Below are 57,671 nucleotides of genomic sequence, written 5' to 3'. Positions count from 1 at the left end.
GCGCGAGACCGACGCTCACCTGCTGGTCTTGAGCGAGCGCGGAATACTCGCCTCGACACCCGCCCCCACCCTGGCCGACCTCGCCGACGTCACCGTCGAGCCGGTCCGGTGGTCGCTCGCGCCGGTCTCCGAACACCGCACCGCGTCGAGCCTGTCGCTGCCGGACTGACCGCAACCCGAGTCCCCGCCGGTGGACGTCCCACCGGCCTTCCCCACCGATCAGAGGAGAATCCCCATGAGCGCCGTGCTCACCGAGTTCGCCGACGGAGTCGCCGTCATCACGATCAACCGGCCCGAGGCGAAGAACGCCGTCAACCTCGAGGTGTCCGAGGGAATCGCGGCCGCCATCGACGAGCTCGAGTCGCGCGACGACCTCACGATCGGCATCCTCACCGGCGCCGGCGGCACGTTCTGCGCGGGAATGGACCTCAAGGCGTTTTCGCGCGGCGAGCAGGTCGCGCTGAAAGACCGCGGTTTCGGCGGTCTCACCGAGGCCCCGCCCAGTAAGCCGCTGATCGCGGCGGTCGAGGGCTGGGCCCTGGCCGGTGGCTGCGAGCTCGCACTGTCCGCCGACCTCGTCGTCGCTGCCGAGAACTCCAAGTTCGGCATCCCCGAGGTCAAGCGTGGTCTCGCCGCGGCCGCAGGCGGTCTACTGCGTCTGCCGAAGATCCTCCCCTACCAGGTCGCGATGGAACTGGCCCTGACCGGAGACCCGCTGTCCGCCGCGCGCGCCCACCAGTTCGGCCTGGTCAACAAGGTCACCGCGCCCGGCGAGGCCCTCGCCGGTGCTCGTGAGCTCGCCGCGAAGATCGCCGCCAACGGACCGCTCGCCGTCAAGGCCACCAAGCAGGTCACCTCGATGGCGATCAACTACACCGACAAGGACCTGATCAAGAAGCAGTGGGAGTACCTGACCCCGGTCTTCTCCTCCGAGGACGCCCAGGAGGGTGCCAAGGCATTCGCCGAGAAGCGCGCACCGCAGTGGAAGGGCCGCTGATCCAGACAGTGGAAGGGCCGCCGATCCGCGGAAAGGTCGGTAACTAGAGTGGCTGAGGTGGACCTGCACCTCGTGACCTACTTCGTCGCAGTCGTCGACCACGGAGGGATCACGAAGGCCGCCCAGTCGCTCTACATCTCCCAGCCCTCCCTGTCGCAGGCCATCCGGACGCTCGAGAAGCGTCTCGGCGTCACGTTGTTCGACCGGACCGGACGCCGCCTCGAACTGACCGAGGCCGGCCGCAAGCTCGACGACGCGGCGCGGCGCATCCTCGCCGACGTCGAGCGCGCGAAGCGGAAGGTCGACGCGGTCCGGGAGCTGCAATCCGGACGCGTCGACGTGGTGACGTACGCGGCGTTCAGCATCGATCCGCTCGTGAACGTCGTCCGACTCTTCCGGGAGCGCTTTCCCCGGCTCGCGGTCCGCGTCCTCGCGGCCGACGGTCCGGCCGGTGTCCTCTCGGCGTTGCGGTCCGGTGACGCGGAGATCGGGGTCATCGACTCCTCCGCCGAACACGCGACGTTCTCGGCCATCCCGATGACGGAGCAGGAGCTCGTGGTGGCGTCCCCCGACGCCCTGGTCGCGGGACTCCCGGACACGGTGCCGCGCAGCGCCATCCGGTCGGTCCCACTGGTGATCGATCACAGCGATCAGCACACCGCGGCCTTGCTCGCCGATCTCCTCGACGACGCCGCCGGCAACGTGGTCGTCGACTGCCCGTTGCCCGCGGCGGTCTGGAATCTCGTCGAACGCGGTACGGCCGCAACGGTTGTCCCGCGCACCGTGGCCGACAAGCAGCTCGCCGGTACCCGGCAGCTCGTACTCGATCCGCCGTTGACGCGACCGTGGGGACTCGTGCTGCGTTCGGGTCTCCCCTCGCCGGCAGCGCTCGCCTTCATCTCCGCGGCCCGGGCCCACTCCGGCCTGAGCCAGGAGCCGACCGAACTCCCGGACTGGTAGGCCACCATGGAATTACGCCAGGTCGAATACTTCCTCGCCGTCGTCGAGAACAAGGGCATCGGCGGCGCCGCCTCCGCGCTGGGTGTCGCGCAACCGACTGTCTCACAGGCATTGCGGGCACTCGAACGCGAACTCGGCGTGCAGCTGTTCCACCGCATCGGTCGCGGCATGGTGTTGTCGGCGGCGGGCCGCACGATGGTCGGTCCGGCCCGCCAGATCATCCGCGACGTCGACGCCGTCGGCGATCTCCTCGCCGCCGAGGAGGACGAACTCACCGGGCACCTCGATCTGCTCGCGTCCCCGGCCACGGCAGTCGGCCCGGTCGTCGACCTCATCGCCCGCTTCCGTGCCACCTATCCGCGAGTGTCGGTGCGGCTCGGCGACCTGCGTGACGAGACGCGGGCCGCGTCCACCATCGAGGACGGGCACTGCGAGTTCGCCGTCGCCCACCTGCCGATCGCCGGCGACGCGCTCGAGGTCATCGAGCTCGGCGAGCAGGAGTACGTACTCGTCTATCCCGAGGGATCCGAGGTCCCGGACGGACCGATCCCGCTGGGAAATCTCCCGTCACTCCCGATGGTGTTCGTACCGCGCGGGCAATCGGTGGCCGACGAGCTCGAGGAGGCCATGCGGGTCGGAGGCGCCCGGCCACCGGTCGCCGTACTCTCCGAACATCGCGAGGAACGACTTCCCATGGTGCTGGCCGGGATCGGCGGCAGCCTGCTGGAACGTTCGATGGCCGAGTCTGCTGCGGACCGCGCCGTCATCCGCGAGACCGAACCCCGCTTCGTGCGGCCGTTCGCGATCGCCTTCGATCCCGCGTCCCTGTCGCCGGTGGGCCAGGCTTTCGTGGAACTCATTCGCGCGCAGGTGGATTAGAACATAACGGCGCCCCACCCCGCCGGCCGAGTAGCGTCGACCGAGCGACGCGTATCGAGGTCCGTCAAGCAACCCGCTCGAAGACCGCGGCGAGTCCCTGGCCGCCGCCGATGCACATCGTCTCGAGGCCGTAGCGACCCTTGCGGCGCTGCAGTTCGCGGGCCAGCGAGGCCAGCATGCGGCCGCCGGTCGCGCCGACCGGATGGCCGAGCGAGATGCCCGAGCCGTGGACGTTGGTGCGGTCGAAGTCGCCTCCGGAGCCGAAACGGCCGAAGCCCCATTCGCGGGTGACGGCGAGCGCCTGGGCGGCGAAGGCCTCGTTGAGTTCGATGAGGTCGATGTCGGCCAGGGTCAGACCGGCCTTGGCGAGTGCCTTCTCGGTGGCCGGCACGGGGCCGATGCCCATGGTGCGCGGCGGGACGCCGGCGAGACCCCACGAGACGAGCTTGACGAGCGGGCGCAGGCCCAGGTTCTCGGCGACCTCGGTGGTGGTGACGATGGCCATCGACGCGGCGTCGTTCTGGCCGCTGGCGTTGCCCGCGGTGACGGTGGCCTCGGGATCGGCCTTGCCCATGATCGGCTTGAGTTTGGCCAGCGACTCCAGCGAGACGTCCGGGCGGGGATGCTCGTCGGTGTCGATGATCGTCTCACCGTTACGTCCGGGAACGGTGACCGGGATGATCTCCTCGGCGAGCACGCCGTCCTTCTGGGCACGGACTGCCCGCGTGTGGGATTCGACGGCGAGCTCGTCCTGCTCTTCGCGCGAGATCTCGTACTCCCTGCGGAGGTTCTCGGCGGTCTCGATCATGCCGCCGGGCACCGGGTAGTGCCTGCCGCCGGCGGTCGAGCGGGCGCGGACGAGGCTGTCGTGCATGGCGATTCCGGTGCGCGCACCACCCCATCGCATGTCGACGGAGTAGAACGAGGCGTTGCTCATCGACTCTGCGCCACCAGCGACGACGAGATCGTTGTCGCCGGCGGACACCTGGTAGGCCGCCTGGATGACGGCCTGCAGACCCGAGCCGCAGCGACGGTCGATGTGCATGCCGCCCACCGTGATCGGCAGCCCGGCGTCGAGTGCGATGACGCGACCGAGGGCCGGCGCCTCACTGTTGCCGTTGCAGTGCCCGAGGATCACGTCCTCCACCTTCTCCGGGTCGATACCCGTACGCTCGATCAGACCCTTGAGCGCGGTGACGCCCAGGTCGACTGCCGTGAGGCTCTTGAACATCCCGCCGTAGCGGCCGATGGGGGTACGGACCGGTTCGCAGATGACGACGTCGCGCATGGGTGAGACCTTTCGCAGATCTGAGTGGAAGTGTGTGCGTGAGAACAGGTCTCACATGAAGCGACCGCCGGTCACCTCGAGCACGGTGCCGGTCATGTACGAGGACATGTCCGAGGCGAGGAACAGCGCGACGCTGGCAACCTCGCCGACCTCGCCGGCGCGGTGCATGGGGATCTCCGACATCTTCTGGTCCCAGGCCTTCTGCGGCATCGCCTCGGTCATCGCCGAACGGATCAGGCCGGGCTGGATCGCGTTGACCCGCACGCCGTGGTGCGCCATCTCCTTGGCGGCAGCCTTGGTCATGCCGACGATGCCGGCCTTGGCGGCGGAGTAGTTGGTCTGGCCGACCATGCCGACCTTGCCCGACAGCGAGGAGATGTTGACGATCGCGCCGGACTTCTGCTCGCGCATGATCGCGGCGGCCTTGCGGGTGCCGTTCCAGGTGCCCTTGAGGTGGACCGAGATGACGAGGTCGAAGTCCTCTTCGGTCATGGTGCGCATGGTGGCGTCGCGGGTGATGCCGGCGTTGTTCACCAGCACGTCCAGCGAACCGAAACCGTCGACGGCCTCGGCGAGCAGCGCGTCGACCTCGTCGCCGTCGACCACGTTGCACTTCACGGCGCGGGCGACGTCGCGGCCACCGAGCTTGTCGGCGGCGGCCTGCGCGGCGTCGAGGTTGAGATCACCCAGGACCACCTTGGCGCCCGCGTCCACAAAGGACCGGGCGATCTCGAAGCCGATGCCCTGGGCACCACCGGTCACGACGGCGGTTCGTCCCTCGAGGAGCGGCTGAGAGGTGGTGGATGACATCTTCGGTCCTTCCGATGGGGTTCTGGTGCAGACACCAGCGGCGGCGTGAGGCGCCGGGTGATGCCAGTAATCTAACCCGCGAATCCGGCGTCGAACGCGTTCGTTTCATACGCAACGGCTATCGGAGCGATCCCGGTTTCGTATTGGACCCCTCACCGTGGACGCGCAAGAGTGGCACCATGACCGGAGTGACGCAACAACCGACCGCCACCTCTCAGGTGAGCGCGGAAGACTTCGCCGACATCCTGGCGGCGACTCGAGAATTCGTGCGTGAGGTCGTCGTGCCACGCGAACAGGAGATCCTCGACACCGACGCGATTCCCGCGGACATCCGCCAAACTGCCAAGGACATGGGCCTTTTCGGTTACGCGATCCCGCAGGAATGGGGCGGACTCGGACTCGACCTGACCCAGGACGCCGAACTCGCCATGGAACTCGGCTACACCTCGCTCGCACTGCGCTCGATGTTCGGCACCAACAACGGCATCGCCGGCCAGGTGCTGGTGAACTTCGGCACCGACGAGCAGAAGGCCGCCTGGCTGGAGAGGATCGCCTCCGGTGAGGTCGTCGCCTCCTTCGCACTGACCGAACCGGGCGCCGGCTCGGACCCCGCGGGCCTGCGCACCAAGGCCGTTCGCGACGGCGACGACTGGGTCATCTCCGGCGAGAAGCGCTTCATCACCAACGCGCCGCTGGCCGACCTGTTCGTCGTGTTCGCCCGCACCCGCCCGGCCGACGAGAACGGCACCGGCATCGCGGTGTTCCTCGTCCCGGCCGACTCGGCCGGACTCACTGTCGGCGCCAAGGACCGCAAGATGGGTCAGGAGGGCGCCTGGACCGCCGACGTCCACTTCGACGGTGTGCGCGTGCCGAACGCCGCCCTCATCGGCGGTAGCGAGGACGTCGGCTACAAGGCCGCGATGATGTCCCTTGCCCGCGGTCGCGTGCACATCGCCGCACTGTCGGTCGGTACCGCCCAGCGCGCGCTCGACGAGTCGATCGCCTGGGCCGCGACCGCCACCCAGGGCGGCAACCCGATCGGCGAGTTCCAGCTGGTCCAGGCCATGCTGGCCGACCAGCAGACCGGTGTGATGGCCGGTCGCGCCCTGGTGCGCGAGGCCGCCCGGGCCTGGGTCGACAACACCGACCGGCGCGTCGCACCGTCGGCCGCCAAGCTGTACTGCACCGAGATGGTGGGCAAGGTCGCCGACCTCGCCGTCCAGATCCACGGCGGCAGCGGCTACATGCGCGACGTTCCGGTGGAGCGCATCTACCGCGAGGTCCGCCTGCTGCGCCTCTACGAGGGCACCAGCGAGATCCAGCGCCTCATCATCGGACGCAACCTCTACAAGCAGGGCACCAAGAACGCCCAGCGCTGAGCTCAGGACCGGCGGCCCGACTCTCACCGAGAGGCGGGCCGCTGTCGCATTCAGCGGGCTGTCCGTCCGTGCAGGATCAAGTTGGCTGCCCGGTTCGCGATCATCATCGTCGGCGCGTTGGTGTTGCCCGACGTCAGCGTCGGCATCACCGATGCATCGACCACGCGGACACCGCCGAGGCCGCGGACGCGGAGCTCCGGGTCGACGACGGACTCGGCATCCGAGCCCATCCGGCACGTTCCGACCGCGTGGTAGATGCTCATCTCCGTCGCCGAGAGCCACTCACGTCCACGTGGGCCGTCACCGTTCAGACAGGCCCCGGCGAGCCCGCTGAGCGGTTCAACCGACTCCACCAGCATGCGTGCGATCTCCGCGCCTTCGAGCAGTTTCGCGACGTCGTCGTCGTTCCCGAGTCGTTCGAGTTCGACCTCGGGGCGACCACCGCGGACCCGAACGCGACCGCTCGTCTCGGGGTGCATGAACACGGAGAACACCGTGAATGCATCCCGACGTTCGAGTGATGCCCGCCCTCTCACCGTGTCGAGAGTGTAATGGCTTGGCATGATGGCGATCTGGAAGTCCTCGGTGAACAGTTGCGCCTCGAATGGCGCCATCGTCAACGCGCCGCCGCCGGCGGTGAGATAGTCACTCAGCACCCGTGCCGCTCGTATCGGACCCATCGTGTTCGGCGTGGGGACACGCGATTCCCACTGCTGCGACACCACCAGGTGGTCCTGCAGGTTCTCACCCACCCCCGGCAGGTCGAGCTCGGCTCCCCCCGGACCTACACCGGACCGCTGGAGAAGTGCCGGTGATCCGATGGCGCCCGCACTCACGATCACCTCTTCGCGAGCCCGGAACACACGTCCGTCACTCTCGACGCCGATGACCCGGCGTCCCTCGAAAACGAGACGGGACACAGTCTTTCGCCGCAGCAAGCGGAGAGAGCTGTCGCGCGGCAGCGAACGGAGAAAACCGCGGGCGGACGACGACCGCCGACCGCGTTCCTGGTTCATCTGCGTGCGTGAGACCCCCAGTTGGCCGGCACCGTTCTGATCGGGATTCGCCGGGTGCCCCGCGGCGATCGCCGCCTCGATGAAGGCCTCGTCGAGATCGTGGCGATGGCGACACCAGTCCACGTGAACGGGCCCGCCGCTCCCGCGGTACTCGTCTGCGCCGCCGACCCACGACTCCAACGCCCTGAAGTGCGGCAGCACCTCGTCGTACGACCATCCCACAGCCCCGAGCTCGGACCATGTGTCGTAGTCGGATCGACGGCCTCGCGCATAGACCATCGCATTGAGCGATCCGCTCCCACCGACGAGCTTGCCGGCGACGAAGGCTCCGGGACGTCCGCCCTTGCTCTGGTCCGGGGCCAGCGGATACCGCCAATTGGCAGTGGCGAACAGACTGACGGCACCCATCGGCACCACCACATCGGGCCGGCGATCGGTCCCTCCCGCCTCGAGGAGAAGCACCTCCGCACCGGCGGCAGCCAGGCGTGCGGCGACCACACATCCTGCGGACCCCGCTCCGACGACGATGTAGTCGGCGATCTGTGTGTGCGCCACCGACCTCTCCCCTCGACGTCTCGGTCACGCCGACCTGTCCGCCCCCGCTCTCCCAGTGTGACCTGTGACACCAATGTAAGCCCGTCGGCAGGTGATCGAACAGTGTGATCTTTTGTCACCGGCAGCGGCGCATCGACGACAAAGAAGCAGCCCGAAACCGCGCTGAGCGCGGTTTCGGGCTATGAGGTTTCGACGGGGCTCAACCGGCGGAACCGCGAGGGCTCAACCGGCAGAACCGCGAGGGCTCAGGCGTGTGTCAGACGCTCGCGCAGGGCGACCTTCTGGATCTTGCCGGCTGCCGACGTCGGCAGTTCCTCCACGACGACGACGTCGCGGATCTTCTTGTACGGCAACACCTGTTCGGCGACGAACGCGGCGACCGCATCCTCGTCGACGACGTGGCCGTCCTTGGGGACCAGGAACGCGACCGGTTCCTGGCCGATGGGTCCGGCCTCGCGCCCGACCACCGCGGCGGCCGCGACATCGGGGTGGGTCACCAGGATCTCCTCGAGCTCACGCGGATACACGTTGTAGCCCTTGTAGATCAGCATGTCCTTGGCGCGGTCGCAGATGTAGATGTAACCGTCTTCGTCGCGGAAGGCGATGTCGCCGGTGTCGAGCCAGCCGTCGACGAACTGTTCCGCGGTCTTCTCGGGATGTCCGAGGTAACCGTCGGTGACCTGCGGTCCACGGACCCAGAGCTGTCCCCGCTCCCCCACCGGCAGGACGACGGTCGGGTCGTGTGCGGCGCGGATCTCGACCTCGGTGTCGAAGGTCGGGAGTCCGACGCTGCCGAGCCGGTACTGACCTTCGGCGGTCAGCGGCGCCGAGGACACCAGGCAGGTCGCCTCGGTGAGGCCGTAGCCCTCGATGATCGCCGCGGCGGGGAATGCCTTCTCGAGCTGTTCGAGCGTCACCAGGTCGATCGGCGCGGCGCCCGAGGACACAACCCGCACCGAGGTGAGGTCGCGTGACTCGACATCGGGGTGGACGGCCAGCGCATGCCACATCGCCGGGCTACCGGTCACATACGACGCCCGATACTGCTCGATCAGCGCGAGCATCCGGCCGGGTTCGAATCGTCCGGCGAGCACATGCGTTGCACCACACAGCAACAGGAACGTCATGTTGATCAGCGCGTGGGCGTGGAACAGCGGTGACACGACGACGGTCGCGGCGTCACCCGGAACCACTCCGCGATCGGAGCCCGGTCGCGGAGTCAACCGCAGCAGGCCGTCGTCGCCGACCTCGATCGCGTGCCCGGCCCGCCAGCCGATCATCTGGGTGGCGTTGCCGAGAACGTTGCGATGAAGGACCCGAACACCTTTCGAGACACCGGTGGTCCCACCGGTGAACGCCAGATGCGCGACGTCCTGGGAGGTCACGGTGACGACGGGCGCCACACTGTGCCCGAGGACGAACTCGTCGAGCGAGGTGACCCGCACGCCCTCGACCCGCATGCCCTCGACCGCCGCGGCCGAACCGTCGACGACCACCACGGTGGAGAGCGGTGAGCCGGCGGCGGCCGACAGGAGCCGATCGGACTGCTCGACCTGCGTGAAGCCGGCCACTGCGCCCGTCTCGACGATCTGGCGATGCAGGCCGGGTACCGGCTGCAACGGGTTGACGAGGGTGACCGTCGCGCCGGCCCGCAGCGAACCGTAGTAGGCGACAACGAACTCGATGCTGTTGGTGAGGTAGATCAGCACCACGTCACGTTCGGCGACACCCGCCGATCGGAGTGCCGACGCCACCGCCGCCGAACGCGCGTCGAGTTCGGCGTAGGTCAGCGTGGTGTCCCCGTCGACCACCGCGGCACGATCGCCGTACAGCGCGGCCATGCTGGCCGGCAGCACCGCCATGCTCGTGTCCGGGTAGTTGAGCGTCGTCGGCGCCGCGGCGCTCATCGCGGTGCCATGCGGATCGCGCCGTCGAGACGGATGGTCTCGCCGTTGAGATTCGCGTTCTCCAGGATGTTCGCCGCGAGCTGACCGAACTCCTCGGGGCGACCGAGACGCGCCGGGTTGGGGATGCTCGCCGCGAGGGATTCGCGCACGTCGTCGCGCAGGCGGGCGAGCAGCGGGGTGTCCATGGTGCCGGGTGCGATGGTGTTGACGCGGATCAGCTTGCTGGCCAGGTCGCGGGCGGCCACGAGGGTCATGCCGACGATGCCGGCCTTCGAGGCCGAGTAGTTGATCTGACCGATCTGCCCCTCGAACGCGGCGACCGAGGCGGTCATGACGATGGCGCCACGCTCGCCGTCGATCGGTTCGAGTCGCGCGATGCGCTCGGCACCCAGCGACAGGGCGTGGAACGAGCCGACGAGGTTCAGTTTGATGACGAACTCGAAGTCCTCCGCCGACCCGGCCTTGCCCTCCTTGTCGAGGATGCGCATACGACGCCCCGCGCCGGCGCAGTGCACGAGCCCACGCAGGCCGCCGCGCTCGTCGGCGACATCCAGTGCGGCCGCGAATTGTTCGGCGTCGGTGATGTCTGCGGCGGCGAAGGAGGCCGCCGAACCGAGACCGTCGGCGACCGCCTGGCCGTCGGAGGTCGGCAGGTCGATCAGGGTGACCAGGCCGCCGGCGTCGACGACCCGCTTGGCGGTGGCGAGGCCCAGACCGGAGGCGCCGCCGGTGATGGCGACCGAGAGTCCCTTGAGTTCCATTGTGCTGATGTGCCTTTCAGTGCTGTCCGACTTCTGGCCGGCCGGCGTGGAACCGGCCGGCTTCGGGCAGTGGGGTCAGAGGAGTTCGAGGATGGTGGTGTTGGCCATGCCGCCGGCCTCACACATCGACTGGAGGCCGTAGCGGATCCCGTTGTCGCGCATGTGGTGCGCGAGGCGGGTCATCAGGATGGCGCCCGAGCCGCCGAGCGGGTGGCCGACGGCGATCGCGCCGCCGAGCGGGTTGAGTCGTTCGATGTCGGCGCCGGTCTCGGCCTGCCAGGCCAGCGGCACCGGCGCGAAGGCCTCGTTGATCTCGAAGGCGCCGATGTCGTCGATCGACAGGCCGGCACGCTTGAGCGCCTTCGCCGTAGACGGGATCGGGCCGGTCAGCATGACGACCGGGTCGTCGGCGGCGACGACGGCGGTGTGGATGCGCGCGATCGGGGTCAGGCCATGCGATTTCGCCGTCTCCGACGACATGATCAGCAGCGCACCCGAGCCGTCGGAGATCTGCGAGGAGTTGCCGGCATGGATGACGCCATCCTCGGCGAACGCCGGCTTGAGCTTGCCGAGCGACTCCAGGGTGCCGCCGCGGCGGATGCCCTCGTCACCTTCGAGCACACCGGAGATCGGGGCGAGCTGGCCGTCGAACGCACCGCGGTCGACCGCGGCGGCCGCGAGTTCGTGTGAACGCAGCGAGTACTCGTCGAGACGGGTGCGGTCGAAGCCCCACTTGTTGGCGATGGTCTCCGCGCCGAGGCCCTGGCTGAACTTGTCGATGCCGTAGCGGTCGAGGACGGTGGCCGGCTGGTGCTCGCCGTTGGGGGCCGAGCTGCCCATCGCGACGCGGCTCATCGACTCGACGCCGCCGGCGATGACGACGTCCTGCTGGCCCGAGATGACCGCGGCGGCGGCCTGGCTGACGGCCTGTTGGCTCGAACCACACGCGCGGGTGACGGTGGTGCCGGGAACCGATTCCGGCCATCCGGCCGCGAGGATCGCGGTGCGGGCGATGTTGCCGGCCTGCTCCGACGACTGGCTGACACAGCCCCATACGACGTCGTCGACGGTCGCGGAATCGAGCCCGGTCCGCTCGACGAGAGCCTCGAGGACGTGGGCGGACAGGTCGGCCGGGTGGATTCCGGACAGGGCTCCGCGGCGGCGTCCGATCGGGGCGCGGACGGCGTCGACGATCACTGCATCGCGCATGAGGTCTCCTAAGAATGTCGGGCAGTGGATTGCGTTGTGGGTGGAACCGAGGACGTCCGTGAGCGGAAATCACCCGTCCTGTCGAGCCGACCACGAGCTGGCCTGGCGGACAAGTCGATTCCCGCTCACGGACGATGAGGTGCTGCCTATGGCCTAGGCGGTCAGGACCGCATTCGGGCGCAGACGCTTGCGGTCACGCACCGGGTTGGCGAAGACCAGCGTCAGCACGGCACACACCGAGGCGACCAGCCCGAGCATCTGGAACGCGGTGGCATAACCCTCGGCAGGCGTCGCCGCGGCATCGACGATGACACCGGTGGCGTACGGCGCGACGAGCCCGCCGATGGCCATGATCGCCAGGAACACACCGAGGGTGCCGGCGGTCTGACGCGGCGGGCAGATCTCCGCGACAGCTGCGTTGAACAGCGGGAACACCATGGCGGCGAACCCGTAGCCGACCGACAGGATCAGGACACACACGATCGGAGTGCTGATCGACGGCAGCAGGAACAGCAGGACACCGGAGATGAGGACGCCGACCGACGGGACGACGATGCGGAGCACCCGCGGGGACGCACCCTTGGTGATCATCCGGTCGCTGGTGACCGAGCTCAGCAGCATGAGGGCGAGACCGACGATCGACGGGAAGGCGAACATCGAACCGGACTGCAGCTGGCTGTATCCCAGGCCGTCCTCGAAGTACGACGGCAGCCAGGTCAGCACGACGGACACCAGTGCGTAGACACTCATCACCAGCAGGGCGCCGGTGATGAACGTCGGCGCGAGGAAGACCCTGATCCACGGGGTGGCCGGCTCGGCATCGGCCGGGGAGGCCTCGGCCTTCTCGGTGTCGTCGACTTTCTTGGTCCTGCCGCTCGCGATGTACGGGCCCGGTCGCCAGACCGAGAGCCACACGACGGCCCAGACCATACCGGCGGCGGCCAGCGCGAACAGCGCCCACCGCCAGCCGAAACCGACCGTGATCACGGTGAGGAGCGGGGCGATCGCGATCTTGGAGATCGACGCGGAACCGGCGAGGAGTGCACCGGGCAGCGCGCGGCGGGCCGGCGGGTGCCAGGCGTAGGCGGCCGTGTGCAGCAGTGCCGACGACGGCCCCTCGGCGAGGCCGAGGAACAGTCGGCTGATGAGGAGGACCGCAAAGCCCGCCACCGCGATCATCGGGAGCATCGCGGCCGCCCAGCACAGTCCGAGGAGGACCAGCGACCAGCGCAGCGTCATCCAGCGGTTGAGCAGGCCGGCGAAGAAGCCGCCGATGGTGAAGGTCAGGAAGAACAGGCTGCCCACGAGTCCGATCTGGGCGGCGGTGAGGCCGAGCTCGACGCGTAGGGGCTTGGCGATGATGCCGAGCACGGCCTTGTCTGCGTAGTTGATGACGTAGAGACTCACCAGCAGAGACGTCAGTCCCCATGCGGTGAGGCGGCGTTCGCCGAGGGGGCCGACGCCACCGCGCCGAGCGGCGAGCGTCTCGAAGTCGGAGGTGGTGGGAGCGTCGGCAGCGGCGGACGCCGAGGGCTTCCTGCCGGGGCCGGATCCAGAGGCGGTCGTGACCGTCATAGGGGTGTACCTCTTCCAGGGGGAATGGAATCGGGGGTCGGGGGACGATACGAATCCAGTGGGGTGGATCACATCTGCACCCGATTGAACGGGGCGCGTTCCCGTCGCCGCAACAGGCGCTCGATGAAGGCTCCGACTGTCGCTGCCTATGTGTCAGGGGTCACAACGCCGTGAACAGGCCGCATTGGTCAGCCCTATCGGAGGGTTAGGCGCGAACACTGTCCGATCCGCGTCCGGAGACGGTCGTGGATCATTGGCCCGCGCTATCGCACCCTTAGCGCATCGCGTCTACTTCCGGCGGACGCCGGACGGCATGCTTGGTTATGTTGCGTCCCACATCCGGCCGTCGGTGCGACCCGCACCGCCCATTCACGGGAGAGAACTCACCACCATGACCCGTCTCGCGCAGACCTTGGGCCTCACCGAGATCCAGACCGAGATCGTCGCCAACGTGCGATCTTTCGTCGACAAACAGATCATCCCGAATGCGCAGGAACTCGAGCATGCGGACGAATATCCGCAAGCCATCGTCGACGGCATGGGCGAGATGGGACTGTTCGGCCTAATGATCCCCGAGGAGTACGGCGGCCTCGGCGAATCGCTGCTCACCTACGCACTGTGCGTCGAGGAACTGGCCCGCGGCTGGATGAGCGTCTCGGGTGTCATCAACACCCACTTCATCGTCGCGTACATGCTGCGCCAGCACGGAACCGACGAGCAGAAGCAGCGTTTCCTGCCGCGGATGGCCACCGGCGAGGTCCGCGGCGCCTTCTCGATGTCCGAACCGGAACTCGGCTCCGACGTCGCCGCGATCAAGACGACCGCCAAGCGCGACGCCGACGGCGACTACGTCATCACCGGCCAGAAGATGTGGCTGACTAACGGCGGGTCGTCGACTCTGGTTGCGGCACTTGTCCGTACCGAGGAGGGTCAGGAACGCCCGCACAAGAACCTGACCACCTTCCTGGTGGAGAAGCCCGCCGGATTCGGCGAGGTCGTGCCGGGCGTGACCATTCCCCGCAAGCTGGACAAGATGGGCTACAAGGGAATCGACACCACCGAACTCATCTTCGACGGATACCGCGCGCCGGCCACCGACATCCTGGGCGGCGTGCCCGGCAAGGGTTTCGCGCACATGATGGACGGGGTCGAGGTCGGCCGCGTCAACGTGTCCGCGCGGGCGTGCGGAATCGCCCAGCGTGCCTTCGAACTCGGCGTGAAGTACGCCCAGCAGCGCTCGACCTTCGGCAAGCCCATCGCCGAACACCAGGCCATCGCGTTCTCGCTGGCCGAGATGGCGACCAAGGTCGAGGCCGCGCATCTGATGATGGTCAACGCCGCCCGGCTGAAGGATTCCGGCGAACGCAACGACGTCGCCGCCGGGATGGCGAAGTACCTGTGCAGCGAGTACTGCGCCGAGGTCACCCAGGCGTCGTTCCGCATCCACGGCGGCTACGGGTACTCCAAGGAATTCGAGATCGAACGTCTGATGCGCGACGCGCCGTTCCTGCTCATCGGCGAGGGCACCAGCGAGATCCAGAAGCAGATCATCTCCAAGGGACTCCTGCGCGAGTACCGCGAGCAGTAACCCAATCCTCTTCTTCACCAACACCTTAGGAACCACAATGCAGCGTCGCATCTTCACCGAGGACCACGAGGCCTTCCGCAAGACGATCCGGGATTTCATCGCCAAGGAGGTCACGCCCGTCTACCACGATTGGGAGAAGCAGGGGCATCCCCCGCGCGAGTTCTACAACCGGCTCGGCGATCTCGGCGTCCTGGGCATCGAGGCCCCCGAGGAGTTCGGCGGCGGTGGCGTCAGCGACTTCACCTACTCACTGGTGATCGCCGAGGAGACCTCCGCGGCCGGCGTCACCTTCGGCAGCTACTCGGTGCACTCGAACCTGATCCTCCCCTACCTGATGGAGTACGGGACCCAGGAGCAGAAGGAGCGCTGGATCCCCGGATTCTGTTCCGGCGACCTCATGTTCGCGATCGCGATGACTGAGCCCGGCACCGGCTCGGACCTCGCGAACATCGCCACCACCGCGAAGTTGTCCGAGGACGGCTCCCACTACGTGCTCGACGGCGCGAAGACCTTCATCACCGGCGGCGCCCTCGCCGACCGCATCCTCGTCGTCGCCCGTACCACCCCGTTCGATCCCGAGAACCGTCGCGCGGGCCTCTCGATCCTGGTGGTGGACACCAAGGCCGAGGGTTTCGCGGTGGGACGCAAGATCGAGAAGATCGGCCTCAAGGCGTCGGACACCGCGGAGCTGTCCTTCGACTCGGTCAAGGTGCCGGTCGAGGATCTCCTCGGCGAGGAGGGCGCCGGCTTCAAGTACCTGAGCCACAACCTCGCGCAGGAGCGTCTGACCATCGCGATCGGCGCGTCGGCCACCGCCGCCGCGGCCGTCCAGCACGCCATCGCCTACACCAAGGAACGTGACGTCTTCGGCAAGCCGGTCGCGGCGTTCCAGAACACCAAGTTCGTGCTCGCCGAGTGCTCGGCCGAGGTCGAGGCGATCCGCGCCATCGTCGACCGTGCTCTCGAGCTGCACAACGAGGGCGAACTGACCGTTCCCGACGCGGCGCGCGCCAAGCTGTTCGCGACCGAGACCGCGGGCAAGGTCATCGACAAGTGCCTGCAGCTGCACGGCGGCTACGGCTACGTCCTCGAGTACCCGATCGCCCGCCTCTACGCCGACACCCGCGTCACGCGCATCTACGGCGGCACCAGCGAGGTCATGAAGACGATCATCGCGAAGGATCTGGGGCTCTAGCGCACCCCGCTTTTCCAGAGTGCGTCCTGAGTGCTGTTTTCCAGCACTCAGGACGCACTCTGATTCTGACGTAGGGCGTACTTGACCTGCGCTGCAACGTAACCCGGCTGCTCCACCAGGTCTGCCCAGGTGAAGTTGAGGACGGTCCAGCCCGCGGCGATGAGTGTATTGCGGCGCTTTCGGTCACTCCGGAAGACTTCCGCATCGCGGTGGTACGCCATTCCGTCGATCTCGACAGCGACTTTCCCACTCTCGAAAGCGAAGTCGATGACATAGCCCGCCGCGGGATGGTTGGCGATCCAGCCGGTGATTCCGTGCTGCTCGAACGCGTCGACCGCCAGCCGCTCCGCCGCGGACCGGGCACCCGACCCGACGAGAACCAGCATTTTCGCCATCTCCGCGGCGCCCTTGCACTTACGACGACGCTGAAACGTCTCGACCAGCGCGTCGACAGTCACCTTCTCGCGCTGCAGCGCTCGGTCGAGGACGTCCATATTTCCCTCGACGGCGCCCTCTAGAACCGACAGTGGGAGCGCCGTCACGCGGAGCCCCTTTTGGTCGACGACGTCAGCGTCGTCGAGGGTTCGCCGGACGACCTTCCTGCCTTTGACCGTCGCCCGCTTCCAGCTCTTCGGACCGGTGACGGTGACAACGGCGGGCGGTTTGGTCACCACACCGTGCCACCACGCTGCTGCCATTCCGCTCAGTACCGCGTCGTGAGACACCGACAAAGTCGCGATCCGAATTCGTGTGCGGTTGGTGACCGGGTGATCCGCCAGGCGGTAGATACCGTGCGCCTCGCGCACCCATTCTCCAGACTTCACCCGACGCGCGATCGCGCCGTTGCTCAGACCGCGCTCGCGCGCGTCGCCGACGGTGACCACGCCGTCGTGCGCGAGGGCGAGGGTGCGGAGCGCGGTCGGAATCGTCATGCATTCTTGGACGCACCTGAGCCTTTGCTGGTTCCGGCCGTAACGATGCTCCCGCCGAGCGCGAAATGAGTGCCGAGAGGCAGCACCGATGACGCACTCTGCGTACGGACGTGATCTGCTTGCCTTAATATTCGCTGAGCGAATTCAGTGGGTCGGGACGTGGGAAAGTGCGGGAACAGTTGGTGCGGGAGTCTAAACGCGGGGTACGCGTCCTGGCGGCGGTCTTGATCACCGCATTCGTGACGGCCCTGGTGGCCGCGACCGCATCCCCCGCGCAGGCGGCGCCCGCCCGCTACACCGGCGGCCCGTACATCGCGATGGGCGACTCGCGCGCGTCGGGCGGGTTCTTCACGCCGACGCCGGGCTACTTCGACGGCTGCAAACGGTCGGCCCTCAACTATCCGAAGTACGTGGCGGCGATGACGCTGCCGAGACGCTTCGTCGACATCTCGTGTGCCGGGGCGCAGTCGGCGCACCTGTATCGCGCCGTGCAGCACACCCCGCGTGGCGCGAAGACGGTGCAGCTGAACCTGGTCCCCCGCGACGCCCAGCTCATCACCGTCAGCATCGGCGGCAACGACATGCAGTGGGCCGCGATCCTCTCGCAGTGCAAGATCAGCCAGCCGCTCACCGACCGACGCTGCCGGAGCAATCCGCGGCTCGAGAACGAGGTCCGGTGGCGCGTGCAGCGCATGGAGGAACGCGTCACCCCGGCACTGCGGGCAATCCGCAAGAAGGCACCCCGCGCGCAGATCATCGTCGTCGGCCTGGGCGGGTTCATCGGCAACAGCGGGTGCTGGCCGCTGATCCCGCTCAGCGATCCCGACGCCCGCTGGATGCGGCAGGTCTTCTACCGCGCCAACGACGCCCTGCTGCGGGCGACGACCAAGGTCGAGGGCCGTTTCGTCGACGCCAATCGCGGGTCCCTCGGCCACGATCCGTGCAATCTGATCACTCCCTGGTACGAGAGCGCGCTGTCGAACCGGATCGCGATGCCGTATCACGTCAACCAGGCGGGAGCATTCGCGATCGCCATGATGATCAACGGCGCGATCCGCCGGTAGCTCGCACATGACCGGTCACTAACCTGGTCGGCGTGGCTCATCTTCTCGGCGCGGAAACCCTAGGTCTGGAATACCCGACGACCAAGGTCTTCGACTCGGTCTCCCTCGGCGTCAACGAGGGCGACCGGATCGGCATCGTCGGGCGCAACGGCGACGGCAAGTCGAGCCTGCTGGCGATGCTCGCCGGGCGCAAGCAACCCGATTCGGGACGCGTCACCGTCCGCGGCGGGGTGCGGGTCGGCGTCCTGGACCAGGTCGACCGCTTCGACGACGACGAGACCGTCGGGCACGCCGTCGTCGGCGACCGTCCCGAACACGAATGGGCGGGCGACGCCAAGGTCCGCGACGTGATCGGCGGACTACTCGGCGACGTCGACTGGAATGCGACGACCGGGTCCCTGTCCGGCGGTCAGCGCCGGCGCGTCTCGCTCGCCCGGCTCCTGGCGGGCGACCACGATGTCCTCGCGCTCGACGAGCCCACCAACCACCTCGATGTCGAGGCCATCACCTGGCTGGCCGATCACCTCAAACGCCGCTGGCCCGCCAACGCCGGCGGCCTGCTGGTCGTCACCCACGACCGCTGGTTCCTCGACGAGGTGTGCACGGTCACCTGGGAGGTTCACGACCGGATCGTCGAACCCTTCGAGGGCGGTTACGCCGCCTACATCCTGCAGCGCGTCGAGCGTGACCGGCAGGCCGCGACCATCGAGGCACGCCGCCAGAACCTGGCGCGGAAGGAACTCGCCTGGCTGCGTCGCGGCGCACCGGCCCGTACCTCCAAGCCGAAGTTCCGTGTCGACGCGGCCAACGCCCTCATCGCCGACGTCCCGCCCGTCCGCGACAAGGTCGCTCTCCAGTCGCTGGCCACCGCCCGCCTCGGCAAAGACGTCGTCGACCTCATCGACGTGTCGGTCTCCTACGGCGACCGCAACGTCCTCGACGGAGTCGAATGGCGCCTCGCCCCGGGTGAACGGACCGGCATCCTCGGGGTGAACGGCGCAGGCAAGTCGACGCTGCTCGGGCTCATCGCGGGCACGGTCGAGGCGACCGGCGGAAAGGTCAAGCGCGGCAAGACCGTCAAGGTCGCCACTCTCACCCAGCGGCTCGACGACCTGAACCGCTTCCTCGACGACCCGGTCCGGAAGGTGATCGCCGACCTCCAGACCACCTACACCTTCGGCTCCGGCTCGAAGGCGCAGGAGCTCTCCCCCTCACAGCTGCTCGAACGCCTCGGCTTCGACAGTGCCCAGCTGTCCACCCCGGTCAAGGACCTGTCCGGCGGCCAGAAGCGTCGTCTGCAGCTGCTGCTCATCCTGCTCGACGCCCCGAACGTGCTGATCCTCGACGAGCCGACCAACGACCTCGACACCGACATGCTGGCTGCCCTCGAGGATCTCCTGGACTCCTGGCCGGGCACCCTCATCGTCGTCTCGCACGACCGGTACTTCCTCGAGCGTGTCACCGACCAGCAGTTCGCCGTGATGAACGGCAAGCTGCGTCATCTCCCCAACGGCGTCGACGAGTTCTTGAAACTCCGTGCGGCTCAACAGAAGGAATCGGCTTCCGCGCCGGCGTCGGGGTCCGGCGGGTCGTCGAGCGAATCCGCCTCTGCGCTCAGCGGCGCGGAACTGCGGGCGGCGAACAAGGAGCTGGCGTCACTGGAACGTCGAATCGACAAGTTGCACAGCAAGATCGACGAGGCCCGCACCGCACTCGCCGACCACGACCAGTCCGACTACCAGGGCCTTTCCGCCGAGACCGAACGCATCCGGGAGATGGAATCCGAACTCGCCGAGATCGAGGAACGCTGGATGGAGCTCGGCGAAGCCATCGAGTGACCCGCCGTGTCGGAGCCCCTACCGTCCGAAGGCTTCCCGGATGGCGGTCATGACGTCGGGCAGTGACCCGTCGACGACGCTGCTGTGGTCGGCGCGGGCGTAGGTCTTCAGGTCGACGGTCGTGCCGTCCCGCTCCATCGACGACCGCAGCGAACGGCTCAGCGGGTACGGCAGGATCGGGTCGAGCATGCCGTGGGCGATGGTGACCTTCGCCGGGTAGCCGGCGGTGGGGACCTCGGCGTAGGCCTGCAGCGCGTCGCGGAACTTCTGGTCCTTCGTGAACGACGACGCGACAAGCGATCCCGGCGACACCGACCGCAGCGCGGCGACGACGTCGCCGTTGCAGCGGGCGCGGGACCGGTCCAGGAACCGCTTGCCGCTGTCGGTGAGGAAGTCCCCGATCTTCAGATCCGGCTGCGAATGGTCGAGGCCCGCGAGGGTGTAGAGGAACGGGGCGCTCAGCACGTTCAGGGCGCCGAGCCCGGGAATCCGGGGTCCGAAGAGACCGAACAGGTTCTCCAGGGACGAGACCGGGGCGATCGCGACCGCACCCTTGACCGGGAGTTCGGGGGCATACGCCGGTTGCCGGTGCGCCGCATGCAGAGCCGCGTGACCGCCCTGGGAATGTCCGACGGACACCCAGGAGCTGCCGAGCGCAGCGTCGACCGAGCGTGCCGCACGGATCATGTCGATGACCGAGTACGCCGCGGCGGCACCGCCGAGATAGTCGGTCTCCCCGGCCGATCCGAGTCCGGCGTAGTCGGTGGCGGTCACCGCGTAACCGGCGTCGAGCGCGGCTCGGACGGGTGCCTCGACCCCGTCCCCCAGCCGATGCTTCGTCGGTGCGCACTCGTCGGCGATACCGACGGTGCCGTGCGCCCAGGAGACCACCGGCCAGCCCCCGGCCGGCGGTGTGCCGCGCGGGACCCAGTAGATGCCGGTCGCCATCGCCGGACGGCCACGCTGATCCCGCGTCGCGTAGGTCAGACGGGTGCCGGCTGCCGCGGCCGACGGGAGCTGGTCGTCGGGGACGTCGGTGGTGGTGAAGACGAATCCGTTGTCGGGGGCCGCTGCCGACGACGGCGGCGTCGAGGCGAGCGACCCGACGCCGACGAGCACGGCGACGACGAACGTCACCACGGCGGTCAGGAGTCTGCGGAGCACCCGCACAACTGTAATGACTGCCGCGAGAACACCAGGTCAGGGAGCTGCGCCGGTCTCAGTCCGTGCCCAGGACGCGGGTTGCCGGTGCGGGGCCGCTCGCGGTGCGGACCGCGCGGGCGACACCCGCACCCGACAGCTCGGCGGCCACGTTCACCGCGGATTGCTCATCCGCGCAAAGAAACGCACACGTGGGGCCCGATCCCGAGACGATCCCGTTGAGGGCTCCCGCATCGACCCCGGCCCGCAATGTACGACGCAGTGTCGGCTGCAGGCTCAGCGCGGCCGGCTGGAGGTCGTTGTGCAGCAACGGTGCCACCGCGCGGGGGTCACCGGAGGCGAGCGCCTGCATCAGGTCGTCGGGGGAACGCAGCAAGTCGCCTTCCTCGTCGACGTCGCCGGACCTGCTGTCGCGCAACCGGTCCAGCTCCTTGTAGACCGCGGGCGTCGACAGTCCCTCACGCGCAAGGGCGAGCACCCAGTGGAACTCGCCCCGGGAGAGCACCTGCATCAACTGCTCACCGCGGCCGGTGCCCAGCGCCGTGTTGCCGTGCAGGGCGAACGGGACGTCACTCCCGAGATCGGCGGCGATCTCGGCGAGTTCGTCACGGGAGATGTCGAGCTTCCACAGATGCGCGAGCGCCACGAGCGCCCCGGCCGCGTCCGCGCTGCCGCCGGCCATACCCCCGGCGACCGGGATCGTCTTCTCGATGTCGATCGCGACGTGCCCCGCACGGTCCGCCCACCCGGCCAGGGCCTGCACCGCACGGGCCGCGAGGTTGGTGGCGTCGGCCGGTACCGAACCGGCGCCCTCACCACGCACTGTCACGGACAGTTCGTGGGCACGCGCGACCCGGATGTCGTCGTGCAACGACAGCGCTTGGAACACGGTGACCAGGTCGTGGTACCCGTCATCCCGGCGCGGGCCCACACCGAGGTGGAGGTTCACCTTCGACGGGGCGCGCGCGGTGACCGAGTCGGTTACCACCGACAGCGACGTTCGCGACACAGTGAGTCAGACTAGTCGGGCCGCCACGGATACGCGCTCGGGGCTGCTCCCCTGCGCCCTCAGGGATGCCACCCGCGTTGCGCGAGTTCACCGACGTGGTCGACGACCAGGACGGCTCCGGCATCGCGGAGTTCGGCCTCGGCGAATCCACCGGACCGGACCGCGACGCATTCGGCGGGGAGCCGGTGTGCGGAGGCGACATCCCACACCGTGTCCCCGACGACGATCGCTCGTCCGCCGCCGGCCTCCTTCAGGGCGACCTCGAGGATGTCGGGTGCGGGCTTCGAATCGTCCGCGTCGTCCGACGACGTGACCGCCGCCAGATCGATGCGCTCGAATCCCATCACTTCCAGTGCGGCATCGGTGAATTCGGCCTTGCCCGACGATGCGAGCGCCACCCGATAGCCGGCGTCGAGCAGACCCCGCACGAAGTCGACGGCACCGGGCAGCGGGCGCACGTCGGGTACCAGCTTCCGATAAAGCCGCTCCCAGTCGTCGCGGAGCGTGTCGCCGAGCGACTCCTCGACCTCGTCGCCGCAGATCTCGCCGACGAGCCGGTCGCCACCCATTCCGATGGCGCGGTGAACCTGCCACCACTGCGGGGTGAGGTCGTGCGCGGTGAAGGCCTGCATCCAGGCGAGCGCGTGGAGGTAGGTCGAGTCGATCAGCGTCCCGTCGACGTCGAGCAACACGGTGTCGACGGAACCGCTCTCGTTGGCCTTGGTCATCTGCACCAGCTTTCCGGGTCGGGGGCACCTGCGAGCCGTCCGTTTACCCGAACGGCTCGCTGGCTACACCGGTGCGACCGATCTCGACGAGAGACCCGCAGAGGAGATCTGATGACAACCCGATTCGGGTACACCCTGATGACCGAGCAGGCCGGCCCCAAGGACCTCGTCCGCTTTGCCATCGGCGCCGAGGGCGCCGGTTTCGATTTCGAGGTGTCCAGCGACCACTACTTCCCGTGGCTGTCCTCGCAGGGGCACGCCCCGTACGCGTGGTCGGTCCTGGGCGCGGTGGCCCACGCGACCGAACGCGTCGAGCTGATGACCTACGTGACCTGCCCGACGATCCGCTACCACCCGGCCATCATCGCGCAGAAGGCCGCGACCCTGCAGATCCTCGCCGACGGCCGCTTCACCCTCGGGCTGGGTTCGGGCGAGAACCTCAACGAGCACGTCGTCGGTGCGGGCTGGCCCGCGGTCACCGACCGCCAGGACATGCTCGCCGAGGCCATCGAGATCATCCGCAAACTGCACACCGGCGACCTCGTCGACTTCCGTGGTGAGTTCTTCCAGGTCGATGCCGCGCGCATCTGGGATCTCCCCGAGCAGCCCGTGCCGATCGGCGTCGCGGTGGCCGGCGACGCCGGGATCGAGACCTTCGGTCCGCTGGCCGACCATCTGATCGCGGTCGAACCGAACGCCGACCTGGTCTCCTCCTGGAACGCGCAGGCGGCCACGGGGACGATCGACGGCAAGAGCACGCGTGCCATCGGGCAGATCCCGATCAGCTGGGGCCCGGACCGCGATGCCGCCGTCGAACGGGCCCATGACCAGTTCCGGTGGTTCGCCGGCGGCTGGGATGTCAACGCCGACCTCCGCACCACCGCGGGCTTCGCGGCCGCGACCCAGTACGTCACCCCCGACGACGTGGCCGCCAACATCCCGTGCGGTCCCGACCTCGATCAGATCGTCGACGCCGTGAAGCCGTTCTGGGAGGCCGGGTTCACCGACGTCGCACTCGTGCAGATCGGTGGCGAGACGCAGGACGATTTCCTGCGGGACGCCGCCCCGGAACTGCTGGAGAAGCTGCGCGCGGCGTCGAGCTGAGAACTGCGCGCCGAGAGCTCAAGCGCTCCTCGCACCTCAGGCGGCGGGGTGGGACCGGATTCCCTACCGACGAACCTCATCTCGACCGACAGACGTCGATCGAAGTCTGTCGGTCGGGGTCGAAGTCGACCGGAGCGATCCGTCAGACGGTGCGGGCCAGGCGCACGAAGTCGTCGACGCCGAGTTTCTCACCGCGGATGCCGGGATCGATGTCGGCGGCGCGCAACCGGCGCTCGGCCTCCGCCGGGGAGCCCGCCCAGCCGGCCAGTGCCGACCGCATCGTCTTGCGGCGCTGCGCGAATGCCGCGTCGATCACGGCGAACACCGTCTGCCGGAACACCGGGTCGATCGGATAGTCGTCGGTGCGCTCGATGCGCACGAGTCCGGACTCGACCTTGGGTTCGGGCCAGAACACGTTGCGCCCCACCGCGCCTGCGCGAGTCACACGGCCGTGGTAGCGGGCCTTCACACTCGGTACTCCGTAGGTGCGGCTGCCGGGCGGTGCGGCGAGCCGGTCGGCCACTTCCGCCTGGACCATCACCAGGGCGGTCGTGATCTCAGGGAACAGTCCGAGCAGGTGCAGCAGCACCGGGACCGAGACGTTGTACGGGAGGTTGGCGACGAGAGCCGTCGGCACGACGGGCAGGTCGTCGCGGGTCACCTGCAGGGCGTCGGCGAGCACGACGTCGAAGTCGGCGCTCTGCGCCGGTGCGTACTCAGCGACGGTCTGCGGAATCCGTTGCGCCAGAATCGGATCGATCTCGATCGCGACGACCCGGCCGGCCGTGCCGAGAAGGGCGAGGGTCAGCGACCCGAGTCCGGGGCCGACCTCGAGGACGACGTCCTGGGAACCGACGCCGGAGGCCGTGACGATCCGGCGCACGGTGTTCGCGTCATGGACGAAGTTCTGACCCAGTGTCTTGGTCGGCCGGACACCGACCTCGGCGGCGAGCTCGCGGATCTGCGCGGGTCCGAGCAGTCGCGGTGCGTCGCCTGGCGTGTCGTCGTTCAGCGCAGGCCCAACTTGGACGTGCACGACGGCCATGCGCCCCAGCCCTGCGCGGCCTGGGTCTTCTTGGCGATCGCGATCTGCTCTTCGCGGGTGGCGAGGTCGGCGCGCGGTGCGTACTCGAGGCCGCCCCAGCGCTCCCAGGTGTTCTGGTCGAACTGGACGCCGCCGTAGAACCCGTTGCCGGTGTTGATGGCCCAGTTGCCGGTGGCCTCGCACTGCGCGAGGGCGTCCCAGACGGAGCCCGGCGGGACGAACGGTGCTCCCGGCTTGGTGCCGATGCGGACGGTGGCGGCGACGGGCTCGCTGAGCACCTCGCTCGTCAACTTGTCGCGCTTCACGACTCGTCCGTTCACCTTGGTGACCTTATACGTCACCCGCGCCTCACCGGGGGTGCCCTTCTTCTCGACGACCTTGCGGTCGCGGACGAGGGTGGGATCTTCTTTCTTGATCTCCGGCGGGGCGACCGGCTCGGTGACGGTGACGTCCTCGGTCTTGATGCGCGTGACGATGATCTTCAGGTCCGGGGTGACCTCGGTGTCGGCGGCCGGGACGACCTTGTCCTCGGCGCCGAGTGGCGTACCGAGTGCCTCCAGGAGGTCCTTGACGGTGTGGGCGGCGACCACCGGACGCTTCTTGGCCGGGCCGTCGACCAGTTGCACCGGCTTGGGGAGCGCGACGTCGATCTTGCCGCCGTCGACGGGCAGCTCCTCGGTGCCGAAGTCGGCTTCCTCGGCGGCGTGCTCCAGGCCCCGCTCCTCTAGCAGCTGGTCCACGGTGGACGCGTTGGTGATGATGGTCTCGCGCTTGCCCTCGATGTCGAGAGTGAGCTTCTTCAGACGGTTGACCTTGATGGTCTGGCCCTCGCCGAAACCGGAGTCGAGCGACGGGTTGACCTTGTCACCGTCGGCCGGGGCGAGACCCTCGGACTCGAGCAGGCTCTCCACCGACATCGCCATCGTGGAGACCTGACGGGTCTGCCCGTCGACGTCGATGGTGACGGTCTTGTGCATCGCGACGCCCATGACACCACCGGCGGCAACGGTCGCGCAGACGGCTCCCACCGCCAGGCGGGCACGCAGGGAATCGGTCCCGTTGATCTTGGAGAAGACCGACGTGGGCGAGACTGAGGGAGGCAGAGAAGGCAAGGCACAACAATCTGGTCGGGAACAAGGCGCCGCCGCGACCGGAAGACCATCCGAGCTGTTCGGGATGCGTGAGCATCGCAAGCGTGAACCGCTGAGAGCCGGATGTATCGCTCTGGCCGAGCGGGATCACAGTACGATAACGAACCGGCCAGATTATGGCAAAGGGATGTTGTAGGCGCGCCGCGCATTGATGCCTAACAGACGGGCCATCCCCTCTTCGGACACCCCTCTGACCTCGGCGATCGCCCGCGCCGTGTAGGGGAGGCAGTACGACTGATTCGGCTGGCCACGGTAGGGATGCGGCGTCAGGAACGGCGCGTCGGTCTCGACCAGGATCTGTTCGTCGGGCACCAATTCGGCCGCGACGCGCAGCTCGTCGGCATTGGCGAAGCTCACAGTCCCGGCAAAACTCAAGATGTACCCGCGGTCGACGCATTCTCGGGCAACGTTCCGGTCACCGGAGAAGCAATGCATGATCACGGTCTCGGGAGCACCTTCGGCGGCCAGGATGTCCAGCAGATCCCGGTCGGCCTCCCGGTTGTGGATCATCAGCGGCTTGCCGACCCGCTTCGCGAGATCGATGTGCCATCGGAACGTCTCGTGCTGGACCTCCGGCGACGCGCAGTCGTCGGACTTACCCGGCCAGTAGTAGTCCAGTCCCGTCTCACCCACCGCGACGACCCGCGGATGACGGACCATCTGCTCGAGTTCGGCGGCGGTCTCGTCGTTCAGGTCGCCCGCATGCATCGGATGCAGTGCGACGGCCGCATAGACCCGGTCGTCCCACTCCGCCGCGGCGACCGCCCAGCGGGCGTCGACCATGTCGTCGGCAACCGTCACCACCTGGTCGACGCCGACCGCCTGCGCGTGGTCGAGGATGGCGCGGACCGACTCGGCATCCCGCCCGCCGCACGCCGCGAGGTGGGTGTGGGCGTCGACGAGGCCCGGCAACGGCGTCGGGTCCGGCGGCGGCTCACGCCGGCGGCGCTTCTTGGCCGCCTTGTTGCTCAGGGTCTCGGCAGGAGCGTCGGCGGTGGCTCCGGTCGGGGGTCCGGCTGCGGCGTCGCTGGCGTCGCTCATGCCAATCACCTTGGCACAGACCGCAGACGTCTCGTGCCGGACTACAGCGCGACTGTGCCCTCGATCACGGTCGCGGTGTCGCCACCGGCCCAGATGTTCTCACCGTCGTCGTGGACGTGGACGCGACCGGCACGACCGATGGCCGCACCCTGGGCGGCGACATAACTCTCCGGCGCCTGCCCGGTTGATCGGAGCCAGGTCGCGATCCCCGCGTTGAGGCTGCCGGTGACCGGGTCCTCGGGAACGCCGATGCCCGGGACGAAAGCGCGGACCTCGGCGAAGACGTCGCCCGACGAGTAGAGACCGAGCAGGCCGACCTCGTGACGGCCGAGGGCGGGGATGTCGGGGCGGACCTCGAGCACCCGCTCCCCCGATCCCAGCTGGATCACCATCCACTCGGGACCGTTGTCGACCCATTCCGCCGCGAGCACCTCACCGGGATCGACGCCGAGCGCCGCCACGACCTCGTCGACGGTGTCGGCATCGACCGGCCCCGACCGGCGCAGCGGCGGCGCCGCGAAGGCCAGCCGTGGGCCCGATCGGCGGATACGGACGAGTCCGACGCCGCATTCCTGCACGACGTCCTCACCCTTCGGCCGTCCACCCGAGGTCAGCCAGGCATGCGCGGACCCCAGGGTCGGGTGGCCGGCGAACGGCAGCTCCCCGCCCGGCGTGAAAATCCGCAGTTTGTAGTCGGCGGCCGGATCGGTCGGCGGCAGCACGAAGGTGGTCTCCGAGAGGTTGGTCCAGCGCGCGAAGGCCGCCATCCGGTCCTCCGCGATGGGAGCACCGGGGCCACCGCCATCGACGACCACCGCCACGGGATTGCCCTCGGTGCCGGTGGACGAGAACACATCGACCTGAGCGAAACGACGAGTCATGTCGTCATCGTCTCATCGGGGTTCACGCACAAGCCACGGGATTTCCGGCGAAGTGGACCGGCCAGTAGGGTCCCGCGCCGGTTAAGGTCGATTGACCGACGCGAACGGACGGAACAATCGATGCCCCCGGGACCACTACACAGGACACAGCTGGCCGTCGAGGTGGCCGACTACCTGCGCACCCGCATCATGACCGGTGTCCTGCGGCCGGGAGACTTCGTCCGGCTCGACGAGACCGCATCGGTACTCGGGTGCAGCGTCACCCCGGTCCGCGAGGCGCTCGCGACCCTCCGCGGCGAGGGACTCGTCAAGCAGTCCCTGCACCGCGGCTTCATCGTCGAGACGCTCACCCGCGGCGACATCGTCGACATCTTCTGGATGCAGGCCGAACTCTCCGCACGCCTCGCGAGTCATGCCGCCCAGAACCCGCATCTGAACGAACATCTGGGCGAACTGGCTGCGCTCGTCGACGACCTCGAGACTGCCGTCGACTCCGGGCGAGCCGACCAGGTGCTGTCCGCGGAGTTCGCCTTCCACCGCAAGGTGCACCTGATGGCCGAGAGCAAGAAACTCGCCTGGTTCCAGTACTCGGCCAGCAAATACAATCCGCTGCAGCTGTATTCGAGCGACACGGAGTGGGGCCTGTCCGCCGCGGCCAGCCACCGGCGACTCATCGAACTGCTGCGCGAGGGCGATACCGCCGGCATCAAGGCCGAGATCGTCGCCGCCTTCGAGGACGCACGCGACCGCCTGATCGCACAGCTGGAATCCATCGGTTTCTGGGACGGCGGCCGTTCACCGGCGCCCGGCGCCCAGTCGGTCAGCTCCGCCTGACGCGCGCTATCGCGCTTATCGCGCCTTACCCGACTCAGGCGGGTAGCGTTGCGAATCGTGTTGGGATTGCCAGAAGTGATCACTGTCGCGCTCTTCGATCTCGACGGGGTCCTCACCGAGACCGCGGTACTCCACCGCAAGGCTTGGAAGAAGACGTTCGACGCCTTCCTCGCCGATCGCGCGGGCGGCGTGGACGCGCCCGGCTTCGTGGAGTTCACCGACCAGGACTACCTCGACTATGTCGACGGGCGTCCCCGTGAGGACGGGGTACGGGCCTTCCTGGCGTCGCGTGGGATCACCGACGTCGACCCCGCGACCGTGGCCGCGATCGGGAACGGCAAGAACGACATGTTTCTCGTCAGCCTCGCCGAAGACGGGGGTCATGCCTACCCCGGTTCGGTGCGGTACCTCAACGCGGCACGCGATGCCGGTCTGCGCATCGCGGTCGTGACGTCGTCGAAGAATGGAGGACCAGTGCTCGAAGCTGCCGACCTGTCGGGATTCGTCGAGGTCCGCGTCGACGGTCTCGAGATCGCCGCGCGTGGCCTCAACGGCAAACCCGCTCCCGACTCCTATCTCCTGGGAGCCGAACTGATGGGCGTCGAACCCGCTGCGGCCGCGGTCTTCGAGGACGCCATCTCCGGCGTACAGGCCGGTAGCGCAGGCAAATTCGGCTACGTCGTGGGCATAGATCGTGTCGGCGGGGGGCAGGCCGAGGCGATGCGCGCCGCCGGCGCCGACATCGTCGTCAACGATCTCGACGAATTGCTGCCCGCATGAGCGCGGACAAGCCACACGGGTTCGAGATCCACCCGTGGCAGCTCAAGTGGAGCGGCGGAGTCGACCTCGACATGCTCGGCCGCACCGAGACGTTGTTCGCGTTGTCCAACGGGCACATCGGTTTACGCGGCACCTTCGAGGAGGGCGAACCGGTCGATCATCCGGGCACCTACCTCAACGGCTTCTACGAGTTGCGCGGTCTCCCCTACGCGGAGAGCGGTTACGGCTACCCGGAATCGGGCCAGACGGTCGTGAACGTGACCGACGGCAAGATCATCCGACTGCTCGTCGAGGACGAGCCGATGGACCTTCGGTACGGCCGTACCGAAGAACACGAACGGACGCTCGACTTCCGAACCGGCACACTGCGTCGCCACACCCTCTGGACGTCCCCCACCGGGCGCACCGTGCGCATCAAGTCCGAACGTCTCGTCTCGTTCACCAAACGCACCATCGCAGCCATCCGCTACGAGGTGGAACCCGTCGACGAGGACATGAAACTCGTCCTGCAGTCCGACCTCCTGGCCAACGAGCCGGTCCCGGCGCCCGGCAACGACCCGCGTCTCGCCGCCGCACTCGACGCCCCGCTGGTGTCGGACCTCGCGACCTGCCGCAACTACTGGGGCATGCTGGTCCACCACACCAAGCAGTCCGGTCTGCACATCGCCGCCGGCATGGATCACGAGATCTACTTCCCGGACAAGGCCGACACCTTCATCCGCGCCGACGGCGACCTCGCCCGCCTCACCATCGCCGCGAACGTGCCGAAGGGCAAGAGCCTGACCCTCACCAAGTACATGGGTTACGGCTGGTCGGCCCGACGCTCGGTCCCGGCGCTACGCGCACAGGTCGACGCGGCGCTGGCCATGGCGATGGAGACCGGCTGGGACTCGCTTAAGGCCGATCAGGTCCGCTACCTCGAGGATTTCTGGCGCGACGCCGACATCGAGCTCGACGGCGATCCCGAACTCCAGCAGGCGGTTCGGTTCGCGCTGTTCCATGTCCTGCAGGCCGGCGCCCGCGGGCAGTCACGCGCGATCCCGGCCAAGGGACTCACCGGTCCCGGTTACGACGGCCACACCTTCTGGGACACCGAGAGTTTCATCCTGCCGATGCTCACCTACACGGTGCCCGCCGCGGCCGGCGAGGAACTCCGCTGGCGTCACGCCACCATGGACAAGGCGAAGGCCCGCGCCGCCGAACTCGGCCAGCGCGGCGCGATGTTCCCGTGGCGGTCGATCAACGGCGACGAGTGTTCGGGCTACTGGCCCGCGGGCACGGCCGGTGTGCACGTGTCCGCCGACATCGCCAACGCCACCGCCCGCTACCTGCGCGCCACCGACGACGAACAGTTCGAAACCGAGTGCGGCGTCGAACTTCTCGTGGAGACCGCCCGGTTGTTCGCGGGTCTCGGCCATCACGACGTCAACGGCAAGTTCCGGATCGACGGCGTGACCGGGCCCGACGAGTACACGGCGGTGGTCAACAACAACGTCTTCACCAACCTCGCAGCGCAGCAGAACCTGCGCGACGCGGTGGCGGCGGTCCACCGCCGCCCCGACCTCGCCGAACAGTTCGGGGTGACGACAGCCGAAGCGGCACACTGGGAATCGTGCGCGGACGACATGTCTATCCCCTATGACGAGGCACTGGGGGTGCATCAGCAGTGCGAGTCCTTCACGCTGCTCGGCGCTTGGGATTTCGAGTCCTCGGTCGGTCGCTACCCGTTGCTGTTGAACTATCCGTACTACGACCTCTACCGCAAACAGGTCGTCAAGCAGGCCGACCTGGTCTATGCGACCTACCTGTTCGGCGATTCGTTCACCGCCGAACAGAAGCTCCGCAACTTCGACTACTACTATCCGATCACCGTGCGCGACTCGTCGCTGTCGGCGTGCTGTGAGGCGGTCACCGCGGCCGAGGTCGGCTACCTCGACCTCGCCTACGACCTCCTTGCCGAGTCGGTGTTCACCGATCTTCACGACCTGCACAACAACGTCAACAGCGGCCTGCACATCGCCGCGCTCGCCGGCGCGTGGACCGACTGTGTCGCCGGTTTCGGCGGCATGCGCGACTTCGGCGGGCAGATCACCTTCGCGCCGCGGTTGCCGAGCCGGTTGACGTACATGTCGTTCCGCATGATCGTGCGGGAGTCGAAGTTCGTGGTCGCGGTGGACAAGGAACACGCCACCTACCGTTTGCTGTCCGGACCGCCGATCGACCTCTCGCACCACGGCGAGAAGTTCACCCTCACGTCGGCACCGGTGAGCATGAAGATCCCCGACCTCGAGTATCGGGAACCGCCCAAGGCGCCTCCCGGTTGCGAGCCCTACCGTCGCGAGATCTGAGCAGACCTCGACACCTCGTCATCACACTTCTTGACCTTCACACTGTGACAGGGTCTGTAGTGGGTGCGAGGAGGTGTTGACGATGACCCAGACGATCACGGCCGCACTGCACGCACCCGACCCGTCGACGCGTCTGCGTGCGGCGCTGGCGGCGGGCACCCAGCCGGACCCGCTTCTGACCGGCGATCTGGTCGCGCGCTGCGGCGTCGAAGAAGACTTCTTCGTCCGGGACATGCTGACATGGGCGCTGACCAGGCTTCCTGCGGAGGTGACCGTGCCGCGGCTCGTCGGCGAGCTGGTCTCGGACCTGCCGCAGGCCCGCAGCCAGGCGCTGCACACGCTGTCGAAGGTCGGCGACCGGTCCGCGTGGCCGGCCGTCACCACAGCTCTGCTGCACGACGCCGATCCCGAGGTCGCCCGGACCGCATGGCGCGCCGCGGTGGCCCTCGTCCCATCGGGCGAGGAGCCGGCACTCGCGGGCGAACTGGCCCGGGAACTCGGGCGAGGCCCGATCGACGTGCAGCGCAGCCTGAGTCGGGCGCTGGCCGCCCTGGGTGAGGCGTCCCTCGACGCGCTCGCCACGGCTCGTCGCCATCGGGAGCCCAGGGTCCGTGCGCATGCCGAGGCCACCGCGCGACTTCTCGACGACCCGGACAGCGACTTCGCCTCCGCGCTCGAGCACGCCACGCGGATGACGAACACCTGTGCGTCCGTGGAGGATTCGAGTCCGCCGTGCTGATCGGCGAGGTGGCGCGGCGTTCGGGTGTCAGCACCCGGATGCTGCGTCACTACGACGCCCTCGGCCTCGTCCGGCCGACCGGCCGCACGACGGGCGGTTACCGCGAGTACTCCGACGCCGACATCGAACGTCTGCTGCACGTGGAAAGCCTGCGGTCGCTGGGGTTGTCGCTGCGCGACGTCGGCCGCGCCCTCGACGATCCGTCCTTTGCGCCGGACGCGTTGATGGAGAAGCTGATCCAGGACACCAGGGATCGGATGGCCGCCGACGCCCGGTTGCTGAATCGACTGCAACAGATCCGGGTGACCGGCGCCGACGACTGGCCGGCTGTGCTCGACGTGGTCGGCCTGCTCCGTGCGGTGCACTCCGAACACCCCGCCCACCGCCAGCGCGCGGCGCTGCGGGCAGGCGAGGCCGGATTGTCCGCCGAGGCGCTGACCGACGCCCTGCTCGCCGAATCCGACGAGAACGTCGCCGGCGCGCTCCGCTGGGCGCTGGCGCAGACTCCGGGAGCGCTCGACCAGCTCGCCGCCCGGCTCACCGATGGCGACGCGACGGTGCGGCGACGCGTGACCACCGCACTCACCGCGATCGACGACGCCCGGGCCACCGCGGTGCTCGAGGCGTCGTTGACCGACCCCGACCCCGCGGTCCGGCGAACGGTAGCCCTCACCCTCGGCCGTCGCGGCGTCGACACCGCGGTGGACGTCCTCGTCGAACTCGTCGCCGCCGGGGACCGCGATGTCGAGGCCGCCGAGATCCTGGCGGCGCAGGACGACAACGGCGGGATCGTCGCCCGGCTCGTGGACCGCCTCGGCGCCGATCCGGACCCGTCGGTGCGGCTGCGCCTGGTCCAGGCACTGGCGGAGATCACCGGCGATGCGGCGTCGAGGACCCTGACCGAGCTGGCCGACGATGCCGACGAGACGGTCGCCCGTACCGCACGGGCGATCGGGTCGTTCCGATCCCGGTGAGCGGGGCCGACCCGCGATTGGCTGTCGGCGGCTGCCGGTCGGTACTCTGTGGAGCACTATGGCACCCGATCTGACCAGCCCTGATCTGTCCGGCCCGGCCGAGGACGGCACCTCGTACGGTGCGGGGCGGCCGTACTACCTCACCACCGCGATCGCGTATCCCAACGGCGCACCGCACATCGGGCACGCCTACGAGTACATCTCCGCCGATGCTCTCGCACGGTTCAAGCGCCTCGACGGATTCGACGTCCGGTTCCTGACCGGCACGGACGTCCACGGGCAGAAGATGCAGCAGACCGCGCAGGCCGAGGGCATCCCCACCGCTGAGCTCGCCAACCGGAACTCCGACCGCTTCCAGTCGTTGCAGGAACGCCTGGGCTCGAGCTTCGACCGTTTCATCCGTACCTCCGACGAGGACCACAAGAGGGCGTCGGAGGAACTGTGGAAGCGGATGAGCGACCGCGGTGACATCTACCTCGACAAGTACTCCGGCTGGTACGACGTCCGCGACGAGACCTTCTACGCCGAGGCCGACACCGAGATCAACGACGCCGGCGAGCGCGTCGCCTCCGACACCGGACACGTGGTGACCTGGACCGAGGAGGAGACCTACTTCTTCCGGCTCTCGGCCTACCAGGACAAGCTCCTCGAGCTGTATGAGGCGCAGCCCGACTTCATCGGTCCCGACGTCCGCCGCAACGAGGTCATCAGCTTCGTCAAGGGCGGGCTGACCGACCTGTCGGTGTCGCGCACGACGTTCGACTGGGGTGTCCCGGTCCCCGACCATCCCGAGCACGTCATGTACGTGTGGGTGGACGCGCTGACCAACTACCTCACCGGTGTCGGCTTCCCCGACGACGCGGCGACCTTCGAGCGTTTCTGGCCCGCCGACCTGCACATCATCGGCAAGGACATCATCCGGTTCCACTGCGTGTACTGGCCGGCGTTCCTGATGAGCGCGGGCGTCGAACTGCCCAAGCGGGTGTTCGCGCACGGCTTCCTGTTCAACAAGGGCGAGAAGATGTCCAAGTCGGTCGGCAACGTCGTCGACCCGGAGAACCTCATCGACGAGTTCGGCCTCGACCCGGTGCGCTACTTCTTCCTGCGCGAGGTGTCCTACGGCCAGGACGGGTCGTACTCCACCGAGGCGATCGTGTCGCGCATCAACGCCGACCTGTCCAACGAGTTCGGCAACCTCGCCCAGCGCACCCTGTCGATGATCGGCAAGTACTTCGACGGCGTGGTCCCGGCGGTCGCCGATCTGACCGACACCGACAAGGCCCTGCTGGACCGGGCCGACTCGCTGCTCGGCACCGTCCGCGAGCACTTCGACAACCAGGCCATCCACCTCGGGCTCGAGGCACTGTGGTCGACGCTGGCAGAGACCAACCGGTACATCTCCGCGCAAGAGCCGTGGAAGCTCGCGAAGACCGACCTCGACCGCACCGGCACCGTGCTCTACGTGTGCGCCGAGGTCGTGCGCATCGTCGCGGTACTGAGTCAGCCGGTGATGCCGGAGTCGTCGAACAAGGTCCTCGACCTGCTCGCGGTCGGCGACGACCGTCAGTTCAGCGCCGTCGCCACCCGCCTGGCGGCGGGAACCGCGCTGCCGAAGCCGTCACCCGTGTTCCCGCGTTACGAGAACTGACCGACCTCGCCACACATGGCCGCGTCCGCGCTCGATGCACTCCGGGCCCTCCACGCCGAGACCGTCAACCGGGGACTCCCGCCGCCCGCGGCGCTGATCGGCGACTGGCTCGGCGCCGACGCGGTGATCGCGCCGAGCGTCGAGATCGTCGCGGGCTGCACCCCGCCCGACGACCCGGACCGCTTCTGGTTCGGGTACCTCGGCTTCCCGGTACGCGCGGCAGAGTCGGCGTCACCGACGAACGCCGGCGGCCTCACCGACGGTGTCCTCGCCCTCCGCGAAGGCGAGTGGTCGACTCTTGGCAGCGGTATCCCGGACTGGGCGTACGCGGTGCTCGACGCCCCGCACACCGGCATCGGGCGCCCCACGACCACCGACTGGCATCCTCCGGCGCACGCTCCGCACCTGGCTGCGATCGAGCACTGTCTCGACGCGATCCGGGCCGGCGAGGTGTACCAGGCATGTGTGTGCACGCGGTTCACCGGCACGTTGACGGGTGCCCCGGTGGACTTCTTCGCCGACCTCGCCAGCGCCACCACCCCTCCGAAAGCTGCTTTCCTGCAAGGCGATTGGGGTGCAGTGGCGAGCCTCTCGCCGGAGACCTTCCTGCGCCGCACCGGCAACATCATCAGTTCCTCACCGATCAAGGGGACACTGCCCGCGCACGCCGACCCCGACGCGCTGTCCGCCTCGGCGAAGGACGTCGCGGAGAACATCATGATCGTCGACCTCGTCCGCAACGACCTGGGCCGGATCGCGGTCACCGGTAGCGTCCGGGTGCCCGACCTGTTGTCGGTGGTGCCCGCGCCCGGCGTCTGGCACCTGGTCTCGCGGGTCGAGGCGATCGTGCGGCCGGGCACCGGCAACGACGCCGTGCTCGATGCCACCTTCCCGCCCGCGTCGGTCACCGGCACCCCCAAGCTGCGCGCGATGGAACTGCTCGCCGGCTGGGAGCAATCCGCCCGCGGCGTCTACTGCGGGGCGATCGGCGTCGCCGGACCCGATCGTGCACTCGATCTCAACGTCGCCATCCGCACGGTCGAGATCGCGCCGGACGGCGACCTGACCCTCGGCGTCGGCGGCGGTATCACCATCGACTCCGTCCCGGAGAACGAATGGCAGGAATGCCTCGACAAAGCTGCCAGCATCGTCACTAACATCTGACGGCATACGCTGCGGCATCGCAAATACCGGACTTGATCGTTGATTTCGGTAATATTTCGTACATGACCCTGTCCATCCAGGCGACGACCGATCTCACGGAGCTCGTCCGGGAGATCAATCGCGACCGCGAGGCCATCATGTCCGGTGCGACGCCGCCTCCCGGATTCGCGGGTGAGGTGGCCGAGTCCTGGACCCGGGTGCAGGCTGCAGACCATCCCTCGACGATCGACGACCACCATCGCGAACGCATCGACCGCGACGAGTTCGAGGCCCGCCGGGCGGCCCATCCGCTCCGTCACTCGGTGGACTCGCTCAAGCAGGTGTTCGCCCAGTCGGCCGACGACCCGCTGATGGCCCTGGGCATCTTCGACGCCGACGGCGTGATGCTGTGGCGCGGCGGCTCACGCGCGGTGTTCGCCGAGGCCGACCGTCTCGGTCTCGTGGAGGGGAGCCGGTGGGACGAGGATTCCGCCGCGACCACCGCGGTGGGCCTGACGATCCGCAACCGGCAACCCAGCCGACTCTTCGGCCCCGAGCACTACAGCCGATCCCTGCACGGGTTGTACTGCACCGCGACACCCGTCCACGATCCACGCACCGGCGAGATGATCGCGGTGGCCGGACTCGCCGGCCCGGCGATGCGGTGGCAGCCGGCGGTCTCGGCGTTCACGGGTGCCCTGGCCATGCTGAGCGAGCACGAGGTGACCCTCGCCCACCAGCGCACTCTCGCCGACCTCCGCTATCACGGGGCCGCGCAGCTCGCCGGCCTGCACGGGCCCGGTCTTCTCATCGACGACGACGGTTGGGTGGCCGAGGGCCGCGGGTGCACGCCGCCGGTGCGGGTGGCCGCGCCGACCGAGGACATGCGGCAGTTCGTTCCCGGGCTCGGAATGTGCGTCGTCGAACGCCTCGGGACGGGCTGGCTGGTGCGTCCGGCGGGCCCCTCGGGCCCGGTCATCGCCGAACTCGACCTCGACGGCGAGCCGACGATCACGGTGACCGGCGACGACGACCCGTGGCGCACGGTCCTCACCCGGCGGCACGCGCAGATCCTGCTGCTGCTCGCCGATGCGGGCGACCAGGGCCTGACCTCGCAACAGTTGAGCCAGTTGCTCTTCGGCGACCAGAACCACACCGTGAGCGTGCGCGCCGAGCTGTCGCGGCTGCGCCGCGTCGTGGGTGCGCTGGTCTCGAGCCGGCCCTACCGGCTGGCACCACGCGTCGAACTGCGGGTCAGCTCGGATCAGCTCGACGCCTATCGAGAACCGACTGGTAGACGTCGCGCCGCGAGGCACCCGAGCCCTGCGTGACCTCTGCGCAGGCGTCTTTGAGCCGCATCCCGCCGACCACCAGTTCCTCGGCGCGGTCGGCCAGTTCCTCGATGTCGGGTTCGGCGGCCACCGCACCGGCGACCACCACTGTGATCTCGCCCTTGACGCCGCCCGCCGCCCAGTCGGCCAGTTCGGCCAGGCCGCCGCGACGGACCTCCTCGTAGGTCTTCGTCATCTCCCGGCACACCGCGGCGCGCCGGTCGGGTCCCAGGATCTCGGCCGCCGCGGCCAGCGTGTCGGCCAGCCGGTGCGGCGACTCGAAGAAGACGGCCGTGCGCGGCTGTGCGACGAGTTCCCGCAGCCAGTCCGCGCGCGCCCCCGGCTTACGTGGCGCGAACCCCTCGAAACAGAAGCGCTCGGACGGTAGCGCCGACACCGCGAGTGCCGTCGTCACCGCCGAGGGCCCGGGCAATGCCGTCACCGGCAGACCGGCCTCGGCGCAGGCCACCACGATCCGGTAACCAGGGTCGCTGACCGACGGCATCCCGGCGTCGGTGACCAGCAGGACCGTCTCACCGCCGGCGATCGCCTCGACAAGCCCCGGGGTGCGCGCGGCCTCCACCTGGTCGTAGTAGCTGACCACGCGGCCGCCGATCTCGACGCCGAGTGCGGCGGCCAGCGCACGCGTGCGGCGGGTGTCCTCGGCGGCGACGATGTCGGCTGTCTGCAGGGCCTCGCGCAACCGGGGCGACGCGTCACCGACCTGCCCCATGGGTGTGGCGGCCAGCACCAGCCGTCCGGTCGTCCCGGTGTCAGGTGAAGACAGCTCGGGTGCGGCGTCGTCGGTGGGGTGCGTGTCGGGCTCGGCGGCATTCATCGTCAGCCAGCTTACGAGGGCCCACTAGGATCGAGCGGGTGACCATCACCGCCGAGCGTGACACCTTTATGCCCGCCGGTGTCCCGGTCCCCGCCGCGGTCCCGCCGAGCCGCCTCGGTCCGGAGGTCCCGGCCCCGCTGTTCGGCGCCCCGGATCGGGGTCGCGGCCTGGTGGTCGGTGTAGTCATCACGCTCATCGCCGCCCTGACCCGATTCTGGAACCTGAGCCACCCCACCGACAAGGGCACCCCGGTCTTCGACGAGAAGCACTACGTGCCGCAGGGCTGGCAGGTGCTCACCGGTGGCAACTGGATCGAGGACAACCCGGCGTACGGACTCGTGGTGCATCCCCCGATCGGCAAGTGGATGCTCGCCGCATCGGAGGCCGTCTTCGGATACGGGCCGCTCGGCTGGCGGGTCGCACCGGCGATCTCCGGCGTCCTCATCGTCGTTCTCGTGTACTGCGTCGTGCGGCGGCTGACGCGGTCGACACTCGTCGGCGCGATCGCCGGCATCTTCGCGATCTGCGACGGCGTGCTGTTCGTGCAGTCCCGGATGGGGATGCTCGACATCTTCCAGGCCCTGTTCATCGTCGCCGCCTTCGCCGCACTCGTCGCCGACCGCGACCAGGTCCGCGAACGGATGTACCGCGTCTATTTCGAGGGCCGGATCGGTGACAGTCCGTTCGGACCGCGCCTCGGTTTCCGGTGGTACCGGTTCACCGCCGGCGTGATGCTCGGGCTCAACTGCGGGACAAAGTGGTCGGGCGTCTACTACGTAGTATTCTTCACTGCGCTGGCGATCGGTTTCGACGTCGCGGCCCGTCGCGCGTATCACGTGCGGCGCCCGTGGGTGGGCACACTCGTCCGCGACGCCGTGCCCGCCGGCGCGAGCCTCGCGGTGATGCCGGTGGTCATCTACTTCCTGACCTACATCCCGTGGTTCACCAGCGAGACCGCCGTCTACCGCTACTCCGAGGGCAACTCGATCGGAACCGGCGGCACCTTCTCGTGGGTGCCCGGGGCGTGGCGTTCGCTCTGGTACTACGAGTCCGGGATCCTCCAGTTCCATGCGGGGCTGACCAACTCCGCGGGCAACCAGCACCCGTGGGAGTCGAAGCCGTGGACCTGGCCGATGAGCCTACGGCCGATGCTCTATGCCCTAGAGAACGGGCCCGACCAGTGCGGCGGGGGCGAGTGCGTCCGCGCCCAGATGCTCATCGGGACACCGGCCCTGTGGTGGCTCACCCTGCCGATGCTGCTGTGGGGTCTGTGGTCGTGGATCGTCCGCCGCGACTGGCGCTACGCCGCGGTCGTCGTCGGCTACTGCGCCGGCATCCTGCCGTGGTTCCTGGCCCTCGACCGCCAGATGTACTTCTTCTACGCCACCGCGCTGGCCCCGTTCCTGCTGATGGGTCTCGCGCTGTGTTGCGGTGACCTGTTGCGCGCGACGGCGACCACGGCCCGCACCCGGCCCGAACGCCGGGTGCTGTCGATCATCGTGGTCGCCGTCTACGTGGCGCTGGTCGTCACCAACTTCGTGTGGCTGTGGCCGATCCTCACCGCGTCCCCGATCTCGCCGGGACTCTGGCGGCAGCAGATCTGGCTGCCCAGTTGGGGCTGAGCGCCGCCGCCTCCTGCCCCAGGGTCCGCGAGCACTCAGGCCGGTGAACCGTCCTTGTCGGCGGCCGGGGTCGTCCCGTCGCCGTTGAGCCCGGCCTGCTCGACGAGGTCGGGCTCGATGATCTCCAGGTGCCGCACGGCGTCGGCGTGGATGGAGTCGAGCTCACCGGTGGCGATGGCCTCGGCCTGCTCCCGGACATGCTCGTCGACGCGTGCCGACAACACGGTGCGGGACACGATGAGCGGATCGTGCCGAAGATCCATGTACAACGACAGGCACATGCCGATCATCACCAGGACGAATGGCAGTGCCGCGATGATCGCCATCGTCTTGATGCCGTCGAGGGCGTCGTCCCCGCTGATCGCCAGCAGCAGTGCGGCCACCACACCGGTGAGCACACCCCAGAACACCGTGATCAGACGTGAGGGTTCCTCCGCGCCGCGCTGGGACAGCGTCCCCATCACCAGTGAGGCGGAATCGGCACCCGAGACGAAGAAGATCGCCACCAGGACCATCACCAGCGCCGACGCGACACCGGTCCACGGGAGGTTCGCCAGCACGTCGAACAGGGTGTCCTCGCTGGCGTCGTTCGCCGCGTCGAAGTTCAGCACCCCGGTCATCTGCTCCCGGATCGCGGTACCGCCGAAGACGCAGAACCAGACCAGCGACACGGTAGTGGGGACCACCATCACGCCGATCACGAACTCGCGGATGGTCCGCCCGCGACTGATCTTGGCCAGGAACAGGCCGACGAACGGGGTCCACGACACCCACCACGCCCAGTAGAAGATCGTCCAGTCGGCCAGCCACTGCTCTCCGGCCTCCGTCGCGACCGTCGCATCCGAACGGGCGGCGAAGGTCGTCAGGTCGGTGAAGTAGGCACCGAGCGTGGTCGGCAGCAGGTTGAGGATGAAGATCGTCGGGCCGACGACGAAGACGAAGACCGCGAGCACGACCGCCAGCACCATGTTGATGTTCGACAGCCACTGGATGCCGCGGGCGATACCCGAGACCGCGGAGGCGACGAACGCGGCAGTGAGGATCGCGATGATCCCGACCAGGAGGAGCTTCGTGGGTTCGTGGACCCATCCCACCTTGTCCAGACCCGAACCGATCTGCAGCGCACCGAGACCCAGCGACGCGACCGTACCGAACAGCGTCGCGAAAATCGCGAGGATGTCGATGACCTTGCCGGCCGGACCATTGGACACCTTCGGACCGAACAGGCGCTCGAACACCGAGCTGATCAGCTGCGTGCGACCCAGCCGGAAGGTGCTGTACGCCAACGCCAATCCGACGACCGCGTACATCGCCCAGGGATGGAATCCCCAGTGGAACATCGTGGTGGCCATCGCGGCGCGGACGTCCTCGGCGCCGATCTCCGGTGGCGGACTGACGAAGTGGAAGAGCGGTTCGTAGGCGCCGAAGAACATCAGGCCGATGCCCATTCCGGCGCTGAACATCATCGCGATCCAGCTGACGGTGCGGAACTCCGGTGCCTCGCCGTCACGGCCGAGAGGTATGCGCCCGTACTTGGACACCGCGAGGAACACCGCGAAGATGACGAATCCGGTCGCGGACAGGATGAACAACCACCCGAGGTTGGTGGTAATCCACCCCAGGACGTCGGCACTGGTCGAGTTGAGGCCGTCCTTGTCGGCGAGACCCCAGGCGACGAAGGCGATGACGATGAGGGCAGTGACCGAGAAGACGACGGGATCCAACCGTGGTCGTACGGGCCGACTCCCCCCACCAGGTCCGCGCGAGGAGTGCTGCGCACGGCCAGACGGCACGTTCTGTTCACTTGTCATGAGTCCACCAAAGCAACGTCGGTGCGCCTATTTCAAGTCGCGCGCAGCGCCCGCTGCACCAGAGCGACGATCGTTTCGTCGTCAAGACCCAGGTCACGGGCGGTCTCGACATAGGTCGACGCGGCGGTGAAGCCGGCGTCGTGGGCGTCGTGCCGCCCGGCCCGGATGAACGAACCCGACCGTCCGCGGGTCTCGATGACGCCGGCTGCCTCGAGTTCGCGGTAGGTCTTCGCCACCGTGTTGGGGGCGAGGTCTAGATGGGCGGCGAGTGCCCGGACGGTCGGCAGGCGTTCACCGGTGAGCAGCGTGCCGTCGGCGATCAGTTCGATGATCCGCAGCCGTACCTGCTCGAAGGGTGGCCGGTCCGATTCCGGATCCACGGTCAGATGGTCCAACAGGGATGAGCTCATCGTCGGCCCCTCACAACAGATCCCGCGCCAGCGGACACGACATGCACCGGGGCCCACCACGACCCGAGCCGAGTTCTCGACCCTCGATCTCGATGACCTCGATACCCGAATCCCGCAGGCGGCGGTTGGTTTCCACGTTCCGGTTGTAGGACACGACGACGCCCGGGGACAGGGCAAGGGTGTTGTTGCCGTCGTCCCACTGTTCACGCTCGGCGGTCACCGGGTCGAGGCCGGTGTCGATCACCCTCAGCTTGCCGATGCCCATCGCCTCGGCGGCCGCTTCGACGAATGGCCGCTCTCCCGTGACATGTACGGCGTCCGTGTCCGGGTCGTGGGCGAGGGTGAACGCCGACATGTGATCACGGATGTTGGGATACATCACCACCGCATCGGTGTCCACCATGGTGCAGACGGTGTCGAGGTGCATGAACGCCCGCGCCTGTTCGATGGGCACGGCGAGCACGGTGTGCGCGAGATGATCGTCGAAGAGGCTGCGCGCCAGCGCTTCCGCACCGGCCGGCGTGGTGCGCTCCCCCACCCCGACGGCCACCACGCCCGGGGCGAGGAGCAGCACGTCACCGCCCTCGACCGGTGCGACCTGCGACTCGTAGGCGCGCCGGGCACCGGTGAAGCGGGGGTGATGTGCGTAGATGAGGTCGGTCAGCGACGTCTCGCGCGCCCGCGCGTGAAGTGCCAGGGAGGTGATCGCGAACCGCGAACCGATCCAGAACGAGCTGTCGCGGGTGAACAGCAGATTCGGCAGCGGTTCGATGGCGAACTCCGGACCGTGATGCATCCGGCGCACCAGTGACGACCGCTCCGCCGACGGCGTGATCGGCAGTTCGTCGAACGTCATCCCGGCCGTCAGGACGTGTGATAGTTCCGCGGGCGCGAGTCCGCGCAGGTGCCTCGCGAGATCCTCGGCGAGATGCGTCCCCAGACGGCGTGCGCTGACGGCGGCCGCGATGCCCTGGATGCGGGCGGCCCCGCTGTGCGCGATCGTCTCGGTGAGCAGGTCACCGAGCAGGTAGACGTCGACGCCGCGATCCCGCAGCACCGCGGCGAACGCGTCGTGTTCCTCCTGCGCACGGTCGACCCAGGGCAGACCGTCGAACAGCAGTTGATCGTTGTTGCGCGGCGTGAGGCGCCGGAGTTCGTCACCGGGACGGTGCAGCATCACCGCACGCAGCGTGCCGACCTCGGAATTTGCTCCCAGCGCATAGTCCCACCCGGTCGCGGCCGGCCCCGCTGCGTCTACCTCTGCAGCGTCCTGCTGCCCGTCACGCGTCATCGCTCAACCGTAATTCGTTCCGTCGCGATCGGCCGTCTCATCGTGGGTGAACGTCGGACCCTGACCGACGACCGCCGGCGCGGTTTCACGGGCGAACAGCCAGGTGACCAGGGCGATCGACGCAACCACACCGGTCAGCACGAATGCGGGACCGAAGCCGACACGATCGGCCACGAACCCGACGATCACCGGGCCGGTGACCGCACCGAGGTCGGAGGACATGCCGTACGCGGCGAGCGCCGACCCACCCTGCTGGCGGTTGCCCAGGACATCGGCCAGCGCGGCCTGATGGGTGGGCGCGAACAGCCCGGACCCGACCCCGGCGAGCACCGACAATCCCAGCGCGACCGGGACGTTGGGCGAGAACCCGAGCGCGATGGTGGCGACGACGGTGATCGTCAGCCCCGGCAGCATGATCGGCCGACGACCGAACCGGTCGGAGAGTCTGCCCGCGACGAGGATCGCGAGGACGTTGCCGGCCGCGTAGACCGCCAGCACGATCCCGGCCATTCCCGCGCCCGCACCGAGCCCCTCGGTGATGAACAGCGGGACGACCGCGACGCGCACGCCCATCGACGCCCAGCCCTGCGTGAAGTTCGACGCGAGGATGGCCCGGTAGGCGCTGTCCCGCAGTGCGGTACGGAAACCGATGAGGCCGGCTGCCGGCCCCTCGGCCTGGTCCGGAGCGATCACCTCGCGCAGCTGGGTGGCCACGACCGCCGACGCCACCAGGAGCGCGACGGCGTACACGACGAACGGCACGCGCAGGCCGAAACCCACCAGCGCCGCGCCGATCAGCGGCCCGGTGATGGAACCGATCAGGAACCCCGCGGAGAACAGACCCGACACCCGGCCGCGAATGTCGCTGGGCGCCATGCGGATCAGTAACGCCATCGCCGAGATGCTGAACATCGTCGAGCCGATGCCGCCCAGACCGCGGAAGACCAGCAGCTGCCAATACGACTGTGCGAAGGCGCAAGCCAGCGTGCTCGCCGCGACGATGAGCAGCCCGGTCAGGTAGATGCGTCGTTCGCCGAACATCGTCACGAGGCGCCCGCCCGCCGGTGCGAACAGCAACCGCATGATCGCGAAGGCGGACACCACCGCGGTGGCCGCGGTGAACGAGACGTTGAACGCGCGAGCGAAACTCGGCAGGGCAGGCGCGATGAACCCGTAACCGAGTGCGATGACGACGTTGGCCGACAGCAGCACCCCAGATGCCGCGAGGAATCTGCCTCATGGCAGCTCGGGCAACTCGTCGAGGGCCTTCGCGGTGAGCTCGCGGCCGAGATCGATCATCTCGGTGGCCTTGTGGAAGTCGAGGGTGCGGACCGTGCGGCGAGGCACCCGGATCAGGACGTCGGGCGGGTAGCCGGCGACCTGGTAGCGGGTGAGCGCATCCTGCATGATGTCGAGCGACCGGCTGAGCACCTCGACCCGGCCCATCCGTTGGGGCTCGTCGGCGGTGTCCGGGGACACCGCGGCGGTGTCGACCAGGACCGCACCCTCCTCGTCGGGGACGGCAGCCGGAGCGACCTCGTCGGCGCCGTCCGTCGCAACCTCGGCGTTCGCGGACCCGGTCTCCGCGGGGTCTCCGGTCTCCGAGCCGAATCGGTCACGCACCGAGCGCACGAACTCGTTGTCGAGGATGGGCGCGACGTTGCGTCGCAGCAGGCCCTTGGCCTTGGGCTGCCGGCTGGCACCCGTCTCGGGCCCGCCGTCGGAGCCGATGATCACGCCGATCGTGACGTCGCTCGGGACGCCCGAGGTCGGCGCGACGGGCAGCGGGTCGAGGATGCCGCCATCGGCAAGCAGCCGTCCCTTGTGTTCGTGCGGGCTGATCACTCCCGGGATCGCGATCGACGCACGCAATGCGTCGGCGAGGTTGCCGCGCTGGAACCACACCGCGCGACCGGCGGACAGGTCGGTGGCGATGGCCGTGAACGGGATCGGCAGGTCCTCGATCACGGTGTCGCCGAGGATCTCCCGCACCCGGGTGAGAATGCGTTCGGCACCGATGACGCCGGGTTTGGTGAGGGAGACGTCCAGGAGCCGAACGACGTCCAGCTGGGACAGGCCCGAGATCCAGTCGACGTAGTCGTCGAGCTTGCCCGCGCAGTACAGGCCACCGACCAGCGCACCCATGGATGATCCGGCCACCGTGACGATCTCGAACCCGCGTGCCTCGAGCTCGGCGATCACGCCGATGTGCGCGTACCCGCGAGCGCCGCCACTTCCCAGAGCCAGCGCCACGCGCGACGGTCGAGCCATGCCGCAACCCTACCGCCGCAGGTCCTCCCGCCGAGATCGCGGGACGCCGATCACTCGCCCATGAGGCGACGGGGGCCGGGACCGAGTTTGTTCAGTTCGTCTCCGGGGTTGAGCAGGTGGCATTCGACGAGCGACAGGCAACCACACCCGACGCACGACCCCATCATGTCGCGCATGTTCTCCAGCAGTGAGATGCGGTGATTGATGTCGTCCACCCAGCGCTTCGACGCCGCCTCCCACATCGACTTCGACGGGGATTCGTGGTGGCCGAGTTCGGCGAGCACCTCGCCGATCACCGACAGCGGGATGCCGGCGACCTGCGAGGCCCGGATGAAAGCGACCCGGCGCAGCATCGCCCGGTGGTAGCGCCGCTGGTTGCCGGCGGTCCGCCGGCTGAAGATCAGGCCCTGCTCCTCGTAGAACCGGACCGCCGACGGCGCGATGCCCGCCCGCTGCGCGAGCTCCCCGACCGAGAGCTCGAGTCTCTTCAGCGTCATGGGTCGATGGTAGGCACCGGAATGCTCAGTTGCGCACCACCAGCACCGGGCATTCGGCGTTGTGCATGACCTTCTGACTGGTCGAGCCGAGCATGAGTCCGCGGAATCCGCCACGTCCGCGGCTACCGACGACGACGAGCTGGGCGTCGGCTCCGGCCGCATCGAGCAGAGCCTTCGCCGGCTCCTCGGGCAGCACGCGGCGTTCCACCCGGACGTCCGGGTAGTCCTGTGCATACCCGGCCAGCCGCTCGGCGAGCACCTCGACCGCGTCCTGGGTCATCCGCTCGACCTCTTCGGGCCCGATCCCGTACCCGTGCAGGGCGTCGGCGTCGAGCGGGGTCCAGGTGTGGACCGCGACGAGCGTCGCGTTGCGCAGCGACGCCTGCCGGAACGCCTCGGCGACGGCCACGTCGCTGATCGGCGAGCCGTCCACACCGACCACGACGGGACCGGTGTCAGAGCCCTCGGCGGCGACGACGGCCACGCGGCCGTGCGCGTGGGCTGCGACGTTGATGCTCACCGAGCCGAGGAACAGGCCCTTCACGCTGCCCAGCCGGCGGGTGCCGACCACGATCATCGGGGCGTCCTTGCCCAGCTCGAGGAGCACGCGCGCCGCGTCCCCGTCCACGATCGACGTCGTGATACTGACGTTCGGCGCCGCCGTCTTGGCGACGTCGTTCGCGGCGTGCACGGCGTCCGATGCGTCTTGCCGGATGGCGTCGACGACGTCCTGCGGGATGATCAGGCCGGGCGCGTAGTCGCTGGTGCTCGCGTCGTAGGCGCCGACGATCTTGAGATCGAGACCTTCTGCCGCCGCGGCTTTGGCCGCCCAACGCACAGCGCCGGTGGCGGCTTCCGAACCATCCACGCCGACGAGTATCGCGTTCATGTCGGTCATCTCCTCTGGGCTCATCATTCTCTGGCCGCGACCTCCTCGTGGAGGGCGGGTCCTCGACCTCCATCCTGCTCCGTCGAACGGCGGGCATCAATGAGCACTAAGTCCTTCCCGACCGGCATGTTCGAGGCGTGTAGCGTGGTGCTCACCATGACTTCCCCGACTCCGCAGAACTCCAACGACTTTCGCGCGATCGTGATCCACGTCGCCATCACCGTCGTGTTGGGACTCGGCCTACTCCTCGTCGGACTCGGTGCGTCGGAGTCGGTGCAGAAGGTTCTCGTCATCGCCTCACCCGTCGTCGTCATGATCGGTGCGATCGCGATGCTGGTGCGCGCCTACCGGGTCTGGAAATCCGGTGGACGGTGGCAGATGTGGCAGGGTGGGGCCTGGTTCCTGCTGGTGTTCTTCATCGTGATGCTGTTCAATTCGGCGCCCGTTCTGTTCGAGTCGAACACCGAATAGGGCCGGCCGACGGCCGGTAGAATCCGAGCTCTCACACCACAGGGAGCCAAGCGTGTCCTTCGACGTCACCCGCGACGCTTCAACCGCCCACGGTTCGGTCGTTCCGGGGTCGGTGGTCGCCGGGCATCGCATCGAGTGGGTGCTCCGGGACCATGAGGTCGGCACGACCTGTCGCGCGGTCCCGGTGCCGCCGGCTCCCCCTGCCCCGGGCCGTCCGGGACCCGACCCGGTGGTCCTCACCGTCATCGACCGCGCACGTTCCGCGGATGCGCGGTTCCGCAACTGGTTCGCACACTCCAACGAATCGGTTTCGGGGATCAGGCATCCCGCGATCGCCCGGATCGCCGGTCATGGCCTCGCCGACGGCCGGCTGTGGGTCGCCACCGCCCCGGTGCCCACCACCGACGCCGCCGAACTGCTCCGACGCCACCCCGACGGCGTCGACGTCGACCTGGCCGTGCGGATCGTGGCGGCGGTCGGGGAGGCGCTCGATGCCGCCCATCGCCGACGGTTGGTGCACGGCGGCGTCACCACTGCCGACATCCTGATCACGACCGGCGAAGATCCCGCCGCCGTGATCACCGCATCCGACATCGCCGGCCCCGGTGCGGTCACACTGCGCGGGTTCGGCCTGGCGCCGCCCGCGGACGGGGAGGACACCCCGCACCCGGACTCCGACGTGGCCGCCCTGGGCCGCACGCTCGTCGAACTCCTCACCGGCACCACATCGGTTGCCCGGCACCGTATTTCCGGAGCCGTCTCCCCCGCGTTCTATTCCGTTCTGGCCCGGGCTCTCGATCCGGCCCCCGATCACCGGTATCGGACCTGCGCCGAGTTCGTCCGAGCCGCCGACCTCGCTCTCCACCTCACCCACACCGACGGGGAGCCACCGACCGAGAAGATCGACCCGCCACCGCAGGTCTTCCACCCCACCGGTGATCCCGACCGGCCGACGGAGATCATCGCCGGCCACCCTGCGGATCGCCACGAGATGCATGAGCCACGTTCTGCCAGAACGGCTTCCAGTTCTGCCGCGCGACGGAACCGAAATCTCGCACCGATCCTGGTGGCACTCGTCGTGGTCGCGGTCTGTGTGGGCGCCGTGATCGTCCTCGGTGCACGCAACGCGCCGCCGCCGTGGCCGTCGGCGGTCGCAGCGATCGCCGACGCCTTCCCGCGACTGCTGCCCGACTCCCCCGACCGGCAGGGTTGGCGGGATGCGTCCTGCCAGGCCATGTTCCGCGACGGCCTCGATGCGATCGCCTGTTCCGACGCCGAGCAGGTCACCTACGTCGTCTGGGACACCACCACCCCGGGCGCACGGAACAGCGTCACCGCACCGCTCGAGGGCTATCCGGGTGACAAGATCCAGTGGCGTGACGGTCCGGCGTCGTCGAGCCGCGACAGCCTCGCCGACGGCTGGGTGGTCACCAACTTCGTCGAACCGGTGCGCGAGCCGTACACGGTGATCACCACGTGGCCGGGCCATTCCGGCCGGCAGATCCTCGACGGCTGGTGGCGCACCGCACCACTCGGGTGACGGCCGACAATCCTCAGCGACCCCGCAGTGCGTCGATCCGTTCGGCCACCTGCAGCGCGGTCGACGGCCGGCTTCCGGCCAGCGCCAGACAGTTCGCGATCAGCGTGCGCTCGTCGCGGTCGAGCTTCTCCGACAGCGCTGGTGGGGTCGACAGGGCGGCCCGGATCGCCAGCAGCGGCTGGGCGTCCGGCACCTCGCCGTACACCCCCTCACCGGCGAGCGCTCGGTGCAGACACGCACCGAGAGACCAGATGTCGGTCGCGCGGGACGGCACGTCACCGGCCAGCAGAGCCGGGTCCATGTACTGCACGGCCCCGGGCTGGGCGAAGCTGGTGATCGGTTCGTCGGCCGCGAGCACCCTGGCGAGACCGAGATCGGAGATCTTCCCGCCCGTCTCGGTCACCATGATGCTCGACGGGGTGATGTTGGCATGGGCGATGCCGGCCTCGTGCAGGGCGTCGACACCACGCGCCGCGTCGGCAACGGCGGCCAGACTTTCGTCCCGGCTGAGGGGACGCGCGGGTGTGCCGAGCGATCCCATCGGGAAGAACTCCATCGCATACATGAACTGGCCCTGCAGAACCGCGTCGTACAGACCGGCCAGGTACGGCGAGGCGACCGCGGCGAACGCACGCAGTTCGCGGACGCCGCGACGGTAGGCGTCGTCGCTGCACACCCCGCTGAACACCTTGACCACCACGCGGTCGGTCGCCAGGCCCAGGCGTGCGGGCGGCACGGCGAGGTAGAACGTTCCGTTGCCGCCGACTCCGAGCTTCTGGAGCACGGTGAAATCCGCGAGCTGTTGCGGGATCTCGACTGTGGCCATGTCAGTGCCTCTCTGGTGATGGCGTGGTGTGCCCGGTGCCGGCGCCCGGCGTGGGATCGGACGGCGCCGTCGCCTCGGCGTACAGCGTGGTCATCCGGTTCCCCAGTGCTTCTTCGCTGGTCCCGGTGTTGTCGAGGACGGTCACCGGGAGGTCCGGACCGCGCCCGTGGGTGGGGTCGTCGGCGGCCGCGACGGTGAAGGCGGCGTCCTCGCCGCGGTGACGCTTCGGCTCGACGAGGGAGACGCGCACCCCGCGATCGATCACGGGCCGCAGATCGGCGAGCCAGCGCCGCCGCGAACCGGTGGACACGATCGTGAGGGACCGCGACCCGAACAATGCCAGACCGGCCGCCACCACGGCGGCGGTCCGCCCGCTGCGGCCGTCGGCGACCACGCAGGTGATGACGCTACGACCGGGCGCCGCACCGGCTGCGGCGTTCTCGTCGACGATCGCCACCGGCGCCGCACGCAACGCCTGGCCCAGGGCGCGGTCGGCGGCGTCGATGACGATCACGTCGGCGTTGGCGTTGCGGGCCATCGCATCGAGGTCGGTGGCCGGGTCGGATCCGAAGCGGCACAGGACCGACACCGATCCGGCCCCGGTCAGCGAGGCGCCGAGCAGGTTCAGCTTCTCGACGGCCGAGGCCATGGCCGCGAAATCGGGCACCACCGGCACGCCGACCTCGAGGCGTCGGGCAGAGTTGTCCGTCGTGGTGAGCAGCCCGGCCAGCACGACATCGTAACCCGTTGCGCAGTCCAGCAATCGACGGTGTCGTGCGCGCAGGTCCTCGACCGTGCCGTCGGGATCGCGCAACACCACCAGCACCCGCGGGGCGGTCGCCGCGGCCAGCGCCCGACGCTCCGCCGCGGCGATGTCGCTGGCCACCACCGTGTCCGGGTAGACGAGCCGCAGGAGAGGTTCGGTCAGCACCGTCGTCACCAGCGCCATCACCACGAGCATCGCGAAGAGGTCGTCGCTGAGGACGCCCAGATCGCGTCCCGCCGAGAGGATCACCAGCTCGGTGAGCCCACGGGTGTTCATCAACACCGCGATGGCCGCACTCTGGCGTGTGGGAATTGCCGAGACCCGGGCGCCCGCATAGGCGCCGAGGAACTTGCCGGCGATCGCGACGACGAGCACCAGGCCCAGCTGCCAGAGTCCCGACAGTCCGATCCCTGCGAGATCGACGCTCAGGCCGGTGACGACGAAGAACATGGGCAGCAACAGGAGCACGCTGACCTGTTCGAGCCGCTCCAGGATCTCGCGGTGCAACTGTTCGGCACCGACCTTCGGCATCACCGCGCCGAACATGAAGGCACCGAAGATCTGGTGGATGCCGATGACGTCGGTGGCGGCCGCGGACAGGAACACGCCGATGAGGATGACCGCGAGTATGTCCGGGGTCAGGCGTCCCGCCGAGTCGCGCCACTCGACCAGCTTGGCCAGCAGCGGACGCACGATCCCGAACATGATCGCCGCGTACACCAGGGTCATCCCGACGATCTTCGCCACCTCCAGCGGACTGCCGCCCTCGATGATCGCGATGATGAACGCGAGCAGGGTCCAGGCGAGGATGTCGTCGATCGCGGCCGCGGCCAGGCTGAAAACACCGGGGACGGTCCGCATCATCCCGCGGTCGGCGAGGATGCGCGCCAGCACGGGAAATGCGGTGATCGACATCGCGACACCCATGAACAGGACCATGCCGAGCCGTTCGATCTCGACTCCGCCGACGGTGTCATGCGACGGGTACAACAGAAGTCCCAGCGCCGCACCGAGTCCGAACGGCAGCACGATCGAGCATGCCGAGATGCTCGCTGCCGCCCGCTCCCGTCCGCGGGTCAGTCGCATGTCGAGTTCGAGCCCGACGATGAACATGAACAGCACGAGCCCGATCTGCGCCAGGCCACCGAGGAGTGGCCGTACCTCCTCGGGGAACAGCCACTGGTCGGGATTCCCCGGCAGGAGCCCGAGAAGGCTGGGCCCCAGCGCGATCCCGGCCGCGATCTCGCCGACGACGGCCGGCTGCCGCACCGCGCGCGCGATCATCCCGCCGACGCGAGCGGCCGCGATGATGACCGCGACATCCAGGAGGAGGAACGCGACCGTGTGCTTGTCCATCTCAGATCCCGGCCGTCTCAGATCCGCGCATGGTGCGACTCGAAGATGAAGTGGCGTCCCCCGATTCGGACATGCGACCCCGGGACCAGGACGTGGGGGCGGTGCGGGAGCAGGCGCACCTCCCGGTTCCCGCTGCTCGGATCGGCGACGAACGTACCGTTCGCCGAGCCGAGGTCGACGAGCTGGACGGTCCACTCGACCAACCGGATCTCGACATGGCGGCGCGACAGCTGTCCCGTCTCGTCCTGCACCCGGATCGGCTTCGGGGACCCCGCCCGTCCGCCACCGGACGATCCGGGTTCGCGACCGATGACCAAATCCTCGTCGAGCAGGAAGGTGAAGCCGTTGTCGAGCAGCAGCCACCCCAGCGGCGGGCGCTCCCCTTCCACCAGGAAGGTTGTGAGCTGATCCATCCGGATGCCGCAGACGCCGCACAACCAGGACTGTGGATGGTTGAGATGTCCTCGCGAGCATCGGATTCCATGCACCTTCGCCCGCGACGCCTCGATCTTGACGACCTCGGTCGCGGGACGCTGATGCTCCTCCTTCGGCAGCGGGGCGCGCGGTTCGAGGGGTTCGGCGAACGGGTTCGGTTGCGCAGCATGTGCGGCCGGCATCGGATCGGTCGGGAGCGGCTCCGGTTGCCCGACCGGTGTCCCGCCGAGCGGGGTCGACGTGAACGGCAGAGGTTCGGCGACGTCCGGACGCATCCGCTCGGTCGTCCCCATCGGATCGGGTTCGGGAACAGGCAGGGGCGGAGACGCCGACCGGGACGGGAAGTCGGCGAACGGGTCCGCCGACGCCGCGGGCTCCGGCTTTCGCTCAGGCTCGCGTGCCGGTTCGGGCTCGGGCTCGGGCGCCGGGGCCTGAGTCGAGACGGGTAGCGGATGGAATTCGGTGCCGCGCAAACCGAGCGGTGTGTGCAGCAATGTCCCCGAGGCGGGCACGACACCGTCGACCAGGTCGAAACGTTCCTCGCCGACCTCGGCCGGCACGGTGCCCTCGAGGTACAGGCCGAGTCCCTCGGACGGCCACGGGATGGCCTTGTCGTAGGTGTCGCCGGGTGGCGGTTCGATGCGCTTGCCGTCGGTCTCCCCGTAGACCCGCCCCGACATGAAGATCGCGATCCCCACGTTGTCGGGTGCGGCGAAGGCGATGTCGATCTGCTCATCGGCGGTGAGCACGAGCTGTGCCAGCGCGCGGACCAGATGGCGGCCGCGCCGGGGTGCCGAATCCGGTACGGACACCGCGGATTCGACGTCGAGCAGGTCGGTGATGAACGCGGCGGGCACGGTGTCGGAGATCAGGCAGAGGAACGCCGGCTTGCGGATCACGATCCCGGCACCGGGGATCAGCGTCACCGTCGGGGTCACGCTCGGGATGTCACCCGGGATGGTCACAGGAACCGGCCTCCTTGGAATCGCCAGTGCGGGAACATCGCTCGCAACGGGCCGTTGACCGCGACCCACACCAGCAGCCAGGTGGTGAGGAACTGGACGGTGAACACGAACGGTGACGGCCGCAGCTCCGCCGGCAGCAGGCCCGTCCCGTCGACGACGAGCCACACCACGATGCCCTCATTGATCGCGGTGAGCAGACCGAACAGGGTGGGCCAGTCCTTCTCCCAGCGGAACTGCTGCAGGAAGTGGTAGACGAACTCCCACGCGACGCCGAGCACGATGACGGTGAACAACACCGTGAACGCGACGCGGTAGACCTCGAAGATCGTGGGGTCACCCGACGAGATCAGCCACAGGAACGGCACGAGGACGACGGTCCACGCCCCGCCGAGGATGCCGAGCACCAGCACGCGGGTCTGGACCCGTCCCCACAGTGTGGGCAGCATCAGTCCACTCCCTTGTTGTTCATCCACCGCCACCACTGGGCGGTCGAGCGCCACGGGGTGAGTCGCTTGCAGAAACCCTGCCGCGCGAGGTCGTCGACGATCTCGAGGGCGGCGATCTGCAGGCCGAGGAAGGTGTCGACACCCGGGAAGTACCCGCCGAGCGTCGCACTCCCCGATGCGTACAGCTTCCCGTCGCCGTTGCGCGTGCCCTTCAACTCGAAGTCGCGTTCGACGTCCATCCGGCCGACCGGGTTGATCCCCGCGCCGGTGTGGTCGAGGAGGTCGCGTAGCAACCGGTGTTCTCGTACGTCGGCCTCGAGTCCGGTGCAGTCGATGACGTAGTCGGCATACAGCTCGAAGGTGCCGTCCGGACGGTGCTCCTGCCTGATCGGAGCGTGGGGGTCGACGCGAACGGTCGTCACCACGCCCTGGCCGCCCGGTCCGGGCACCAGACTCTCGGCCTTGCCGACCGCGGCGCGGTACCACCCTTCGCGTCGTCCGCGGGCGAGCTGTTCCTGCCAGTCGTCGCGGACCGGGGTGTTGGTGCCGCCCATCTGCTTGTACGCCTCGGCACGGTCGTGTCCCTCGAGTTTGCGTATGCGCGCCTTGAGCTGGCCGCCCCATACCGATTTCGGATAGTTGAACCCCTGGTAGGCCCAACCGTCCTTGCCTTTGCGCCGCATGAAGATGTGCGGGCCGTGCGGTTTGTCGTAGTACGTGCGGAACAGGTGCACGATCTGCGTCTGCAGGCCGAGCGCATCCCGGTCGTCGATGAGGCGTTGCAGCACACGGGATGCGACGATCCCGGCGCCGCGGATCAGGACGGTGCCCGGCTTGCGCTGCAGGGACTGGTAGACGTGTTCGTGGGATTCGTAGGCGTTGACGACCCTGCTGGCGTCGCGATAGGTCTCGCGGAACGCCTGCAGGTCCGGCAACAGTTTGATCCCCGGATAACCGATGGCCACATGTACCCATCGACTTCGGAACGCCACGCGTTTGGTCGGCGAACTGCCTTGTGGGGGTGTGAGAATCGTGAAGTAGCCGCCGCCGGCGCGGCGTCGGATCATGCGAACCTGACCACGGTGCAGGCACCTCAGGTAGCCGATGCGATGGCACTCCTTCTCCATCGACTCGAACGCCTGCCCCGCCTTCGGGGTGTAGTAGTTCGCGAAGATCGGCTCGACCAGGACATTCCACAGCGGTTTGATCTTCTTGTCGGCCCACGCCTCGCGGACGGCATAGGACGGGAATCCCCAGATGTTGTCGGGGGTCGAGGCCGAATCCGACCGGAGTCGTTCGCCGCGCGGGATCTGCGACACCCGGGTGAGGTACTCGTAGCTGTGCCACGGCACGTCCTGCGGCCCGAGGACCGCGATCTGATCGAGCGGAACACCGCAGATCCGCAGATAGTCGACGGTGACGAAGGAACCGATCCCCGAGCCGACGGTGACGAACGGGACGTCGACGATCGGGATACCCGCCGCCTCCACCATCGCCTCGGTCCAGACGTCGGTGTCGACGAGTTGGGGCGTGAGATCACCGAGGCCACCGGGGTGGGGCCGCGCGTCGGGCGGTGGCGAGAACCGCCCCGGCACACGCGGCGGGAACTGCCCCGGGGCGGGCATTCGCGTCGGTCCCTGCGGGGGTCGGCTCACCGGCGACCCCGGACGGATGCGTGCGCACCGGCAGCTGGGCCACTCGGCACGTACGGGACACGACGGGACATCGCTTCCTCCGATGAGGTCGGGTGGCACGGGATGGTGCGATAACTCTAACGCGCGATGCGGTCCGGAACGAGGTGAAACCAACCGATCGAATTACGACCGTCTCGGCTGGTCAGCGCGTGAACCGCACAGAGTCGGACGCACCCTGCGGAGCCACCTCGGCCAGCGAACGTGACATTGACTGTTGACAAATAGCGAAGGGTCGAAATACGTTCGAGTCATCCGCTGTGGCCGCCCTCACGCAGCCCGGCCCACCTCGAAGGACGCGACGATGACCAAAGCATTGACGAATCCGAACTCCATGCACACCGCCGGCGACGGCCCGGCCCGCTACATTCCCGAACACGACAAATCAGGCGGCGAACAGGACTACGGACAGGTGCTCGACGACCTGTCCTCGGCCTCGGTTCACCGGAACTTCGATCCCTACGTGGACATCGACTGGGATGCGCCGCACATGGCGATCACGGAGAACGATCCGCGCTGGATCCTCTCCTACGAGGTCGACCCGATCGGCCGTCATCCCTGGTACCAGCAGCTCCCGCAGAGCAAGCAGATCGAGATCGGCAAGTGGCGTCAGGCCAACGTCGCCAAGGTCGGCCTGCAGTTCGAGTCCGTGCTGATCCGCGGCCTGATGCAGTACAGCTTCAAACTCCCCAACGGCGCACGCGAATTCCGGTACACCACGCACGAATCCAAGGAGGAGTGCAACCACACCCTGATGTTCCAGGAGTTCGTGAACCGCGTGGGCATGGACGTGCCCGGCGCAAAGGTCGGGTACCGCCTGATCTCGCCGTTCGTCCCGCTGGTCTCGACGGTGTTCCCGATCGTCTTCTTCTTCGGCGTACTCGGCGGCGAAGAGCCGATCGACCACATCCAGAAGGACTTCCTCCGGACCCGTGCCCGCCTGCACCCGACGATGGCCGCGGTCATGCAGCTGCATGTCGCCGAAGAGGCGCGGCACATCTCGTTCGCCCATCACTTCATCCGCGAGCAGGTCCCGCAGCGCAACCGCTTCCAGCGTTTCCTGCTGTCGCTCATGCTGCCGCTGACCATGCGCACCCTGTGCAGCGCGATCGTGGTTCCGCCGCGTTCCTTCGCCAAGGAGTTCGACGTCCCGCGCGAGGTCATGAAGGACATCTTCTGGCGGTCCGAGGAGTCGAAGCGCTTCCTGCGCAACGTCTTCGGCGACGTCCGCATGCTCGCCGACCAGAGCGGGCTGATGAACCCGGTGTCGCGCCTGCTGTGGCGTGCGCTCGGGATCAGCGGCCGCCCTTCGCGTTTCCGCAGCGAGCCGACCTACACGGCCGCCTGAGCCACCGGCTGATCCACGGGCTGATTTGCCCCTCACACACAGGTAGCGAACCGACCCCATGCCTCACGTCGTCACCCAGGCGTGCTGCGGCGACGCGTCGTGCGTTTACGCATGCCCCGTCAACTGCATCCACCCCACCCCGGAAGAGCCGGATTTCGGCATCGCCGAGATGCTCTACATCGACCCGGCGACCTGCGTCGACTGCGGCGCCTGCGTCAGCGCCTGCCCCGTCGGCGCCATCGTTCCCGGCCACCGGCTGCCCGAGGGCCAGGAGCGGTTCGCGGAGGTCAACGCCGCGCAGTACCGCGAAACCGTCGACGGGGCAGCA

At 68.5% G+C, this 57,671-nt stretch carries 50 protein-coding genes and 1 pseudogene (2 of these 51 running past the window's edge); 23 read left to right on the top strand and 28 right to left on the bottom strand.

Annotation, left to right across the window (positions count from 1 at the left end; translation table 11 throughout):
• The 4 genes from RVF83_RS13030 to RVF83_RS13015 all read left to right on the top strand — a co-directional run.
• Positions 1–169, top strand: partial view of an MBL fold metallo-hydrolase gene (locus tag RVF83_RS13030; RefSeq protein WP_005200975.1) — the 3' end only. Its footprint begins 953 nt before the window's first position; 169 of the gene's 1,122 nt are visible here — the last part of the coding sequence; its start codon lies beyond the left edge, outside the window; it ends in the stop codon at positions 167–169.
• 66 nt (positions 170–235) lie between these two features.
• Positions 236–997, top strand: coding sequence for a crotonase/enoyl-CoA hydratase family protein (locus RVF83_RS13025; RefSeq protein WP_005200976.1), 762 nt, complete (start codon positions 236–238; stop codon positions 995–997).
• 57 nt (positions 998–1,054) lie between these two features.
• Complete coding sequence (locus RVF83_RS13020) at positions 1,055–1,957, top strand: LysR family transcriptional regulator (protein WP_039881210.1); 903 nt, start codon at positions 1,055–1,057, stop codon at positions 1,955–1,957.
• A gap of 6 nt (positions 1,958–1,963) precedes the next feature.
• On the top strand, positions 1,964–2,836 hold the full coding sequence (locus RVF83_RS13015) for a LysR family transcriptional regulator (protein ID WP_005200978.1): 873 nt from the start codon (positions 1,964–1,966) through the stop codon (positions 2,834–2,836).
• Between the two features lie 64 nt (positions 2,837–2,900).
• On the opposite strand, the gene RVF83_RS13010 is transcribed toward RVF83_RS13015, so the two are convergent.
• A complete protein-coding gene (locus RVF83_RS13010) occupies positions 2,901–4,124 on the bottom strand; it encodes an acetyl-CoA C-acetyltransferase (protein WP_005200979.1) in 1,224 nt (407 codons plus the stop codon).
• Positions 4,125–4,175: 51 nt separating this feature from the next.
• Positions 4,176–4,934, bottom strand: a complete 759-nt coding sequence (gene fabG, locus RVF83_RS13005; protein ID WP_005200980.1) for a 3-oxoacyl-ACP reductase FabG — start codon at positions 4,932–4,934, stop codon at positions 4,176–4,178.
• Positions 4,935–5,113: 179 nt separating this feature from the next.
• Here fabG and RVF83_RS13000 point away from each other — a divergent pair, with 179 nt between their 5' ends.
• A complete protein-coding gene (locus tag RVF83_RS13000; protein WP_005200981.1) occupies positions 5,114–6,313 on the top strand; it encodes an acyl-CoA dehydrogenase family protein in 1,200 nt (399 codons plus the stop codon).
• 50 nt (positions 6,314–6,363) lie between these two features.
• Here the strand turns inward: RVF83_RS13000 and RVF83_RS12995 are convergent, their stop codons facing one another.
• The 5 genes from RVF83_RS12995 to RVF83_RS12975 form a co-directional block, all read right to left on the bottom strand.
• A complete protein-coding gene (locus RVF83_RS12995) occupies positions 6,364–7,884 on the bottom strand; it encodes a GMC family oxidoreductase (RefSeq protein WP_005200982.1) in 1,521 nt (506 codons plus the stop codon).
• A gap of 245 nt (positions 7,885–8,129) precedes the next feature.
• Entirely contained in the window at positions 8,130–9,791 is a 1,662-nt protein-coding gene (locus RVF83_RS12990; protein WP_005200983.1) for a class I adenylate-forming enzyme family protein, read from the bottom strand.
• Positions 9,788–10,552 carry an SDR family NAD(P)-dependent oxidoreductase gene (locus RVF83_RS12985; protein ID WP_005200984.1) on the bottom strand — a complete coding sequence of 255 codons (765 nt, stop codon included), beginning with the start codon at positions 10,550–10,552 and terminating at the stop codon, positions 9,788–9,790. Before RVF83_RS12985 ends, RVF83_RS12990 begins: the two co-directional genes overlap by 4 nt.
• Before the next feature lie 75 nt (positions 10,553–10,627).
• Complete coding sequence (locus RVF83_RS12980; RefSeq protein ID WP_005200985.1) at positions 10,628–11,761, bottom strand: thiolase family protein; 1,134 nt, start codon at positions 11,759–11,761, stop codon at positions 10,628–10,630.
• Between the two features lie 153 nt (positions 11,762–11,914).
• Positions 11,915–13,336 (bottom strand): MFS transporter, encoded by a 1,422-nt coding sequence (locus RVF83_RS12975; RefSeq protein WP_005200986.1) that lies wholly within the window; start codon positions 13,334–13,336, stop codon positions 11,915–11,917.
• A gap of 391 nt (positions 13,337–13,727) precedes the next feature.
• Here RVF83_RS12975 and RVF83_RS12970 point away from each other — a divergent pair, with 391 nt between their 5' ends.
• Together RVF83_RS12970 and RVF83_RS12965 are read left to right on the top strand one after the other, a co-directional pair.
• Positions 13,728–14,924: an acyl-CoA dehydrogenase family protein gene (locus RVF83_RS12970; protein WP_005200987.1), complete on the top strand. Its 1,197-nt coding sequence runs from the start codon at positions 13,728–13,730 to the stop codon at positions 14,922–14,924.
• 37 nt (positions 14,925–14,961) lie between these two features.
• Positions 14,962–16,119: an acyl-CoA dehydrogenase family protein gene (locus RVF83_RS12965; RefSeq protein ID WP_005200988.1), complete on the top strand. Its 1,158-nt coding sequence runs from the start codon at positions 14,962–14,964 to the stop codon at positions 16,117–16,119.
• Positions 16,120–16,166: 47 nt separating this feature from the next.
• On the opposite strand, the gene RVF83_RS12960 is transcribed toward RVF83_RS12965, so the two are convergent.
• Complete coding sequence (locus tag RVF83_RS12960) at positions 16,167–17,051, bottom strand: type IV toxin-antitoxin system AbiEi family antitoxin domain-containing protein (protein WP_005200989.1); 885 nt, start codon at positions 17,049–17,051, stop codon at positions 16,167–16,169.
• 167 nt (positions 17,052–17,218) lie between these two features.
• Here RVF83_RS12960 and RVF83_RS12955 point away from each other — a divergent pair, with 167 nt between their 5' ends.
• The gene (locus tag RVF83_RS12955; RefSeq protein ID WP_005200990.1) at positions 17,219–18,115 is read left to right on the top strand and encodes an SGNH/GDSL hydrolase family protein; all 897 of its coding nucleotides are present in this window, start codon (positions 17,219–17,221) and stop codon (positions 18,113–18,115) included.
• 32 nt (positions 18,116–18,147) lie between these two features.
• The gene (locus RVF83_RS12950; protein WP_005200991.1) at positions 18,148–19,953 is read left to right on the top strand and encodes an ABC-F family ATP-binding cassette domain-containing protein; all 1,806 of its coding nucleotides are present in this window, start codon (positions 18,148–18,150) and stop codon (positions 19,951–19,953) included.
• 18 nt (positions 19,954–19,971) lie between these two features.
• Here the strand turns inward: RVF83_RS12950 and RVF83_RS12945 are convergent, their stop codons facing one another.
• The 3 genes from RVF83_RS12945 to RVF83_RS12935 are packed head-to-tail and all read right to left on the bottom strand — an operon-like array spanning position 19,972 to position 22,851.
• Complete coding sequence (locus RVF83_RS12945; protein WP_423132940.1) at positions 19,972–21,117, bottom strand: alpha/beta fold hydrolase; 1,146 nt, start codon at positions 21,115–21,117, stop codon at positions 19,972–19,974.
• A 55-nt stretch (positions 21,118–21,172) separates the two neighbouring features.
• Positions 21,173–22,123 carry a 4-(cytidine 5'-diphospho)-2-C-methyl-D-erythritol kinase gene (locus RVF83_RS12940; RefSeq protein WP_005200993.1) on the bottom strand — a complete coding sequence of 317 codons (951 nt, stop codon included), beginning with the start codon at positions 22,121–22,123 and terminating at the stop codon, positions 21,173–21,175.
• A 59-nt stretch (positions 22,124–22,182) separates the two neighbouring features.
• The gene (locus RVF83_RS12935; RefSeq protein WP_005200994.1) at positions 22,183–22,851 is read right to left on the bottom strand and encodes an HAD family hydrolase; all 669 of its coding nucleotides are present in this window, start codon (positions 22,849–22,851) and stop codon (positions 22,183–22,185) included.
• A 111-nt stretch (positions 22,852–22,962) separates the two neighbouring features.
• Here RVF83_RS12935 and RVF83_RS12930 point away from each other — a divergent pair, with 111 nt between their 5' ends.
• The gene (locus RVF83_RS12930) at positions 22,963–23,955 is read left to right on the top strand and encodes an LLM class F420-dependent oxidoreductase (protein WP_005200995.1); all 993 of its coding nucleotides are present in this window, start codon (positions 22,963–22,965) and stop codon (positions 23,953–23,955) included.
• 142 nt (positions 23,956–24,097) lie between these two features.
• Here RVF83_RS12930 and rsmA read toward each other — a convergent pair whose 3' ends face one another.
• The 4 genes from rsmA to RVF83_RS12910 all read right to left on the bottom strand — a co-directional run bounded on the left by rsmA (position 24,098) and on the right by RVF83_RS12910 (position 28,073).
• Positions 24,098–25,000 carry a 16S rRNA (adenine(1518)-N(6)/adenine(1519)-N(6))-dimethyltransferase RsmA gene (gene rsmA, locus RVF83_RS12925; RefSeq protein ID WP_005200996.1) on the bottom strand — a complete coding sequence of 301 codons (903 nt, stop codon included), beginning with the start codon at positions 24,998–25,000 and terminating at the stop codon, positions 24,098–24,100.
• Complete coding sequence (locus RVF83_RS12920; protein WP_005200997.1) at positions 24,964–26,112, bottom strand: resuscitation-promoting factor; 1,149 nt, start codon at positions 26,110–26,112, stop codon at positions 24,964–24,966. Before RVF83_RS12920 ends, rsmA begins: the two co-directional genes overlap by 37 nt.
• A gap of 153 nt (positions 26,113–26,265) precedes the next feature.
• Positions 26,266–27,192, bottom strand: a complete 927-nt coding sequence (locus RVF83_RS12915; RefSeq protein ID WP_005200998.1) for a TatD family hydrolase — start codon at positions 27,190–27,192, stop codon at positions 26,266–26,268.
• 41 nt (positions 27,193–27,233) lie between these two features.
• Positions 27,234–28,073: a PhzF family phenazine biosynthesis protein gene (locus tag RVF83_RS12910; protein ID WP_005200999.1), complete on the bottom strand. Its 840-nt coding sequence runs from the start codon at positions 28,071–28,073 to the stop codon at positions 27,234–27,236.
• A gap of 120 nt (positions 28,074–28,193) precedes the next feature.
• On the opposite strand from RVF83_RS12910, the gene RVF83_RS12905 reads away from it, so the two are divergent.
• From RVF83_RS12905 to RVF83_RS12870, 8 genes are all read left to right on the top strand, one after another.
• Complete coding sequence (locus RVF83_RS12905; protein WP_005201000.1) at positions 28,194–28,907, top strand: GntR family transcriptional regulator; 714 nt, start codon at positions 28,194–28,196, stop codon at positions 28,905–28,907.
• Positions 28,908–28,964: 57 nt separating this feature from the next.
• The gene (locus tag RVF83_RS12900; protein ID WP_005201001.1) at positions 28,965–29,687 is read left to right on the top strand and encodes an HAD family hydrolase; all 723 of its coding nucleotides are present in this window, start codon (positions 28,965–28,967) and stop codon (positions 29,685–29,687) included.
• Complete coding sequence (locus RVF83_RS12895) at positions 29,684–32,035, top strand: glycoside hydrolase family 65 protein (protein ID WP_005201002.1); 2,352 nt, start codon at positions 29,684–29,686, stop codon at positions 32,033–32,035. The genes RVF83_RS12900 and RVF83_RS12895 overlap by 4 nt, the downstream gene beginning before the upstream one ends.
• 82 nt (positions 32,036–32,117) lie before the next feature.
• A complete protein-coding gene (locus tag RVF83_RS12890; RefSeq protein WP_005201003.1) occupies positions 32,118–32,774 on the top strand; it encodes a HEAT repeat domain-containing protein in 657 nt (218 codons plus the stop codon).
• Positions 32,768–33,748 (top strand): HEAT repeat domain-containing protein, encoded by a 981-nt coding sequence (locus RVF83_RS12885; protein ID WP_005201004.1) that lies wholly within the window; start codon positions 32,768–32,770, stop codon positions 33,746–33,748. Before RVF83_RS12890 ends, RVF83_RS12885 begins: the two co-directional genes overlap by 7 nt.
• Before the next feature lie 58 nt (positions 33,749–33,806).
• Positions 33,807–35,396: a methionine--tRNA ligase gene (gene metG / locus RVF83_RS12880; protein ID WP_005201005.1), complete on the top strand. Its 1,590-nt coding sequence runs from the start codon at positions 33,807–33,809 to the stop codon at positions 35,394–35,396.
• 15 nt (positions 35,397–35,411) lie between these two features.
• Entirely contained in the window at positions 35,412–36,560 is a 1,149-nt protein-coding gene (locus RVF83_RS12875; RefSeq protein WP_005201006.1) for an aminodeoxychorismate synthase component I, read from the top strand.
• A 62-nt stretch (positions 36,561–36,622) separates the two neighbouring features.
• Positions 36,623–37,870 (top strand): helix-turn-helix domain-containing protein, encoded by a 1,248-nt coding sequence (locus RVF83_RS12870; RefSeq protein ID WP_005201007.1) that lies wholly within the window; start codon positions 36,623–36,625, stop codon positions 37,868–37,870.
• On the opposite strand, the gene rsmI is transcribed toward RVF83_RS12870, so the two are convergent.
• Positions 37,794–38,708 carry a 16S rRNA (cytidine(1402)-2'-O)-methyltransferase gene (gene rsmI, locus RVF83_RS12865; RefSeq protein WP_005201008.1) on the bottom strand — a complete coding sequence of 305 codons (915 nt, stop codon included), beginning with the start codon at positions 38,706–38,708 and terminating at the stop codon, positions 37,794–37,796. The two genes, RVF83_RS12870 and rsmI, sit on opposite strands and share 77 nt — an antisense overlap.
• Before the next feature lie 38 nt (positions 38,709–38,746).
• On the opposite strand from rsmI, the gene RVF83_RS12860 reads away from it, so the two are divergent.
• Positions 38,747–40,330: a dolichyl-phosphate-mannose--protein mannosyltransferase gene (locus tag RVF83_RS12860; protein WP_005201009.1), complete on the top strand. Its 1,584-nt coding sequence runs from the start codon at positions 38,747–38,749 to the stop codon at positions 40,328–40,330.
• A 35-nt stretch (positions 40,331–40,365) separates the two neighbouring features.
• Here RVF83_RS12860 and RVF83_RS12855 read toward each other — a convergent pair whose 3' ends face one another.
• The 7 genes and pseudogenes from RVF83_RS12855 to RVF83_RS12825 all read right to left on the bottom strand — a co-directional run bounded on the left by RVF83_RS12855 (position 40,366) and on the right by RVF83_RS12825 (position 47,499).
• A complete protein-coding gene (locus RVF83_RS12855; protein ID WP_247602446.1) occupies positions 40,366–42,141 on the bottom strand; it encodes a BCCT family transporter in 1,776 nt (591 codons plus the stop codon).
• A gap of 32 nt (positions 42,142–42,173) precedes the next feature.
• Positions 42,174–42,551, bottom strand: coding sequence for a GntR family transcriptional regulator (locus tag RVF83_RS12850; protein WP_005201011.1), 378 nt, complete (start codon positions 42,549–42,551; stop codon positions 42,174–42,176).
• Positions 42,552–42,561: 10 nt separating this feature from the next.
• Positions 42,562–43,842 (bottom strand): arginine deiminase, encoded by a 1,281-nt coding sequence (locus RVF83_RS12845; protein ID WP_005201012.1) that lies wholly within the window; start codon positions 43,840–43,842, stop codon positions 42,562–42,564.
• Positions 43,843–43,845: 3 nt separating this feature from the next.
• Positions 43,846–45,082: pseudogene (locus tag RVF83_RS12840) on the bottom strand (MFS transporter).
• Complete coding sequence (locus RVF83_RS12835) at positions 45,079–46,113, bottom strand: patatin-like phospholipase family protein (RefSeq protein ID WP_005201014.1); 1,035 nt, start codon at positions 46,111–46,113, stop codon at positions 45,079–45,081. The pseudogene RVF83_RS12840 and the gene RVF83_RS12835 overlap by 4 nt, the downstream one beginning before the upstream one ends.
• Positions 46,114–46,163: 50 nt before the next feature.
• Positions 46,164–46,610, bottom strand: coding sequence for a redox-sensitive transcriptional activator SoxR (gene soxR / locus RVF83_RS12830; protein ID WP_005201015.1), 447 nt, complete (start codon positions 46,608–46,610; stop codon positions 46,164–46,166).
• Positions 46,611–46,635: 25 nt separating this feature from the next.
• Positions 46,636–47,499, bottom strand: a complete 864-nt coding sequence (locus RVF83_RS12825) for a universal stress protein (RefSeq protein ID WP_039881230.1) — start codon at positions 47,497–47,499, stop codon at positions 46,636–46,638.
• 156 nt (positions 47,500–47,655) lie between these two features.
• Here RVF83_RS12825 and RVF83_RS12820 point away from each other — a divergent pair, with 156 nt between their 5' ends.
• On the top strand, positions 47,656–47,970 hold the full coding sequence (locus tag RVF83_RS12820; RefSeq protein WP_039881233.1) for a hypothetical protein: 315 nt from the start codon (positions 47,656–47,658) through the stop codon (positions 47,968–47,970).
• 52 nt (positions 47,971–48,022) lie between these two features.
• Positions 48,023–49,510, top strand: coding sequence for a hypothetical protein (locus tag RVF83_RS12815; RefSeq protein WP_005201018.1), 1,488 nt, complete (start codon positions 48,023–48,025; stop codon positions 49,508–49,510).
• Positions 49,511–49,523: 13 nt separating this feature from the next.
• Here the strand turns inward: RVF83_RS12815 and RVF83_RS12810 are convergent, their stop codons facing one another.
• The 5 genes from RVF83_RS12810 to RVF83_RS12790 are packed head-to-tail and all read right to left on the bottom strand — an operon-like array spanning position 49,524 to position 55,929.
• Complete coding sequence (locus tag RVF83_RS12810) at positions 49,524–50,336, bottom strand: protein kinase domain-containing protein (protein ID WP_005201019.1); 813 nt, start codon at positions 50,334–50,336, stop codon at positions 49,524–49,526.
• A 1-nt stretch (position 50,337) separates the two neighbouring features.
• Positions 50,338–52,458: a cation:proton antiporter gene (locus RVF83_RS12805; RefSeq protein WP_005201020.1), complete on the bottom strand. Its 2,121-nt coding sequence runs from the start codon at positions 52,456–52,458 to the stop codon at positions 50,338–50,340.
• Positions 52,459–52,475: 17 nt separating this feature from the next.
• Positions 52,476–53,858, bottom strand: coding sequence for an FHA domain-containing protein (locus RVF83_RS12800; RefSeq protein WP_168432639.1), 1,383 nt, complete (start codon positions 53,856–53,858; stop codon positions 52,476–52,478).
• Positions 53,855–54,304, bottom strand: coding sequence for a hypothetical protein (locus RVF83_RS12795; RefSeq protein ID WP_005194045.1), 450 nt, complete (start codon positions 54,302–54,304; stop codon positions 53,855–53,857). The genes RVF83_RS12800 and RVF83_RS12795 overlap by 4 nt, the downstream gene beginning before the upstream one ends.
• A complete protein-coding gene (locus RVF83_RS12790; protein ID WP_005194043.1) occupies positions 54,304–55,929 on the bottom strand; it encodes a hypothetical protein in 1,626 nt (541 codons plus the stop codon). Before RVF83_RS12790 ends, RVF83_RS12795 begins: the two co-directional genes overlap by 1 nt.
• Positions 55,930–56,299: 370 nt before the next feature.
• On the opposite strand from RVF83_RS12790, the gene RVF83_RS12785 reads away from it, so the two are divergent.
• Together RVF83_RS12785 and RVF83_RS12780 are read left to right on the top strand one after the other, a co-directional pair.
• Positions 56,300–57,343, top strand: a complete 1,044-nt coding sequence (locus RVF83_RS12785) for an AurF N-oxygenase family protein (RefSeq protein ID WP_005194041.1) — start codon at positions 56,300–56,302, stop codon at positions 57,341–57,343.
• A 58-nt stretch (positions 57,344–57,401) separates the two neighbouring features.
• Positions 57,402–57,671 carry the 5' end (the start) of a 4Fe-4S binding protein gene (locus tag RVF83_RS12780; RefSeq protein ID WP_005194039.1) on the top strand. The gene runs 1,326 nt beyond the window's last position, so 270 of the gene's 1,596 nt are visible here — the first part of the coding sequence; the start codon lies at positions 57,402–57,404; its stop codon lies beyond the right edge, outside the window.

This window comes from Gordonia rubripertincta, from assembly GCF_038024875.1.
GTDB lineage: Bacteria > Actinomycetota > Actinomycetes > Mycobacteriales > Mycobacteriaceae > Gordonia > Gordonia rubripertincta.
This window is presented reverse-complemented; position numbering and strand designations above follow the sequence as displayed.

Bases quoted from the DNA above. Each gene is read 5' to 3' on its own strand.
- RVF83_RS13025 (WP_005200976.1), top strand. From the start codon at position 236: ATGAGCGCCGTGCTCACCGAGTTCGCCGACGGAGTCGCCGTCATCACG.
- RVF83_RS13015 (WP_005200978.1), top strand. From the start codon at position 1,964: ATGGAATTACGCCAGGTCGAATACTTCCTCGCCGTCGTCGAGAACAAG.
- RVF83_RS13010 (WP_005200979.1), bottom strand. From the start codon at position 4,124: ATGCGCGACGTCGTCATCTGCGAACCGGTCCGTACCCCCATCGGCCGC.
- fabG (WP_005200980.1), bottom strand. From the start codon at position 4,934: ATGTCATCCACCACCTCTCAGCCGCTCCTCGAGGGACGAACCGCCGTC.
- RVF83_RS13000 (WP_005200981.1), top strand. From the start codon at position 5,114: ATGACCGGAGTGACGCAACAACCGACCGCCACCTCTCAGGTGAGCGCG.
- RVF83_RS12990 (WP_005200983.1), bottom strand. From the start codon at position 9,791: ATGAGCGCCGCGGCGCCGACGACGCTCAACTACCCGGACACGAGCATG.
- RVF83_RS12985 (WP_005200984.1), bottom strand. From the start codon at position 10,552: ATGGAACTCAAGGGACTCTCGGTCGCCATCACCGGCGGCGCCTCCGGT.
- RVF83_RS12980 (WP_005200985.1), bottom strand. From the start codon at position 11,761: ATGCGCGATGCAGTGATCGTCGACGCCGTCCGCGCCCCGATCGGACGC.
- RVF83_RS12975 (WP_005200986.1), bottom strand. From the start codon at position 13,336: ATGACGGTCACGACCGCCTCTGGATCCGGCCCCGGCAGGAAGCCCTCG.
- RVF83_RS12970 (WP_005200987.1), top strand. From the start codon at position 13,728: ATGACCCGTCTCGCGCAGACCTTGGGCCTCACCGAGATCCAGACCGAG.
- RVF83_RS12965 (WP_005200988.1), top strand. From the start codon at position 14,962: ATGCAGCGTCGCATCTTCACCGAGGACCACGAGGCCTTCCGCAAGACG.
- RVF83_RS12960 (WP_005200989.1), bottom strand. From the start codon at position 17,051: ATGACGATTCCGACCGCGCTCCGCACCCTCGCCCTCGCGCACGACGGC.
- RVF83_RS12935 (WP_005200994.1), bottom strand. From the start codon at position 22,851: ATGACCAAGGCCAACGAGAGCGGTTCCGTCGACACCGTGTTGCTCGAC.
- RVF83_RS12930 (WP_005200995.1), top strand. From the start codon at position 22,963: ATGACAACCCGATTCGGGTACACCCTGATGACCGAGCAGGCCGGCCCC.
- rsmA (WP_005200996.1), bottom strand. From the start codon at position 25,000: ATGGCCGTCGTGCACGTCCAAGTTGGGCCTGCGCTGAACGACGACACG.
- RVF83_RS12915 (WP_005200998.1), bottom strand. From the start codon at position 27,192: ATGAGCGACGCCAGCGACGCCGCAGCCGGACCCCCGACCGGAGCCACC.
- RVF83_RS12910 (WP_005200999.1), bottom strand. From the start codon at position 28,073: ATGACTCGTCGTTTCGCTCAGGTCGATGTGTTCTCGTCCACCGGCACC.
- RVF83_RS12905 (WP_005201000.1), top strand. From the start codon at position 28,194: ATGCCCCCGGGACCACTACACAGGACACAGCTGGCCGTCGAGGTGGCC.
- RVF83_RS12895 (WP_005201002.1), top strand. From the start codon at position 29,684: ATGAGCGCGGACAAGCCACACGGGTTCGAGATCCACCCGTGGCAGCTC.
- RVF83_RS12890 (WP_005201003.1), top strand. From the start codon at position 32,118: ATGACCCAGACGATCACGGCCGCACTGCACGCACCCGACCCGTCGACG.
- metG (WP_005201005.1), top strand. From the start codon at position 33,807: ATGGCACCCGATCTGACCAGCCCTGATCTGTCCGGCCCGGCCGAGGAC.
- RVF83_RS12875 (WP_005201006.1), top strand. From the start codon at position 35,412: ATGGCCGCGTCCGCGCTCGATGCACTCCGGGCCCTCCACGCCGAGACC.
- RVF83_RS12870 (WP_005201007.1), top strand. From the start codon at position 36,623: ATGACCCTGTCCATCCAGGCGACGACCGATCTCACGGAGCTCGTCCGG.
- rsmI (WP_005201008.1), bottom strand. From the start codon at position 38,708: ATGAATGCCGCCGAGCCCGACACGCACCCCACCGACGACGCCGCACCC.
- RVF83_RS12855 (WP_247602446.1), bottom strand. From the start codon at position 42,141: ATGACAAGTGAACAGAACGTGCCGTCTGGCCGTGCGCAGCACTCCTCG.
- RVF83_RS12850 (WP_005201011.1), bottom strand. From the start codon at position 42,551: ATGAGCTCATCCCTGTTGGACCATCTGACCGTGGATCCGGAATCGGAC.
- RVF83_RS12845 (WP_005201012.1), bottom strand. From the start codon at position 43,842: ATGACGCGTGACGGGCAGCAGGACGCTGCAGAGGTAGACGCAGCGGGG.
- RVF83_RS12835 (WP_005201014.1), bottom strand. From the start codon at position 46,113: ATGGCTCGACCGTCGCGCGTGGCGCTGGCTCTGGGAAGTGGCGGCGCT.
- soxR (WP_005201015.1), bottom strand. From the start codon at position 46,610: ATGACGCTGAAGAGACTCGAGCTCTCGGTCGGGGAGCTCGCGCAGCGG.
- RVF83_RS12825 (WP_039881230.1), bottom strand. From the start codon at position 47,499: ATGAACGCGATACTCGTCGGCGTGGATGGTTCGGAAGCCGCCACCGGC.
- RVF83_RS12820 (WP_039881233.1), top strand. From the start codon at position 47,656: ATGACTTCCCCGACTCCGCAGAACTCCAACGACTTTCGCGCGATCGTG.
- RVF83_RS12810 (WP_005201019.1), bottom strand. From the start codon at position 50,336: ATGGCCACAGTCGAGATCCCGCAACAGCTCGCGGATTTCACCGTGCTC.
- RVF83_RS12805 (WP_005201020.1), bottom strand. From the start codon at position 52,458: ATGGACAAGCACACGGTCGCGTTCCTCCTCCTGGATGTCGCGGTCATC.
- RVF83_RS12795 (WP_005194045.1), bottom strand. From the start codon at position 54,304: ATGCTGCCCACACTGTGGGGACGGGTCCAGACCCGCGTGCTGGTGCTC.
- RVF83_RS12790 (WP_005194043.1), bottom strand. From the start codon at position 55,929: ATGCCCGCCCCGGGGCAGTTCCCGCCGCGTGTGCCGGGGCGGTTCTCG.
- RVF83_RS12785 (WP_005194041.1), top strand. From the start codon at position 56,300: ATGACCAAAGCATTGACGAATCCGAACTCCATGCACACCGCCGGCGAC.